This window comes from Streptomyces rubellomurinus (genome assembly GCF_000961885.1).
Classification (GTDB): Bacteria; Actinomycetota; Actinomycetes; order Streptomycetales; family Streptomycetaceae; genus Kitasatospora; species Kitasatospora rubellomurina.
Genome location: NZ_JZKH01000069.1, coordinates 1 through 44,117, shown reverse-complemented (window position 1 = coordinate 44,117; position 44,117 = coordinate 1). Strand labels below are relative to the sequence as shown.

42 protein-coding genes, 1 pseudogene and 1 riboswitch are annotated in these 44,117 nt (G+C 74.0%); of the genes and pseudogenes, 15 read left to right on the top strand and 28 right to left on the bottom strand.

Annotated features, from left to right (window positions below; genetic code table 11):
* The first annotated feature begins 147 nt into the window (after nucleotides 1-147).
* From VM95_RS27490 to VM95_RS27480, 3 genes are all read left to right on the top strand, one after another.
* The gene (locus VM95_RS27490; RefSeq protein ID WP_045701536.1) at nucleotides 148-1,638 is read left to right on the top strand and encodes an NCS2 family permease; all 1,491 of its coding nucleotides are present in this window, start codon (nucleotides 148-150) and stop codon (nucleotides 1,636-1,638) included.
* Nucleotides 1,639-1,767: 129 nt separating this feature from the next.
* Nucleotides 1,768-2,952, top strand: coding sequence for an XdhC family protein (locus VM95_RS27485; protein ID WP_045701533.1), 1,185 nt, complete (start codon nucleotides 1,768-1,770; stop codon nucleotides 2,950-2,952).
* Nucleotides 2,953-3,039: 87 nt separating this feature from the next.
* Nucleotides 3,040-3,333 carry a hypothetical protein gene (locus VM95_RS27480; protein WP_045701531.1) on the top strand — a complete coding sequence of 98 codons (294 nt, stop codon included), beginning with the start codon at nucleotides 3,040-3,042 and terminating at the stop codon, nucleotides 3,331-3,333.
* 114 nt (nucleotides 3,334-3,447) lie between these two features.
* Here VM95_RS27480 and VM95_RS27475 read toward each other — a convergent pair whose 3' ends face one another.
* From VM95_RS27475 to VM95_RS27415, 13 genes are all read right to left on the bottom strand, one after another.
* Nucleotides 3,448-4,164 (bottom strand): hypothetical protein, encoded by a 717-nt coding sequence (locus VM95_RS27475; protein WP_052707616.1) that lies wholly within the window; start codon nucleotides 4,162-4,164, stop codon nucleotides 3,448-3,450.
* Between the two features lie 173 nt (nucleotides 4,165-4,337).
* A complete protein-coding gene (locus VM95_RS27470; RefSeq protein WP_045701526.1) occupies nucleotides 4,338-6,071 on the bottom strand; it encodes an SDR family oxidoreductase in 1,734 nt (577 codons plus the stop codon).
* Nucleotides 6,068-6,946, bottom strand: a complete 879-nt coding sequence (locus VM95_RS27465; RefSeq protein ID WP_208615539.1) for a M24 family metallopeptidase — start codon at nucleotides 6,944-6,946, stop codon at nucleotides 6,068-6,070. Before VM95_RS27465 ends, VM95_RS27470 begins: the two co-directional genes overlap by 4 nt.
* 123 nt (nucleotides 6,947-7,069) lie before the next feature.
* Nucleotides 7,070-8,158 carry a PDR/VanB family oxidoreductase gene (locus VM95_RS27460; protein ID WP_045701522.1) on the bottom strand — a complete coding sequence of 363 codons (1,089 nt, stop codon included), beginning with the start codon at nucleotides 8,156-8,158 and terminating at the stop codon, nucleotides 7,070-7,072.
* Nucleotides 8,159-8,291: 133 nt separating this feature from the next.
* The gene (locus VM95_RS27455) at nucleotides 8,292-9,209 is read right to left on the bottom strand and encodes a metal-dependent hydrolase (RefSeq protein WP_045701520.1); all 918 of its coding nucleotides are present in this window, start codon (nucleotides 9,207-9,209) and stop codon (nucleotides 8,292-8,294) included.
* A gap of 228 nt (nucleotides 9,210-9,437) precedes the next feature.
* Nucleotides 9,438-10,217: an IclR family transcriptional regulator gene (locus tag VM95_RS27450; protein WP_045701518.1), complete on the bottom strand. Its 780-nt coding sequence runs from the start codon at nucleotides 10,215-10,217 to the stop codon at nucleotides 9,438-9,440.
* Nucleotides 10,218-10,386: 169 nt separating this feature from the next.
* Nucleotides 10,387-11,058 (bottom strand): NERD domain-containing protein, encoded by a 672-nt coding sequence (locus VM95_RS45300; RefSeq protein ID WP_279616851.1) that lies wholly within the window; start codon nucleotides 11,056-11,058, stop codon nucleotides 10,387-10,389.
* Nucleotides 11,059-11,198: 140 nt separating this feature from the next.
* Nucleotides 11,199-12,659 (bottom strand): catalase, encoded by a 1,461-nt coding sequence (locus VM95_RS27440; protein ID WP_045701517.1) that lies wholly within the window; start codon nucleotides 12,657-12,659, stop codon nucleotides 11,199-11,201.
* A 128-nt stretch (nucleotides 12,660-12,787) separates the two neighbouring features.
* Complete coding sequence (gene alc, locus VM95_RS27435) at nucleotides 12,788-14,017, bottom strand: allantoicase (protein ID WP_078860617.1); 1,230 nt, start codon at nucleotides 14,015-14,017, stop codon at nucleotides 12,788-12,790.
* A gap of 69 nt (nucleotides 14,018-14,086) precedes the next feature.
* Nucleotides 14,087-15,469 (bottom strand): allantoinase AllB, encoded by a 1,383-nt coding sequence (gene allB / locus VM95_RS27430; RefSeq protein ID WP_045701515.1) that lies wholly within the window; start codon nucleotides 15,467-15,469, stop codon nucleotides 14,087-14,089.
* A 335-nt stretch (nucleotides 15,470-15,804) separates the two neighbouring features.
* Nucleotides 15,805-16,947, bottom strand: coding sequence for a glycerate kinase (locus VM95_RS27425; RefSeq protein ID WP_045701513.1), 1,143 nt, complete (start codon nucleotides 16,945-16,947; stop codon nucleotides 15,805-15,807).
* A gap of 500 nt (nucleotides 16,948-17,447) precedes the next feature.
* Entirely contained in the window at nucleotides 17,448-18,335 is an 888-nt protein-coding gene (locus tag VM95_RS27420) for a 2-hydroxy-3-oxopropionate reductase (RefSeq protein WP_045701510.1), read from the bottom strand.
* A 120-nt stretch (nucleotides 18,336-18,455) separates the two neighbouring features.
* A complete protein-coding gene (locus VM95_RS27415) occupies nucleotides 18,456-19,301 on the bottom strand; it encodes a hydroxypyruvate isomerase family protein (RefSeq protein ID WP_078860615.1) in 846 nt (281 codons plus the stop codon).
* A 240-nt stretch (nucleotides 19,302-19,541) separates the two neighbouring features.
* Between VM95_RS27415 and VM95_RS27410 the strand changes: the two genes are divergently transcribed.
* The 7 genes from VM95_RS27410 (at nucleotide 19,542) to VM95_RS27380 (ending at nucleotide 25,616) form a co-directional block, all read left to right on the top strand.
* Complete coding sequence (locus VM95_RS27410; RefSeq protein ID WP_078860613.1) at nucleotides 19,542-19,787, top strand: thiamine-binding protein; 246 nt, start codon at nucleotides 19,542-19,544, stop codon at nucleotides 19,785-19,787.
* A complete protein-coding gene (locus tag VM95_RS27405; RefSeq protein ID WP_045701504.1) occupies nucleotides 19,784-20,164 on the top strand; it encodes a helix-turn-helix domain-containing protein in 381 nt (126 codons plus the stop codon). Before VM95_RS27410 ends, VM95_RS27405 begins: the two co-directional genes overlap by 4 nt.
* Nucleotides 20,165-20,437: 273 nt before the next feature.
* On the top strand, nucleotides 20,438-20,944 hold the full coding sequence (uraD, locus tag VM95_RS27400) for a 2-oxo-4-hydroxy-4-carboxy-5-ureidoimidazoline decarboxylase (protein WP_045701502.1): 507 nt from the start codon (nucleotides 20,438-20,440) through the stop codon (nucleotides 20,942-20,944).
* Nucleotides 20,945-21,082: 138 nt separating this feature from the next.
* Nucleotides 21,083-21,418, top strand: coding sequence for a hydroxyisourate hydrolase (gene uraH, locus VM95_RS27395; RefSeq protein ID WP_045701500.1), 336 nt, complete (start codon nucleotides 21,083-21,085; stop codon nucleotides 21,416-21,418).
* Between the two features lie 31 nt (nucleotides 21,419-21,449).
* On the top strand, nucleotides 21,450-22,370 hold the full coding sequence (gene pucL, locus VM95_RS27390; protein WP_045701496.1) for a factor-independent urate hydroxylase: 921 nt from the start codon (nucleotides 21,450-21,452) through the stop codon (nucleotides 22,368-22,370).
* Nucleotides 22,371-22,674: 304 nt separating this feature from the next.
* The gene (locus VM95_RS27385) at nucleotides 22,675-24,138 is read left to right on the top strand and encodes a nucleobase:cation symporter-2 family protein (protein ID WP_078860611.1); all 1,464 of its coding nucleotides are present in this window, start codon (nucleotides 22,675-22,677) and stop codon (nucleotides 24,136-24,138) included.
* Nucleotides 24,139-24,230: 92 nt separating this feature from the next.
* Nucleotides 24,231-25,616, top strand: coding sequence for an 8-oxoguanine deaminase (locus VM95_RS27380; protein WP_045701492.1), 1,386 nt, complete (start codon nucleotides 24,231-24,233; stop codon nucleotides 25,614-25,616).
* Nucleotides 25,617-25,915: 299 nt separating this feature from the next.
* Here the strand turns inward: VM95_RS27380 and VM95_RS27375 are convergent, their stop codons facing one another.
* Complete coding sequence (locus VM95_RS27375; protein ID WP_045701490.1) at nucleotides 25,916-26,302, bottom strand: allophanate hydrolase-related protein; 387 nt, start codon at nucleotides 26,300-26,302, stop codon at nucleotides 25,916-25,918.
* Nucleotides 26,303-26,439: 137 nt separating this feature from the next.
* The gene (gene aceB / locus VM95_RS27370; protein ID WP_045701487.1) at nucleotides 26,440-28,089 is read right to left on the bottom strand and encodes a malate synthase A; all 1,650 of its coding nucleotides are present in this window, start codon (nucleotides 28,087-28,089) and stop codon (nucleotides 26,440-26,442) included.
* Nucleotides 28,090-28,291: 202 nt separating this feature from the next.
* Here aceB and VM95_RS27365 point away from each other — a divergent pair, with 202 nt between their 5' ends.
* A complete protein-coding gene (locus VM95_RS27365) occupies nucleotides 28,292-29,089 on the top strand; it encodes an IclR family transcriptional regulator (RefSeq protein WP_045701485.1) in 798 nt (265 codons plus the stop codon).
* A gap of 144 nt (nucleotides 29,090-29,233) precedes the next feature.
* Here VM95_RS27365 and VM95_RS43820 read toward each other — a convergent pair whose 3' ends face one another.
* Nucleotides 29,234-30,514: a glycoside hydrolase family 16 protein gene (locus tag VM95_RS43820; protein ID WP_078860609.1), complete on the bottom strand. Its 1,281-nt coding sequence runs from the start codon at nucleotides 30,512-30,514 to the stop codon at nucleotides 29,234-29,236.
* Nucleotide 30,515: 1 nt separating this feature from the next.
* Nucleotides 30,516-30,678, bottom strand: a riboswitch (cyclic di-AMP (ydaO/yuaA leader).
* 458 nt (nucleotides 30,679-31,136) lie between these two features.
* Here VM95_RS43820 and VM95_RS27355 point away from each other — a divergent pair.
* Nucleotides 31,137-31,466, top strand: a complete 330-nt coding sequence (locus VM95_RS27355; protein WP_045701483.1) for a MoaF-related domain-containing protein — start codon at nucleotides 31,137-31,139, stop codon at nucleotides 31,464-31,466.
* Nucleotides 31,467-31,520: 54 nt separating this feature from the next.
* On the opposite strand, the gene VM95_RS27350 is transcribed toward VM95_RS27355, so the two are convergent.
* Both VM95_RS27350 and VM95_RS27345 read right to left on the bottom strand, forming a co-directional pair.
* Nucleotides 31,521-32,666 (bottom strand): alpha/beta hydrolase, encoded by a 1,146-nt coding sequence (locus VM95_RS27350; protein WP_045701481.1) that lies wholly within the window; start codon nucleotides 32,664-32,666, stop codon nucleotides 31,521-31,523.
* A 233-nt stretch (nucleotides 32,667-32,899) separates the two neighbouring features.
* The gene (locus VM95_RS27345) at nucleotides 32,900-33,517 is read right to left on the bottom strand and encodes a TetR family transcriptional regulator (RefSeq protein WP_045701479.1); all 618 of its coding nucleotides are present in this window, start codon (nucleotides 33,515-33,517) and stop codon (nucleotides 32,900-32,902) included.
* 138 nt (nucleotides 33,518-33,655) lie between these two features.
* Here VM95_RS27345 and VM95_RS27340 point away from each other — a divergent pair, with 138 nt between their 5' ends.
* A complete protein-coding gene (locus VM95_RS27340) occupies nucleotides 33,656-34,420 on the top strand; it encodes an SDR family NAD(P)-dependent oxidoreductase (RefSeq protein WP_045701477.1) in 765 nt (254 codons plus the stop codon).
* Between the two features lie 182 nt (nucleotides 34,421-34,602).
* On the opposite strand, the gene VM95_RS27335 is transcribed toward VM95_RS27340, so the two are convergent.
* From VM95_RS27335 to VM95_RS27310, 6 genes are all read right to left on the bottom strand, one after another.
* Nucleotides 34,603-35,091: a GNAT family N-acetyltransferase gene (locus tag VM95_RS27335; protein WP_045701547.1), complete on the bottom strand. Its 489-nt coding sequence runs from the start codon at nucleotides 35,089-35,091 to the stop codon at nucleotides 34,603-34,605.
* Between the two features lie 26 nt (nucleotides 35,092-35,117).
* Nucleotides 35,118-35,765, bottom strand: coding sequence for a Pr6Pr family membrane protein (locus tag VM95_RS27330; RefSeq protein WP_045701475.1), 648 nt, complete (start codon nucleotides 35,763-35,765; stop codon nucleotides 35,118-35,120).
* 192 nt (nucleotides 35,766-35,957) lie between these two features.
* Nucleotides 35,958-36,869 (bottom strand): phosphotriesterase family protein, encoded by a 912-nt coding sequence (locus VM95_RS27325; protein WP_045701473.1) that lies wholly within the window; start codon nucleotides 36,867-36,869, stop codon nucleotides 35,958-35,960.
* Nucleotides 36,866-37,351, bottom strand: a complete 486-nt coding sequence (locus VM95_RS27320; RefSeq protein ID WP_052706624.1) for a carboxymuconolactone decarboxylase family protein — start codon at nucleotides 37,349-37,351, stop codon at nucleotides 36,866-36,868. Before VM95_RS27320 ends, VM95_RS27325 begins: the two co-directional genes overlap by 4 nt.
* A 17-nt stretch (nucleotides 37,352-37,368) precedes the next feature.
* Complete coding sequence (locus VM95_RS27315; RefSeq protein WP_045701471.1) at nucleotides 37,369-37,944, bottom strand: DUF4865 family protein; 576 nt, start codon at nucleotides 37,942-37,944, stop codon at nucleotides 37,369-37,371.
* Between the two features lie 79 nt (nucleotides 37,945-38,023).
* Complete coding sequence (locus VM95_RS27310; protein WP_045701542.1) at nucleotides 38,024-38,590, bottom strand: TetR/AcrR family transcriptional regulator; 567 nt, start codon at nucleotides 38,588-38,590, stop codon at nucleotides 38,024-38,026.
* 397 nt (nucleotides 38,591-38,987) lie between these two features.
* On the opposite strand from VM95_RS27310, the gene VM95_RS27305 reads away from it, so the two are divergent.
* Complete coding sequence (locus VM95_RS27305) at nucleotides 38,988-39,980, top strand: aldo/keto reductase (RefSeq protein ID WP_045701469.1); 993 nt, start codon at nucleotides 38,988-38,990, stop codon at nucleotides 39,978-39,980.
* A 164-nt stretch (nucleotides 39,981-40,144) separates the two neighbouring features.
* Here VM95_RS27305 and VM95_RS27300 read toward each other — a convergent pair whose 3' ends face one another.
* The 4 genes from VM95_RS27300 to VM95_RS27280 all read right to left on the bottom strand — a co-directional run bounded on the left by VM95_RS27300 (nucleotide 40,145) and on the right by VM95_RS27280 (nucleotide 43,204).
* Nucleotides 40,145-40,834, bottom strand: a complete 690-nt coding sequence (locus VM95_RS27300; RefSeq protein ID WP_045701467.1) for a winged helix-turn-helix domain-containing protein — start codon at nucleotides 40,832-40,834, stop codon at nucleotides 40,145-40,147.
* 780 nt (nucleotides 40,835-41,614) lie between these two features.
* Nucleotides 41,615-42,250: a GTP-binding protein gene (locus VM95_RS27290; RefSeq protein WP_078860605.1), complete on the bottom strand. Its 636-nt coding sequence runs from the start codon at nucleotides 42,248-42,250 to the stop codon at nucleotides 41,615-41,617.
* The gene (locus VM95_RS27285; protein ID WP_078860603.1) at nucleotides 42,231-42,776 is read right to left on the bottom strand and encodes a DUF742 domain-containing protein; all 546 of its coding nucleotides are present in this window, start codon (nucleotides 42,774-42,776) and stop codon (nucleotides 42,231-42,233) included. The genes VM95_RS27290 and VM95_RS27285 overlap by 20 nt, the downstream gene beginning before the upstream one ends.
* 8 nt (nucleotides 42,777-42,784) lie before the next feature.
* Nucleotides 42,785-43,204, bottom strand: a complete 420-nt coding sequence (locus tag VM95_RS27280; protein WP_045701463.1) for a roadblock/LC7 domain-containing protein — start codon at nucleotides 43,202-43,204, stop codon at nucleotides 42,785-42,787.
* A 684-nt stretch (nucleotides 43,205-43,888) separates the two neighbouring features.
* Here VM95_RS27280 and VM95_RS43815 point away from each other — a divergent pair.
* A pseudogene (locus VM95_RS43815) lies at nucleotides 43,889-44,117 on the top strand (hypothetical protein); the annotation flags it as partial.

Here is a 44,117-nt window from a genome sequence, read left to right as displayed (position 1 = left end):
GCCCACGCCGGGGCGCCGCGACGGTGCACCACCCCCACACCGCACCACCCCCCCACCGCACCGTGAGTCGAAACGTCCCCCTGCCCCCGTGATCGGTCGTCAGGTCGGCTCGCCCACCCCAACCCCCTTTGACACTTGGGAGTGGACATGACCAGGATCCCCACGGAGCCCGGCACCACCGAAGCAGACAGAGCCACCGGGGGCGAGACCCACCCCTCGCCCCCCGCCGCGCCCCCTCGCGCGACGAACGCGCTGGACGCGTACTTCAAGATCTCCGCCCGGGGGTCGACCCTCGCGGGAGAACTGCGCGGCGGCCTCACCACCTTCATGGCGATGGCGTACATCGTCCTGCTCAACCCGCTGATCCTCGGCGGCGCCGACGTCACCGGCGCCAAGCTCGACCACGCCGCGCTCACCACGGCCACCGCCCTCGCGGCCGCCGTCACCACGATCCTGATGGGCCTGGTCGGCAACGTGCCGCTCGCCCTGGCCGCCGGCCTCTCCGTCTCCGGCGCCGTCTCCGCGCTCGTCGTACCGCACACCACCTGGCCGCAGGCCATGGGCCTGTGCGTGATCTACGGCCTGCTGATCGTGTTGCTGGTCGTCTCCGGACTGCGCGAGAAGATCATGAACGGCATCCCGCTGCCGCTCAAGCACGCGATCACCATCGGCATCGGCCTGTTCGTCACCGTCATCGGCCTCTACAAGGCCGGCTTCGTGCACACCGGCGGGCCCACCCCGCTCTCGCTCGGCCCGTCCGGCGAACTCACCGGCTGGCCGGTCGCCGTCTTCTGCGCCACCCTGCTCGCGATCTTCGTGCTGATGGCGCGCGGCGTGCGCGGCGCGATCCTGTTCGGCATCGCCGGCGGCACCGTGCTCGCCGTCGCCGTCAACAAGCTCGCCCACGTGCCCGCCGCCGCCTGGCGCAGCTCGGTGCCGGTGTGGCCCGGCAGCCCCGTCTCCGCGCCCGACTTCGGCCTGTTCGGCCACGTCGACCTGTTCGGCGCCTTCGGCGCCCGTGGCATGGGCGCGATCAGCGCCTCCGTCGCCGTGTTCACCCTGGTGCTGGCCGGCTTCTTCGACGCGATGGCCACCATCATCGGCGTCGGCACCGAGGCCGGGCTGGCGGACGAGCGCGGCCGGATGCCCGGCCTGTCCAAGGCGCTGTTCATCGACGGCGCCGGCGGCGCGGTCGGCGGCCTGGCCGGCGCCTCCGGGCAGACCGTCTTCGTCGAGTCCGCCACCGGCGTCGGCGACGGCGCCCGCACCGGCCTCGCCTCCGCCGTCACCGGCGGCCTGTTCGCCCTGATGCTGTTCTTCTCGCCGCTGGCCGGGATCGTCCCGGTCGAGGTCGCCTCGGCCGCGCTGGTGGTGATCGGCTCGATGATGATGAGCCAGGCCCGGCACATCGACTGGTCCGACCGCGAGGTCGCCATCCCCGCCTTCCTGACCTGCGTGCTGATGCCGTTCACCTACAGCATCACCGCGGGCGTCGCGGCCGGCGTCATCTCGTACACCGTGCTCAAGGCCGGGCGGGGGCGGTGGCGCGAGCCCGGGGCGCTGATGTGGGTGCTCACGGCGGTGTTCGTCGTGTACTTCGCGCTCACGCCGGTCAAGTCCTGGCTGGGCGTGCACTGACCCGACCCCTGCCGCGGCCGGCCGGGTCGGGGCCCCGGCCGGATTCACGCACCACCGCCGCCGTACGGGATCGTTTCCCGTACGGCGGCACCCCCGCTACTGTCGAGAATGGGTAAGGAGCACTCCGCCATGCAGGACATCGCCGAGCAGTTGCAGGCCTGGCACGCCTCGGGGCGCTCCTTCGCCGTGGCCACCGTCGTCGGCGTCTCCGGCAGCGCCCCGCGCGACCCCGGGGCGGCGCTGGCCGTGGACGCGGCCGGCGAGGCGGTCGGCAGCGTCTCCGGCGGCTGCGTCGAGGGCGCCGTGTACGAGCTGTGCCTGGCGGCGATCGAGAGCGGCGAACCGGTACTGGAGCGCTTCGGCTACAGCGACGAGGACGCCTTCGCGGTCGGGCTGACCTGCGGCGGGGTCCTCGACGTGTTCGTCCAGCCGGTCGTGCCCGGCTCCGACGCCGGGCTGGACGCCGGCCTCGCCCGGATCGCCGCCGGCACGCCGGTCGCCCTCGCCCGGGTCGTCGAGGGGCCGGCCGCGCTCGTCGGCGCCTGCGTCGCCGTCACCGCCGGGGAGGCGTTCGGGGCGCTGTCGACGGGGCCCTCCACGGTCGGCGCGCTGGAGCGCGCCGTGGTCGCCGAGGCCCGGGCGATGCTGGACGCCGGGCGCACCGGCAGGGTCGTGCTCGGCCTGGACGGGCGGCCCTGCGACGAGCAGGGGCGGGGCACCGTCACCGTCTTCGTCGAGTCCTCCGTGCCCGCGCCGCGGATGATCGTCTTCGGCGCGATCGACTTCGCCGCCGCCGTGGTGCGGATCGGCCGCTTCCTCGGCTACCGCGTCACCGTCTGCGACGCCCGGCCCGTCTTCGCCACCGCCCGTCGCTTCCCGGACGCCGACGAGGTCGTCGTCGACTGGCCGCACCGCTACCTCGACTCGCAGCTCGGCCGGATCGACGGGCGCACCGTGCTGTGCGTGCTCACCCACGACGCCAAGTTCGACATCCCGCTGCTGGAGCGGGCGCTGCGGCTGCCGGTCGGCTACGTCGGCGCGATGGGCTCGCGCCGCACCCACCGGGAGCGGCAGGCCAAGCTGCGCGAGGCCGGGCTGAGCGACGCCGAACTGGCCCGGCTGCGCTCCCCGATCGGGCTCGACCTGGGCTCGCGCACCCCGGAGGAGACGGCGGTGTCGGTCGCCGCCGAGATCGTCGCCCACCGGCGCGGCGGCAGCTGCCTGCCGCTGAGCGCCGGGAACGGGCCGATCCACCACGACCTGGCGACGCCGGCGGAGGAACCGGCCGGGAGCCGTTCGCCGCACGCCGCGTGACGAGGGCGGGTGACGTTGCGTGGCCACCGCGTTGGCGGGAGGCTGGAGTTGCGGACTCGCCCCGAGCCCGGGGAAGGAGCGGGGACCATGCGCGCCCTGCTGGAGGTCGAACTCGACACCGCGACCTCGAACAAGCTCGTCAGCGACGGATCGATCACCGAGGGGGTCCAGCAGATGCTGGCCCAACTCAAGCCGGAGGCGGCCTACTTCCTCAACCGGCGAGGCCGCCGGTCCATGGTGATGGTGGTGAACGTCGCGGACGAGGCCTCGCTGCCGTCCATCGCCGAACCGTTCTGGCAGCAGCTGAACGCCACCGTCGACCTCCACATCTGCATGACCGCCGACGAGCTCTTCGAAGGGCTGCGGCGGCTGAAGGGCTGAACGCCGCGGCGAAGGGCTGAAGGTCGCGGCGAAGGCCCGGCAGCTGTGGCGAAGGCCTCCGGGCTCCGCTCGGGGCGGGGCCGGGAGGCCTTCGCGATCACGTCACCGGGTGGGTCAGGCGGTCTTGCAGGAGCGCTGCCAGTTCCAGCCGATGAAGGTGTGGCGCAGCTGGACGTCGAAGGTGCAGCTGTAGGTGAGGTCGGGGTTGAGGGTCACCGAGGTGGTGTGGGTGTTGCCGTACCACAGGCCGGTCGGGTCGAAGATGCCCTTGTAGGAGAAGTCCGCGCGGGCCTGGGAGTTGGTGACGGCACAGTCCGTGGTGCAGTCGTCGCTGTTGGTGGCGGAGGCGACCGACCAGCCGGCGTTCCACGGCTCGCGGTTGAAGCCCTGGGTCGCGGTGGTGGCGGCGGTGGTGATCCGGCCGTTCGCGACGTCCCAGTCGGAGGTGGTGTAGAGGCCGGTCATGCGGATGTTGCAGCAGTCGTACATCTCGCTGGCGCTGGTGACCTTGCGGTGGCCGGCGACGGTGGTGTCGCCCGCGGCCGCCAGGGCCTTGGCGGCCCGGGCCGTGCGGGCCTGCGCGGTCTGGGTGCCCTGGGCGGTCGGGACGTAGGAGACCGGGCCCTCCTGCGGCTTGCAGTCCGGTCCGATCGTCACCGTCTGCTGGACGGTCGTGCCCGCGGGCGGGACCGGCAGCGAGCCGGTGAGCGTCACGCCCTCGCAGCTCTGGGCGCTCGGCGCGTCGGCGGCCGGTGCCGCGACGGCTCCCGGGGCCATCGCCATGAGCAGACCGGCCGCACCGAGCGCTACCGAAACCAGACGCTTCTTCACAGTTCGTGTTCCCCTCACTGGTTACCTGCCGGTAAGCCTACGGGCGGACCGACACTGACCAGGGGGTTTTGGCAGGAAGCTGACACTCCGTTTGTGAGTTGCGTCAGTCACTATCAGGAGCCGTCACGCCGGGTGGCGCCGCCTCGGCCCATGCCGCGTCATGTCGGGCCGCCTCAGGTCACGTTGAGGCGGGCGGCGAGGCGCAGCAGTCCGGGGCTGAGCCGGGACAGGAACCGCGCGACCTTCGCCTCCGGGGTGACCGGGACGACCGCCCGGCCGGTGCGGACGGCGCGCACGATCGCGTCGGCGACCTTCTCCGGCGGGAAGCCACGGCGGGCGTAGAGCCGGGCCGCGCGGGCCTGCTTGGCGGCCTGCTCGGCGGCGGTGGTGGCGGAGAAGGTGGAGGTGCGGGTGATGTTGGTGTTGACGATGCCGGGGCAGATGGTGGAGACGCCGATGCCGTGGGCGGTGAACTCGGCGCGCAGGCAGTCGGAGAGCATGAAGACGGCGGCCTTGCTGGTGGCGTAGGCGGTGAGCGCCTTGGACGGCAGGTAGGCGGCCGCCGAGGAGACGTTGACCAGGTGGCCGCCCCGGCCGCGGTCGGCCATCAGCGTGCCGAAGGCGCGGCAACCGTGGATGACGCCCCACAGGTTGACGTCCAGGACGCGCTGCCACTCCTTCTCGGTGGTCTGCAGGAACGTCCCGGAGTGGCCGATGCCCGCGTTGTTGACCAGCACGTCGGGCACACCGTGCTCGGCGGCGACGGCCTGGGCGAAGGCGTCCATCGCGGCGCCGTCCGCGACGTCCACCCGGTAGGCGTGCGCCTTCGGGCCGACCAGCGAGGCGAGTTCGGCGGTGCGCTCGGCGGCCGCGAGGTCGAGGTCGCAGACCACCACCCGGGCGCCGTCCTCGGCGAGGGCGAGCGCGGTGGCCCGCCCGATGCCGCTGCCGCCGCCGGTCACCACGGCCAACCGGCCGTCGCCCTCGGCCGGTCGGCCGTTCCCGGCCCGTTCGGCGGCGGTGCGGGCGGTGAACTCGCGGACCAGTCCGGCCACGGTGGCTCCCTTCTCCAGCAGCGCCGACCAGTGGCCGGCGTGCAGCGTCCTTCGGGTCAGGTTCGGCACCCAGCGCTCCAGCCCCTCGGAGAGGTAGGTGCCCACGTAGCGGTCCCGGGTCAGGGTGACCAGCTGGACCGGCACCTCGGTCGGCCGCTCGCGCGGACGGCCCATGGTGGGGCGGAAGTTGGCCCGGTACAGCTCGATGCCGCGGACGGCGTCGCGGCGCAGGCTCGGCCCCGGGTGGCCGGCGCGCGGGGTGACGTGCTCCAGGTCGCGCAGCACCCGCGGCCAGGCCCGGGCCAGGCCGAGGCGCCACGCCGCCGGGGCGAGGTAGGGCAGGTGGAAGGCGGTGATGTACCAGGAGTGCAGGCCCTGGTGGAGCAGCTGCCCCAGGTGGCGCGGGGTGGGCCGGCGCAGGCGGTGGCGCAGCCAGTGGCCGGTGTGGTCCAGGCAGGGGCCGGACATGGTGGTGTAGGAGGCGATCCGCCGCTCGGCGCCGGGCGCGGTGACGGCCTCCCAGGACTGGATCGAGCCCCAGTCGTGGGCGACCAGGTGGACCGGCTCGTCCGGGCTGACGGCCTCGGCGACGGCGAACAGGTCCTCGGCCAGGTGCTCCAGCCGGTAGCCGTCCCGGCCGGCGGGCGCGCCGGACTCGCCGGCGCCGCGCACGTCGTAGCGGACCACGTGGTGGTCGCGGGCGAGGTCGGCGGCGACGTCGTCCCAGACGGCGTGGGTGTCCGGGTAGCCGTGCACCAGCAGGACGGTGGGGGCGGCCGGGTCGCCCTGCTCGAAGACGGCGAGCGACAGGCCGCCGGAGCGGACGGTCCGGCGGCGGGTCGGGGTGCTCATCGGGCGGCCTCCACGGCATCGGTCCGGGTGCTGGTCGCTTCCTGCCCGGCGGCCGTCCAGCGGCGGACGTGCGGCAGGTCGTCGTCGAGCCAGTGGGCGTCGTCCTCGGTGACCACCAGCAGCTCCTCGAACTTGATGCCCACGCCCCGGAAGCCGATGTGCGGCTCGACCGCCCACAGGCCCGGGGTGGGCGCGTGCCGGGACGAGCGGCCGTCCGCCCACAGCGGCGAACGGCCGTGCAGGCGCTCGGTGACGAGCTCGCGGCCGAGGGTCTGAAGGGTGCGCACGCCGAAGCCGAACACGTTCACCCCGGCCGGGCCGCGCACGGTGGTCCGGGTCACCTGGTGGCCGATCACCCGGCCCGGGTACACCCGGTGGCGGTTGTCGTAGCCGTGCGCGGCGATCTGCGCGTCCACGGCCGCGTACACCTCGTTCAGCGGCTTGCGGGCGCGCACCTCGGCCAGGATCAGCTCGCGGTACACCGCGAGGTCGGCGGCCAGGCGGTCCCAGACCCGGTTCTCGCCGACCTTGCCGCCGTAGCCGATGTCGGCCGTGTAGCCGTCCACGATCGGCGCGCAGTCCAGCACGTACGGCATGCCCTCCTCCAGGCGGCGGCTGCCGGCGAAGAACTGCAGCGGGGTGCGGAAGTGCCGGAACGCCGTACGGTCGCCGAACCAGGCGAACGGGACGTGGAAGAAGTCCTGCACCCCGGCGGCGACCAGGCGGCGGCGCAGCTCCGCCGTCGTCTGCCGCTCGGTGACGCCCGGTTCGATCCACGCCGCGACCTGCTCGGCGCAGTGGTAGGCGAGCTGCTGGACCTCCCGGAAGCGGGCGAGGTCGCGCTCGGTGTAGGGGAAGGCGGGCATCGCTGCCATCGGGGCTCCTAGTGGTTCGGGCCGGTGCGGGTTCGGGCCGGTGGCGGTCCTGGCCGGTGCGGGTGCCGGGGGCGGTCCTGGCCGGTGCCGGTTCGGGCCGGTGCCGGTTCGGGCCGGTGCGGGTCAGAGGTCGAGGACCAGGGTCTCGCCCTCGGCGGCCCGCGAGACGCAGGGCAGCAGGGCGCCGGCGGCGCGCTGCTCGGCGGTCAGGCGCCGGTCCCGGTGCTCGGGCTCGCCCGCGAGGACGCGGAGCTCGCAGGTGCCGCAGAAGCCCTGGTGGCAGGAGTACGGGAGGTCCGGGCGGGCCTCGCGCAGCACGTCCAGGGCGGACCGGTCGGCGGGGACGTCCAGCGTCGGGCCGGCCGCCCCGAGCCGGACCGCGAACGGGCGGCCTCCGGTGACCGGCGCGGCGCCGAAACGCTCGAAGTGCAGCGACGCGGCCGGGGAACCGTCCAGCGCCCGCTGCACCGCGGCCAGCATCGGGGCGGGGCCGCAGCAGTAGACGGCGGCGCCGCGCGGGGCGTGGGCGAGCAGCTCGGCACCGGTCGGGACGCCGCCGTGCTCGTCGTCGGTGCGCAGCACCACCCGGCGCGGGTCCAGGGCGCGCAGCTCGTCCCCGTACGGGAGGGTGTCCGCGCTGCGGCCGACGTGCACCAGGCGCCAGTCCAGGCCGTGCCGCTGCGCCTCGCGGGCCATCGGGAGCAGCGGGGTGATGCCGATGCCGCCGGCGAGCAGCAGGACGACGGGCTCGGCACAGAAGGCGAAGCCGTTGCGCGGGCGGCGGGCGGTGAGGCGGGCGCCGGGGTGCAGGGTGTCGTGGACCTCGACGGACCCGCCGCCGCCCTCGGGCAGGCGGCGCACCGCGACGCGGTAGGCGGCGGGGTCGGCCGGGTCGCCGCAGAGGGAGTAGTGGCGCTCGCGGCCGGAGGGCAGCACCAGGCGCAGGTGGGCGCCGGGCTGCCAGCGCGGCAGCGGGCCGCCGGAGGGGTCGGCGAGGGTCAACTCGACGACATCGGAGGCGAGTTCACGGCGGGCGGTGATCACCAGCCGGAGCGGCGGGGTGGGGCGGCTGAACGGGCGGCGCGGGTTGCGGCGCAGCAGCGGGCCGCCGAGGGCCGGGCTGTAACGGTCGCCGAAGGCGGTGAGCCGGCGCATGAACGTATCGGCGCGGGGGCGGCCGTAGAGGTCGGGGGGCGGGTTGAGCAGGTCCATCCGGGAGGGTCCTCGGTCTCGACGAACAGATGTCGGAGTTCAGATGTCAACTTTCAACTTTCAGATTTCAGCGAACAGATAACAGATAACAACTTTCAGATAACAGATGTTGTTCTCTGTTCGCTGAAACCCGTCAGCCGTGCGCCGCCGCCGCGCGGGCGGCCGGGGAGGTGGCGAGGTAGCCGAGGGCCTGACTGGAGGAGCCCTCCTGGGTGGGGTGGTAGCCGGGCCGCAGGTACCTCAGGCCGGAGCGGACGGAGCGCCCCGGGGAGGGCAGCAGCCCGCGCCGGGAGATCCGCAGGGCCTCGCCCCAGGTGGGCTTGAGCCGCCCGGCCAGGGTCGGGTCGGCCGCGAGCAGGTAGCGCGCCCCGCGCACCCAGAGGTGGACCAGCAGCGGCCCGGAGACCAGCATCCCGCGCAGTCGGCGCAGGTAGCCCGGGTCGAGGTGGACCAGCAGGTCGAAGGCGACGCTGCGGTGCTCGACCTCCTCGGCGCCGTGCCAGCGCAGCAGGTCGAGCATCGTCGGGTCGGCCTTCGCGCGGTCCAGGCCGGGCGAGTTGAGCGCCCAGTCGCCGAGGAAGGCGGTGAAGTGCTCGATTGCCGCGATGAACGCGACCCGCTCGATGACATTCTCCCGCCGCCGGCGCGCCGACAGCCCGGGCTTGTCGCCGAGGACGCGCCGGAACAGCCAGGAGACCTGCCGCACGTACGGGCGCGGGTCGAGCCCCTGGCCGAGCATGTGGTCCAGGACCTCCTGGTGCGCCTCGGCGTGGATCGCCTCCTGGCCGATGAACCCGAGGACCTCCTCGCGCAGTTGCTCGTCCCGGATGAGCGGCAGCGCCTCCTTGAACACCTTGACGAACCAGCGCTCCCCCTCGGGCAGCAGCAGGTGCAGCACGTTGATGACATGGGTGGCCACCGGCTCGTCGGGGATCCAGTGCAGCGGCAGCTGCGCCCAGTCGAAGCGGACGTCGCGCGGTTCGAGGACCAGGCTCTCGTGGACGCGTGCGGCGGGGGCGGCGAGGGCGGGGACGGGCGTGGATCGGGGCATGGCTAGGCCCTCCTGACCTGGGGCGGCGGCTCGGGTTGCGGCTCGGGTGGCGGCTCGGCTGAGGGAAACGTACTCGCGGGTAGCCCGGGGTTCAAGGGTTTCGACCACTCTTATCGACATCGAGTCTAATAACCCGAGCAGACCCGGGCGCCGCCGGGGAGGGATGGCCGGGCAGCACGCGGCCCCGCCGGACGCGTCACGTCCGGCGGGGCCGTCGAGGCGGGCGGCTCAGACCGCCATCGCGAGCAGCAGCGGCGCCGCCGAGGCCGCCAGCAGTTCGGCGGCGGCCCGCAGCTTGTGGATGTTGGCCACCGGCATCGAGGTCGCCAGGCAGCCGACCGTGCTGCCCGCCGTGATCGGCACGGCCGCGCACACCGTGCCCAGCGCGTACTCCTGGATGTCGAGCACCGGCACGGTGGCCGGCTGCCGCTCCAGCCGGTGCATCAGCTGGTCGACGTCGGTGACGGTGCGGGAGGTGAGCCGGGCGACCGGGTGCCGCGACAGGTGGTCGCGGCGGCCGTCCGCGTCGAGCTGGCTGAGCAGACACTTGCCGATCGCGCTGGCGTGCGCGGTGGCCCGGAAGTCCACCCACTCCTGGACGGCCGGCGCGTAGTCGGTGGCCGACACCGCCTCCACCGACAACTCCCCGTCGTGGTAACGGCTGAAGTACACGGCCGCACCCAACTCGTCGCGCAGCTCGGCGAGTTTGCGGTTGAGCCGGGCCTTGACCAGCTGCTCCCGGTTGTGCTGCCCGAGCACGGCGAAGGCGCCGCCGAGCACCCAACCGCCGTCCTGGCACTGGAGGTAGCCCTCGATCTCCAGGAGTTCCGCGAGCCGGCGCACGGTGGGCAGGCCGAGCGAGGTCTCGCGGGCGAGGGCGACGAGCGTGACGCCGTCAGGGTGGCGGTCCACCGCCTCCAGCAGTCTGAGGGCGTACCGCAGGGAGGTGAACGGGCCGCCGAGGCCCTGGTCCAGCGCGGCGTGGCGACCCGGGACCGGTGTCGACATGTCGTCCCCTTCCGATGTCCCCCACGGAGCGACCGCGGGCATCCTCCAGCCTATCGAGCCCGGGGCTCCGGCAACCGCTGTCCGTGAATTTCCGTGCACATTCCGTGCGGCGATCAGGTCGGCACGGTGAACGCCCAGTTCAGCGAACGCCCGTACGGCGGCCCCGGGCTCAGCCGAGCGGCGGGAAGAGGCCCTTGGCCAGCCGGACGAGGGCGGCCTGGTCCCGGTGGCCGGTCGGCGCCTGGAGCACCGCGCCCCACAGGTGCTGCGGCCCGACCACCCACACACCGGCGGACCTGAACACCCCGTTGTCGACCGGCACGCCCTCCACCACGGCCACGGCCTCCGCCACCGCCCCGAGTTCGTCCTCGACCATCCGGCTCTCCCGACGCAGCTTGTCGACGAGCTCCTGCCGGTCCTCGGCGCCGCAGGACAGGCGCCCGCCGGGCATGCCCACCGTCGCGCCGTCCGCGGCCGACCAGTGCTCCGCGTCGACGAGGACCACCTGCCCCTGCGGTCCGATCACCAGGAAGTCGAGGTTCTCCGAGCTGCCGGGGACGCCGAGGTCGCACAGCACGGCCCAGCCGCGCCGGTTCAGCCGGGCGAGCACGCCGGCCGTGGTCTCCTCGCCGCCCTGTTCCCCGATCCCGCCGGCCCACCCGGCCCCGTCGCCTCCCCCGGTCCTCGCGCCTCCCCCGGTTCCTTCGGCCTCTTCGACCCCTTCGACCCCGTCGACCCCGTCGACCCCTTCGGCCCGGGCCCCGGGGTCGGTGTCGGCACCGCCCAGGGCCGCACGGACGCGGGCGAGGAAGCCCGCTGTGGACCAGCTTGACCGATTCATCGACATCCCCCCTCGACTGATGCCGCATCAGACTACGTGGGCCGTGGGGCACCGGTGGCGGGATCCCGGGAACGCGCGACGCGGCCGGGCCCCTCCTCCCACTGCCCTGGGGAGGAGGGGCCCGGCCGGCGGGAAGACGGTCAGCCCTCGTCGCCCGCGCGGAGCTCGGCGACGGCGGCCTCCAGGCGGGCGCCGTACTCCTCGTCGGCGGCGTGGAAGTGCGCGAGGTTCTTCTCGACGACGTCGTCCCGGCTGACCTGCGCCAGGAAGCCCGCGATGTTGTCGATCAGTCGACTCCGCTCCCCCGGGGACATCAGCCGGTACAGCTCGCCGGCCTGGAAGAAGTCGTCGTCCTTGGTGTGCGCCGGCGTGGGGTAGCTGCCGGTGTGGCCGTCGACGCGCTGCGGCGCGGCGAGCGGGGTGTCGGTCTGGGCGGGGCCGTCGTACGAGTTGGGCTCGTAGTTCCGGTCGCGCCCGGCGCTGTTGGCGGCCATCAGGCCGTCCCGGCCGTAGTTGTGCGCCTCGGTGGCGTGCGGGGCGTTGACCGGCAGCTGGGTGTGGTTGACCCCGAGGCGGTAGCGCTGGGCGTCGGCGTAGGCGAACAGCCGGCCCTGGAGCATCTTGTCGGGGGACGGGCCGATGCCGGGCACGAAGTTGTTCGGCGAGAACGCGGCCTGCTCGACGTCGGCGAAGACGTTCTCCGGGTTGCGGTTGAGCACCAGCCGGCCGACCTTGACGAGCGGGTAGTCAGCGTGCGGCCACACCTTGGTGAGGTCGAAGGGGTTGAAGCGGTAGTCGGCGGCCTCGGCGACCGGCATCAGCTGGACGTACAGCGTCCAGGACGGGAAGACGCCACGCTCGATGGCCTGGTGCAGGTCGCGCTGGTGCGAGTCGGCGTCACCGCCGGCGACCTCGGCGGCCTGGCCGGCGTCCAGGCAGCGGATGCCCTGGTTGGTCTTGAAGTGGTACTTCACCCAGTAGGCCTCGCCCTCGGCGTTGACCCACTGGTAGGTGTGCGAGCCGTAGCCGTTCATGTGCCGGTAGGAGGCCGGGATGCCGCGGTCGCCGAACAGCCAGGTGATCTGGTGGGTGGAGGCGGGCGAGTGGGCCCAGAAGTCCCAGACGTTGTCCGCCTCCTGGACGCCGGTGTACGGGTCGCGCTTCTGCGAGTGGATGAAGTCCGGGAACTTGATCGGGTCCTTGATGAAGAACACCGGGGTGTTGTTGCCGACGAGGTCGTAGTTGCCCTCCTCGGTGTAGAACTTCACCGCGAAGCCGCGCGGGTCGCGCACCGCATCGGTCGAACCGAGGTTGCCAGCCACGGTGGAGAAGCGCAGGAACACCTCGGTGCGCTTGCCGACCTCGGCGAGGAAGCCCGCCCGGGTGTAGCGCGAGACCTCGTCGGTCACCTCGAAGTAGCCGTACGCGCCGGAGCCGCGGGCGTGCACGACGCGCTCCGGAATGCGCTCGCGGTTGAACCGGGCCAGCTTCTCCAGCAGGTGCTGGTCCTGGATCAGCAGCGGGCCGTACTCGCCGGCCGAGGCCGAGTTCTGGTTGTCGGCGACCGGGGCGCCGGACTCCGTGGTCAGGTTCTTGGGCATGGCGGGTCCTTCGGGGGTCGGTAAGGGCGGTGCGTGGAGCATGGATTGACGGTTCGTCACGTCAGGCGTGAGACACGGGTGGACGAACCGGCCGGGCGGCGGCCGCCCCGGGAGGCGGCCGGCCCGGCTCAGAGGCCGAGCAGGCGGGCGGCGGCCTCGGCGGCGGCCGGCGGGAGCGGGGCGAGGGCCCCGGCGGCCGCGGCCCGGTCGGCCAGCGGACGGGCGGCGGCCAGCGCGGCGGCTTCCCCGTCCGCCAGGCCGGCCGCGGTGAGCGCGGCCTCGGCCTCGGCGGCGGGCAGGGCGTTGAACCAGCGCAGCGCGAGCGCCGCGCGGCCGGCCTCGGTGAGGCGGCCGGTGAGCCGGAGGCGGGCGAGCCCGCCGTCCGGGTAGACGTTGATCCGTACGTGGGTCACCGGGCGGCCCGGGGCGAGCCGGAAGCGGTGCCGGGTGTCGGGCTGGAGGCGGGTGCGGGGCAGCAGTTCGAACCACGGCCCCTGGGCCGGGTCGGCTCCGGCGGAGGCGTCGAAGCCGACGAGGTCGGCCCAGCCGGGGGCGTTGGCGACGAAGTGGCTGGTGTCCACCTCGGCGGCCAGGACCTCACCGCCCCCGGCCAGGGCGATCTGCACCCAGTCGTTGGCCTTGTCGCGCCGACGCCGGGTCTCCCAGCCCTCGCCCATGACGGTGGCGCGGCCGGGAGCGTTCAGGTTGTGCGGGGAGGAGAAGTAGCGGTCGGAGGCGGCCTCGGCCACGCCGCCGTACTCCTGGGCGGCCAGGTCGAAGGTGAGGCCGTCGAGTTCGCGCGGGTCGGGCAGCACCTCGCCGTGCACCCGCAGCCGGGCGACGCCGCCGTCCGGGAAGATGTTGAGCCGCACGTGGGTGTAGCGGGTGCCGTCCGTGACGGCGAACTCGTGGGCGGTGTCGCCCCGGAGCGGGGTGCGCGGCACGATCACCGTCCAGGCGGCGGCCTCCAGTTCGCCGGGCGAGGGGTGGCCGGGTACGGAGGCGGCCTCGACGGAGGCGCTCTCCGGGTAGTTGCCGGTGAAGTGGGCGGTGTCGACGATCACTCCGCGGACCACTCCGGCGGCGCCGAGCCGGACGATCGCCCAGTCGTGGTCCTGGTCGGTGGGGTGCGGCTGCTCGGCGGAGGCGCCGCGGCGGCGCTTGGACTCCCAGCCGTCCATGATCTGGCCCTTGTGGCCGAAGGTGTGCGGGCGGAACTCGGCGGGCTTGGCGACCAGCAGGTTCTCGGCGTCCGCGAAGGTGTCCTCGTTGGTGGCGACGACGCCCGCGCCGAGCCGCCGCGAGGCCAGGTCGACCAGCTCGGTGAAGGGAGTGCTCGGGGTGTCGGCGGTGGTCACTGGACTCTCCTCGGTTGGCGTCGGTCGTGGGTGGTCGTTGGCTGTCACGGCGACGTGACGGGCCGTCGGCTAGCGCGAGCCGGAAGGGGCGCCGGCGGGCCGGGTGAGCAGCCGGCCGAAGGGTTCGGCGGCCGGGTCCACCGCGCGGCCGCGCAGCCAGGTGGTGCGGACGGCTCCGGTCAACTGCCGCCCCGCGTACGGGGTCACCGGGTTGCGGTGGTGCAACTCGGCGACGCGGACCGGGAATTCGCCGTCCGGGTCGAAGGCGACCAGGTCGGCGTCCCGGCCGACCGCGATGGCGCCCTTCACGGCGTCCAGGCCGGCCAGTTCGGCCGGGCCGGCGGACATCCAGCGGACGACGTCGGCGAGGGTGTGGCCGCGGCGGCGGGCCTCGGTCCAGACGGCCGGCAGGCCGAGCTGGAGGGAGGCGATGCCGCCCCAGGCGGTGGCGAAGTCACCGCTGCCGCCGTACTCGGGCACCTGCTTGAGGTCGGCGGTGGCGGGCGAGTGGTCGGAGACGACGGCGATGAACTCGCCCTCGGCCAGGGCCTGCCAGAGGGCGTCCCGGTTGGCCTCGTCGCGGATCGGCGGGCAGCACTTGAAGGCGGTGCCGCCGTCCGGCACCTGCTCGGCGGCGAGGGTCAGGTAGTGCGGGCAGGTCTCGGCGGTGACCCGGACGCCCTCCGCGCGGGCCCGGCGCAGCAGCGGCAGGACGGCGGCGGAGGAGACGTGCAGGATGTGGACCCGGGCGCCGGTGCGGTGGGCCGCCGCGAGCAGCCGGGCGACGGCGGCGGTCTCCGCGTCGGCGGGGCGGGAGGCGAGGAAGTCGCGGTAGTGGACGCCGGGCCGCTGCGGCGCGGCCGCGAGTACGGCCGGGTCCTCGGCGTGGATGATCGCCAGCGCCCCGATCCGGGCCTGTTCGGCCAGGGCGGCCTCCAGGTCGGCGTCGTCCGCCAGGTGCGGGAACTCGTCGACGCCGGAGGGGGCGAGGAAGCTCTTGAAGCCGAACACGCCCGCGCGGTGCAGGGGTTCGAGGTCGGGGGTGTTGCCGGGGACGGCGCCGCCCCAGAAGCCGAGGTCGACCCAGGCCTGGCCCTCGGCGGTCTTCCGCTTGACCGCCAGGCCGGCCGCGGTGGTGGTGGGCGGGATCGAGTTGAGCGGCATGTCGACGACCGTGGTGACGCCGCCGGCCGCGGCCGCCCGGGTGGCGCTGGCGAAGCCCTCCCACTCGGTGCGGCCGGGCTCGTTGACGTGCACGTGGGTGTCGACCAGGCCCGGCAGCAGGGCGGTGTCGCCGAGGTCGGCGAGCTCGCCGGGGTGCTCGACCGGGAGGGTGCCGTGGGCGGCGATCAGCGCGATCCGCCCGTCCCGGACCAGCACGTCCGCGGGGCGCTCGCCCTCGGGCAGGACCACCCGGCGGGACCGGACGACCACGGGACTGGTGACTGGCATGGGAGGCCTCCGGGACCTGGACGGGGGGGCGAAGCGGGTACGCCGAACGGGGCCGTGCGACAAGGCCGGTGGGGCTGTCGCGGGCCGGTCGGGGCGGGGCGGGAGCGAAGGATTGCGGGGAGCCTAGGCCCGCCTTCAACAAAACGTCAATGGAGGAACGTACGAGGGATCCGGCGCGGGAGCGGTTCGGCGCACGGGGTGCCGCAGGCCCCGGGGCACGGGTTCCGGCGGGCCCGGCGGCACGGGTTCCGGCGGGCCCGGCGGCGCGGTGTCCGGCGGGCCCGGCGGCGCGGCGTCCGGCAGGCCCGGCGGCATGGGCTCCCGCGGGCACCGGGTCACCCCGGCAGCAGTTCGGCGGCCAGCCGCTCCCCCGCCGTCTCGGCCAGCTCGGCGGCCCTGGTCAGGCTGTCCCCCGGCTGCTCGGCCAGGTCGGTCAGGGCGAGCGCGGCGGCGAATCCGGCCGCCCGCCACTCGGGCTCGGACAGCTCCAGCCGCCCCGCCACCGCGGCCACCCGAACCCCCGCCCGGGCGGCCGCCGCGGCGACGCCGGCGGGGGCCTTGCCGTGGAGCGTCTGCGCGTCCAGGCAGCCCTCGCCGGTGACGACGAGGCGTGCCCCACGCACGGCCCCGTCGAAACCCAGCAGTTCGAGCAGCAGCTCGATCCCGGGTCGCATGGTGGCGCCCAGCAGGGCGAGCGCGGCGAAGCCCACCCCGCCCGCGGCACCGGCGCCGGGGGCCTGCCGCACGTCCCGTCCGGTCGTCCCGGCGACCAGGTCGGCGAACCGGGTCAGACCTTCCTCCAGGACGGCCAGGTCCGCCGCGTCCGCGCCCTTCTGCGGGCCGTAGACGGCGGCGGCGCCGCGCGGGCCGAGCAGCGGGTTGTCCACGTCGCAGGCGACGACCACCTCGGCGCCGGCCAGCCGCTCCGCGAGCGGGCCCGGGTCGATCTCCGCCAGCCGGCGCAACGCGGCGCCGCCGGGCGGGAGTTCGGCGCCCTCGGCGTCCAGCAGACGGACCCCGAGGGCCTGGACCAGGCCGGCCCCGCCGTCCGTGCTGGCGCTGCCGCCGAGGCCCAGCACGATCCGCCGGGCGCCCAGCGCGACGGCGCGCGCGACCAGCTGGCCGACGCCGTACGAGCCGGCCGTCAGCGGGGCGGTGCGCCCGCCGGGAAGCCGGGCGAGACCGCAGGCCTGGGCCAGCTCGACCACGGCGGTGGTGCCGCGGACGGCGAGCGCCGCGTCCACCGGCAGGCCGGTCGGGCCGGCCACCTTGACCGGGACGCGGGTGAAGCCGGCCGCGAGCGCGGCGGCCAGGGTGCCCTCGCCGCCGTCCGCGACGGGCAGCTCGCGCACCTCGGTGCCGGGCGCGGCGCGGCGGATGCCGGCGGCGATCCGGGCGGCGGCCTCGGCGCCCTCCAGGGTGCCCTTGAACTTGTCCGGAGCTACGACCACATGGCCCTGGTGGGGGGTGGCGGGCATGGCGCGGTCCTCACTTCCGTACGGGGTCTGGCGGTGGTTCGTCGGTGTGGCCCGGGTGTCCGCGGGGTGCGCCCCCGGCTGCTTCGAAGAGGTTTTCGACGGCATGTCCCCGGGTCTGCCCCGGAGGTGCCCTGTCTCAAGCATGGGCCGTCCCGGGCGGGTGCCGGGCCCGCCCCCGGGAGGGGCGTTCCGGGTGGGCCCCTCCCCGCCGTTTTTCCCCTCGACCCGCTTCCGACGTGCGAGGGGCTCCCCTCGGCGGGGAGGGGCCGGGCGACGCGCCGCGGGCACGACCGAAGTGCCCCCGGGCAGGGTGGGCGCGTCACCGGCTGGGTCGACCGGCGGGCGGGCGGATGAGCCCCGGCCCGCACGCCGGTCGGGCACAGCCCCCTGGCGACGCGGGCACGACCGGATGGGTACACGCCGCCAGGGGGAGTCCGTGGGGGGCCGCCGCAGCTCGCCGCAGCTCACTGCAGCTCACCGCGGCGGCCCCGGGCGGGGCGCTACGCGAGCTCGCGCCCGGAGAGCCGCTCGACGCCGCGCAGCAGCGCCGAGTGGTCGAGCGAGCCGTCGCCGTTGGCGCGGGCGGAGGCGACCAGCTGGGCCACCACGGCGCCGACCGGCAGCGCGGCGCCCACGGCGCGGGCGGCGTCGGTGACGATGCCCATGTCCTTGTGGTGCAGGTCGATCCGGAAGCCGGGGGCGAACTCGCGGTTCAGCATGTTCGCCTTCTTGCGCTCCAGCACGGTCGAGCCGGCCAGGCCGCCGCCGAGCACGTCCAGCGCGGCCTTCAGGTCGACCCCGGCGTTCTCCAGGAACACCACGGCCTCGGCCAGCACCTGGATGTTGACGGCGACGATCAGCTGGTTGGCGGCCTTGACGGTCTGGCCGGCGCCGGACGGGCCGACGTGCACGACCGTGGTGCCCAGCGCGTCGAACAGCGGCTTCGCCTCGGCGAAGTCGGCGGCCTCGCCGCCGACCATGATGGACAGGACGGCCTCGATCGCGCCGGCCTCGCCGCCGGACACCGGGGCGTCCAGGGTGCGCACGCCCTTCTCGGCGGCGGCCTTGGCGACCTTGACGGAGGTCTGCGGGGTGATCGACGACATGTCGACGACCAGCGTGCCCGGCCGCACGTGCGCCAGGACGCCGTCCTCGCCGAGCATGACGGCCTCGACGTGCGGGTCGGCGGGGACCATGGTGATCACGACCTCGGCGTCCCGCACCGCGTCCGCGATGCTCGCGGCGCCGTGGCCGCCGGCCGCGACCACGGTGTCGATCGAGGCCCGGGAGAGGTCGAACCCGGTCACGTGGTGGCCGGCCTTGACCAGGTTGACGGCCATGGGCTTGCCCATGATGCCGAGGCCGACGAAGGCGATCTTGCGGCTCATCGCGTCGTTCCTTAGGTGCGTGGGTGGGAGGTTTCGGGGGGGGTGGGTGCGGCCCAGGGCGGCGTGCTGCTCACCCGGACGGCGTGCCGCTCGACGGGCGCCGCCACTCGGCGGATACCGCTACTTGGCGGCGCGCAGCTCGCGCGGCAGCCAGGCGAAGCTGTCGGCGCTGACGCCGCCGGCGGGGCGGTACTCCAGGCCGATCGGGCCGGTGTAGCCGGCGGCGGCGAGCCGGGCGAAGAGGTCCTCGAAGTCGAGTTCGCCGGTGCCGGGTTCGTTCCGGCCCGGGGTGTCGGCGATCTGCACGTGGCCGATCCGGTCGGCGTGGGTGTCGATGACGGCGGCCAGGTCCTCGCCGTTCCTGGCCAGGTGGTACAGGTCGCAGAGGAACCTCGCGTTCCCCAGGCCGGTGGCGGCGTTGACCTTGTCGACCACCTCGACCGCGGCGGCCGCGGACACCAGCGGGTAGTCCGGGGACTCGATCCGGTTGAGGGCCTCGACCAGCAGGACCGCGCCGATCTCGTGGGCGGCCCGGGCCGCCACCGCCAGGTTCTCCAGCGCGAGGGCGTCCTGCTCGGCCGGGTCGACGCCGGGGATCCGGTTGCCGTAGAGCGCGTTGAGCGCGGTGGCGCCGAGGGAGGCGGCGAGGTCGGCGGCGACCTGCACGTTGGCCCGGAAGCGCTCCCGCTCGGCGGGCAGCGAGACCGTGCCGCGGGCGCCCCGGCCGAGGTCGTCGAGGAAGTTGAGGCCGGTGAGGCGTACGCCCGCGTCGGTGAACGCCTTGCGCAGCGCGTCGAGTTCGGCTCGCCGCGGCCGGGGCTCGGGGCCGAAGGGCCACCACAGCTCGGCGGCGGTGAAGCCGGCCGCGGCGGCCGCGGCGGGGCGCTCCAGCAGCGGGAGTTCGCCGAACAGGATCGACAGGTTGACCGTGAAGCTGTGCTTGGCGGCGGCCGTCACGTTCCTCACCTCTCACTCTCTTCCGTCATCCGCAACTTCCACGATGCGGAAGACGGATTCTGTGTGGTGGAAGCATCTCCGGAGCGCCGAGCGGGTGTCAAGACCGTCGCAACATTTTGTTGAAGCGGCCGGGGCGCTGGTGAGGCGCCGGCGATGCCCTGGTGATGCCGCCCGCCCCGGTCCCGCATCGGCCCCGCATCGGCCCTGCCCGCGCCCACCACCGCTCGCTACAGTGAGCACGTGCGATTGATGGTGGAGTTCACGACAGAACCGTTCGAACTGGACACGTTCCCCGAGCACGCCGCGACGGCCCGCAAGGTCGTCGACGAGGCCGGCCTGGACGTGGCGGTCGGCCCCTTCGGGACGGGCGCCGAGGGCGAGGCCGAGCAGGTGCTCGCCGCCGTGACCAGACTGCTCCGGGAGACCCTGGACGCCGGGGCGACCCGGATCTCCGTGCAGGTCAGCGTGCTGGGCGAGGAGGGCGGTACGCCGTGACCGAGCACGTGGAACACCCGCTCGCCGCGGCGGTCAAGCCGCTGCTGGACGCGGTCGGCGCGACGCCCGTCCCGCTGGACGAGGCGAAGGCCGAGGACGTCGTCCTGGAGTGGGAGGGCGCGCCGGCCCTGGCCGTCCGGCTGCCGCACCTGAGCAGCGCGCTGGACCGGCTGCTGGCCGAGATGGCCCGCCAGTTCGACGGCCGCCCGCTGGCCGAGCTCGACCGGCTGGAGAAGCAGCGGGTGGTCGCGCTCCTGGAGGAGCGCGGCGCGTTCACCGTCCGGCACGGGGTCGAGACGGTCGCCACGGCGCTCGGCGTCAGCCGGTTCACGGTGTACAACTACCTGAACCGCCAGGACGGCTCGAAGGCCCCCTGAGCGCTCCGAGTGCCCCGAGCCCCGGGGTGCCCTGACTCCGGAGCGCCCCGACTCCGGGGCGCCCGGGCGCCCCGGCTCCGCGCGGACCGTCCCGCCGCTCCCACGATCCTGGATCGGCGGGCGGCGGGGCGCAGTTGGCGGATCGCACACGATTCGGCCCGGCGGCGGCCCCCGGTTCAAAACGTAACCACCAACCGTTCAACAAACTGTTGACCTCGGGGTGGGGTCGATCTAGCTTGTGCGGGTGGCACCACTCTTCAGGAGGTCCACCCCGTGACCAACCACCCCCACGCCCTCGACGCCCTGGCCGCGGCGGACGCCGCCGAGCTGGAGGCGGTCCTGCTGGAGGTCTGCTCCAGCCCCCGCTGGGCCGCCGCCGTCGCGAAGACCCGCCCGTGGCCCGACCGTGAGAGCCTGCTCGCCGCCAACGCGGCGGCGACGGCCTCGCTGACGGCCTCCGACCTGCACGACGCGATGGCCGGCCACGCCCGGATCGGCGAGCCCAAGGCGGGCGACGCCGTCTCCGAGCGCGAACAGGCCGGCGTCCGCGGCGCGGACCGGGCGCTCCTCGGCGCACTGCACGAGGCCAACGCCGCCTACGAGGCCAGGTTCGGCCACGTGTTCCTGATCTGCGCGACCGGCCGCACCGCGGCCACCATGCTCGCCGCCCTGCGCGAGCGCCTCCCGCACGACGCCGCCACCGAGGCGGAGGTCGTCCGGGGCGAACTGCGCAAGATCAACGACATCCGGCTCAACCGGCTCATCGACGAGGATTCCTGACGGGCCGTCATGGAACCGGACCGCCGGGCCGCGCCGGGTCGGAGGGGCCCGCGGAGCACGGACGTCCCTAGAGTGGGCGAAGCGGCACTTCTCGTCTGACGCATCATCAGATCTGCTATCAGTAAGGTCACTCCACTCATGACCGACATCTCCACCCACGTGCTCGACACCAGCCTCGGCCGCCCGGCCGAAGGCGTCCCGGTCGAGCTCGCACTGCGCACCGAGGGTGGCTGGCAGGTGCTCGGCACCTCCGCCACGGACTCCGACGGCCGGGTCAAGGACCTGCCGGCCGTGGAGGCGGGCTCGGTCGTCCGGCTGCTCTTCGACACGACCGCCTACTTCGCGCTCCGGTCGTCCGAGCCGCCGTTCTTCCCCGAGGTCCCGATCGTCTTCACGGTCGCGCCCGCGCAGCACCACTACCACGTGCCCCTGCTGCTCAACCCGTTCGGATACTCGGTCTACCGCGGAAGCTAGTAGACCGGCCTGGAAGCTTAGGAGCCACGTCATGGCCCACGTGCTCGGTCAGAACCAGTACGGCAAGGCGGAGAACCGCATCGTCCGGGTCTACCGCGACTCCACCCGGCACGAGATCAAGGACCTGAACGTCTCGGTCTCCCTCCAGGGTGAGTTCGAGGACGTCCACCTCACCGGGTCGAACGCCAACTGCCTGCCCACCGACACCACCAAGAACACCGTGTACGCCTTCGCCAAGGAGTACGGCATCGAGTCGGCCGAGGCCTTCGGCATCGTCCTGGCCCGCCACTTCGTGGACGACACCGAGCGCGGCGTCGTCCACGGCGCCCGCATCCGGATCGAGGAGTACGCCTGGGACCGGATCAGGACGCCGGACAGCTCGGCCCGCTTCATCGGCTCGGAGGAGGTAGGCCACTCCTTCGTCCGCAGCGGCCAGGAGGTCCGCACCACCGAGGTCTTCTACGACGGCGAGAGCGTCCGGGTGATCTCCGGCCTGAAGGACCTCGTCGTGCTGAACTCCACCAACTCGGAGTTCTGGGGCTACATCAAGGACAAGTACACCACCCTGCAGGAGGCCTACGACCGCATCCTCGCCACCCAGGTCACCGCCCGCTGGAAGTACGGCTACAGCGGCCGCGACGGCGAGGCCCAGCCCAACTGGAACCGCTCCTACACCCACGTGCGGCGCCACCTGCTGGAGGCCTTCGCCGAGACCTACTCCTACTCGCTGCAGCAGACCCTGCACGCGATGGGCACCCGGGTCCTCAACAACCGCGCCGAGGTGGACGAGGTGCGCCTCGAACTGCCCAACAAGCACCACTTCCTGGTCGACCTCGAACCGTTCGGGCTCAAGAACGAGAACGAGGTCTACTACGCCGCGGACCGGATGTACGGCCTGATCGAGGGCACCGTGCACCGCGAGGGCGTCGCCCCGGTCATCCCGGTCGCCTGACGCCCCGCTCCCCCACCGCCGACCCACCCGCGACCCACCCGCGACCCACCGCCGACCCACCGGCCGCGCCGGCACCTTCTCCGCCGGCCGTGCTCTCCACCTGACCGCTCCACCTGAAAGCTCCACCAGTTTCTCCACCCCCACCCACCGGAGTTCGTGCCTGCCTCGCGGCGGCCGGCCCGGGGTGCTGGAGAGACCGGCCGAGGGACCCTTGCACCGCCGTCCCGCCCTCGGTCTCCGCAACGTCAGCCGGTCTCCAGCGCCACGGGCGCGCCGGGAGCCACGGGCACAAGAGGGGCTCGACATGGCACCCAGCAACACCAGCAGCACCGACGGCGGTTCCACCCCGGCAAGAACCCCCGGACCTGACGAGCCGTCAGTTCCCGTAACCGACCGGCCGTCCGGGACCGGACCCCACCCCGTGGACGAGTTGCTGCCCCCGGTGAAACTGTTCTCCACCGGCCTGCAGCACGTCGCCGCGATGTACGCGGGAGTCGTCGCACCCCCGCTCATCGTCGGCGCCGCGGTCGGGCTCTCGCCCGCCGAACTCGCCCTGCTCATCTCGGCCAGCCTGTTCACCGCCGGACTGGCCACCCTGCTCCAGACCATCGGCGTCTGGAGGATCGGCGCGCGGCTGCCGTTCGTGAACGGCGTCTCCTTCGCCGGAGTCGCCCCCATGGTCGCCATCGCGCACGAGCAGGGACCGAGGAACGCCCTCCCGGTGATCTTCGGAGCGGTGATCGTCGCGGGGGTCCTGTGCTTCCTCGCGGCGCCGTACTTCTGCAAGCTCATCCGGTTCTTCCCCCCGGTCGTGCAGGGCACCGTGATCACCCTCATCGGGGTGTCCCTGCTGCCGGTGGCGATCAACTGGGCGCGCGGCGGCTCGCCGTCCGCGCCCGGCTACGGCTCCATGCGGGCCATCGGGCTCGCCGCGTCCACCCTCGTCGCGGTGGTGCTCTGCAACCGGCTGCTGCGCGGCTTCTGGCAGCAGCTGTCCCTGCTCATCGGGCTGGCGGCCGGCACCCTGCTCGCCTTCCCGCTGGGCCTCGCCGACTTCGGCGCGGTCCAGGACGCGGACGTCTTCGCGCTCCCCTCCCCGTTCCACTTCGGCGCGCCGCGCTTCGACGCGGCCGCGATCGCCTCGCTGTGCATCGTCATGGTGGTCTCGATGACCGAGTCCACCGCCGACATGCTGGCGCTCGGCAGGATCGTCGACCGCCCGGCCGACGAACCCGTCCTCGCCGCCGGCCTGCGGGCGGACGGGCTGGCCACCGCGCTCAGCCCCGTCTTCAACGGCTTCGCGGCCAGCGCCTTCGCCCAGAACATCGGGCTGGTGGCGCTGACCCGGATCCGCAGCCGTTTCGTCGTCGCGGCCGGCGGAGGCATCCTGATCCTGCTCGGGCTCTTCCCCGTGCTCGGGTCGATCGTCTCCCTGGTGCCGCAGCCCGTCCTGGGCGGCGCCGGGATCGTGCTCTTCGGCACGGTCGCGGCCAGCGGCATCCGCACCCTCGCGGAGGCCGGAATGGAGTCCAGCGGCAACACCATCCTGGTGTCGGTCTCGCTCGGCGTCGGCATCGTGCCGATCGCCGCGCCGACTTTCTACGACTCCTTCCCGGAGGCCGTCCGCACCCTGATGCACTCCGGGATCTCGGCCGGCTGCGTGCTGGCCGTCCTGCTCAACCTGCTCTTCCACCACGCCGGAACCGCCCGCCGGTCCAGAACCGGCCGGGCCTCCGGCGCGACGGTGCCGACCGTGACACCGTCCTGACCGGCCCGGGAGGGGCGCACCCCGCCACGGCGCGCCCCGAGCCCGCCACCGCGCGCCCCTCCCGGCCACCATCCCCCTCAAGGAGCTCCGCCATGGCAGTCCAGCCCCCGCCCGCCGACCAGCGGATCGTCATCGAGAACGCCGCGATCGCCACCGTCGACGCCGAGGACACCGAGTACGTCCGCGGCCACGTGGTCCTGCTCGGCAACCGGATCGAATCGGTCGGCGACGGCCCCGCGCCGAACTGGCTGGACAACGTCGTGCGCCGGATCAACGCCGAGGGCCACCTCGTCACCCCCGGCCTGGTCAACACCCACCACCACTTCTACCAGTGGATCACCCGCGGCCTCGCCCAGGACGCCATCCTGTTCGACTGGCTCGTCGCCCTCTACCCGACCTGGGCGCGGATCGACGAACGGCTCGTGCACGCCGCCAGCCAGGGCTCCGCCGCCGCCCTGCTCAAGTCCGGCTGCACCACCGCCTCCGACCACCACTACGTGTTCCCCGCGGACGGCGGCGACGTCCTCGGCGCCTCCATCGAGGCCGTCCGGGAGCTCGGGCTGCGCTTCACCGCGCTGCGCGGGTCGATGGACCGCAGCCGCAAGGACGGCGGGCTGCCGCCGGACCACGCCGTCGAGGACCTGGACGCGATCCTCGCCGCCTCCGAGGCCGCCGTCGACCGCTACCACGACGCCTCGTTCGGCTCGATGCTGCACGTCGCGCTCGCGCCCTGCTCGCCGTTCTCCGTCTCCACCGAGCTGCTGCGGCAGTCCGCCGAACTCGCCCGCCGCAAGGGCGTGCGACTGCACACCCACGGCTCCGAGACGGCCGAGGAGGAGCAGTTCTGCAAGGAGCTGTTCGGGATGGGGCCGACCGACTACTTCGAGTCGGTGGGCTGGCTCGGCGAGGACGTCTGGATGGCGCACTGCGTGCACATGAACGACTCCGACATCGCCAAGTTCGCCGAGACCGGCACCGGCGTCGCGCACTGCCCGTCCTCCAACGCCCGGCTCGGCGCCGGGATCGCCCGGGTGCCCGCCATGCTGCGGGCCGGCGTCCCGGTCGGGCTCGGGGTGGACGGCACCGCGTCCAACGAGTCCGGCGAGCTCGGCACCGAGCTGCGCAACGCGCTGCTGATCAACCGGCTGCACGGCTCCCCGGCCGCGCTCACCGGGCGGCAGGCGCTGCGGCTGGGCACCATGGGCGGCGCCCGGGTGCTCGGACGGCAGGACGAGATCGGCTCGATCGAGGCCGGGAAGCTCGCCGACCTGGCCCTCTGGAAGGTCGACGGGGTCATGCACTCCTCGATCGCCGACCCGGTCGCCGCGCTCACCTTCGGCGCGCTGCCGCCGCTGTCGGTGCTGTTCGTGAACGGGAACGCGGTGGTGGAGAAGGGCCGGCTGACCACCGTCGACGAGGACCGGATCGCCCAGGACTGCGCCCGCGCCGCCAGGGACCTGGCGGCCCGGCCGGTGTGACACCCCCCTGACTCCGGGACGCCCAGGGACGGTGCGTGACCCGGACTCCGCGCGCCCGGCCGGGCGCGCGGAGCGCGGCCCCGAACCCACGGCGAGGGTTCGGGGCCGCGGCGTCGGGCGCGACGGGGTCCGGCGGACAGGGTTCGGCCGACACCCGTCCGATGACAACTTTCAGCGAACAACTTTCAGCGGACAACTTTCAGATAGCAGATAACAGATGTTGAAAGTTGTCAGCTGTCATCTGTTCGCCGCCGGCTATGCACTCCGCTCGCCACCGCCCCGGCCCGCCGGGGGTGCGCTCACGCCGTGCGGCCGAGGGTGGCGAGGTAGGAGCGCCAGCCGCCGTGGTGGGTGATCTCGCGGTGCACGCCGCGCTCGGCCTCGCCGCGGGCCAGCAGCATCGACAGGCAGGCCGAGCCGTCCTCCAGCTCGATCACGCCGAGCTCCAGCTCGCGCGGCTCGCCGGGCAGGATGACGTCGCGCAGGCGCTCCAGGCTGATGTCGTACAGCTCCCCCTCGATGGCGGTGTCGACCGCGGGGTCGCGCAGCAGCCCCGGGCACACGTCGTCGATGGAGAAGAAGCGGTAGCCGGGCGCCGTACGGGCCGGGCCGATCAGCGCGTCCGAGACCTTCGCGTGGAAGGGGCCGCCGACCATCGCCTGACCGTTGAAGAAGATCCTTGCCATGCTCCAACTCCTATGCCGGGTAAGGAAGAACAAAGAAAAACACCGTCCCGCTCGGCGACGCGAAAACAGCCGGACGCGTCGCCGTGCGGAACGGAGCAGGTGGGTGCGCAGCCGGACCGGGCCGGGCCCGGGCGGGCTCAGCCCAGCAGGGGCAGCGCGGGGAGGGTCAGGAAATCCACGAACTCCTCGGCCAGCGCGACCTGTTCGAAGAGCCGGGCGGCCTCCGCCCAGCGCCCGGCGGCGTACGCCTCCTCGCCGAACTCGGCGCGCAGCTCCGCGAGTTCGGTGGCGACCAGGGAGCGGACGAGCTCCGCGGTGGCCTTCTCACCGGTGTCGGAGAGCACGACCCCGTTGTGGATCCACTGCCAGGTCTGGGAGCGGGAGATCTCGGCGGTGGCGGCGTCCTCCATCATGTGGAAGATCGCGACGGCGCCGAGTCCGCGCAGCCACGCCTCGATGTAGCGGATGCCGACCTGGACGGCGTTGTGCAGCCCGGCGCGGGTGCAGCTGCCGCCCGCGCCCGCGATGTCGAGGAGTTGGGCGGGGGTGACGGGTTCGGCCGGCCCGGGGTTGTCCTTCTGGTGGGGCCGCTCGCCGAGGACGGCGTCGAAGCAGGCACGGGCGACCGGGACGAGGTCGGGGTGGGCGACCCAGGAGCCGTCGAAGCCGTTGGCGGCCTCGCGCTCCTTGTCGGCCCTGACCTTCTCCAGGGCGGCGGCGTTGACCTCCGGGTCCTTGCGGCTGGGGATGAAGGCGGCCATGCCGCCGATCGCGTGGGCGCCGCGCCGGTGGCAGGTCCGCACCAGCAGCCGGGTGTAGGCGGCCATGAACGGCGAGGCCATGGTGACGCCGTTGCGGTCGGGGAGGATGTAGTGCTCGCCGGCGTCGCGGAAGTTCTTGACGATCGAGAACAGGTAGTCCCAGCGTCCGGCGTTGAGGCCGGCCGCGTGCTCGCGCAGCTCGTAGAGGATCTCGTCCATCTCGAAGGCGGCGGTGATGGTCTCGATCAGCACGGTCGCGCGGACGGTGCCGTGCGGGATGCCGAGTTCGGCCTGGGCGCGGGTGAAGACGTCGTTCCAGAGCCGGGCTTCGAGGTGGCTCTCGGTCTTCGGCAGGTAGAAGTAGGGGCCGGAGTTGGGGTCGTCGGCGCCCCTGGCGAGGAGCCGCGCGGCGTTGTGGAAGAAGTACAGGCCGAAGTCGACGAGGGCGCCGGCGACCGGGGTGCCGTCGACGAGGAGGTGGTTCTCGTCGAGGTGCCAGCCGCGCGGGCGGACGACGGCGGTGGCGAGTTCGGCGGCGGGCCGGAGGGTGTAGGCCTTGCCGGCGGGGCTGGTGAAGTCGATCCGGCCCTCGAAGGCGTCGATCAGGTTGAGCTGTCCGCCGACGACGTTCTCCCAGGTGGGGGAGGTGGCGTCCTCGAAGTCGGCGAGCCAGATCCGGGCACCGGAGTTGAGGGCGTTGATCGTCATCTTGCGGTCGGTGGGGCCGGTGATCTCGACCCGGCGGTCCTGGAGGGCGCGCGGCGCCTCGGCGACCTTCCAGTCGCCGGCCCGGATGTCGGCGGTGTCGGGGAGGAAGTCCAGCGTGCCGGTGGCGGCGATCTCGGCGCGGCGGGCCCTGCGCCTGGCCAGCAGGTCCTGCCGGCGGCCCTCGAAGGCGCGATGGAGGCCGACCACGAAGGCGATCGCCTCCGGGGTGAGCACCTCCTCCGCCCGGTGGACGCGCGGACCGGCGACAGTGACGACCGGAGCGGCGGGGGAGGCGCCGGGTCCCTGATCTGCAGCCATGGGCAGGACACTCCTAAGACGGTTGAGCCTGGCGAGAGGGGTTCCGGTGGGAGCCCCGCTCGGGGAGATTCCTTGGATCGGGCCCGTCTGTCGGCGGGTTCGATTCTGTAAAGTGGAGACTAGTTTCCGCGATACAGAATTTCAACGGTTTGTTGAAAGATCGCCGGGACTCTGCTCCGCCCCGACAGCGAAGGGAACACCGGTGGCCCGGACCTCCGACCCAGCATCGACGACAGGCACCGACCGCGCGAGCGGCGGGGTGCAGTCCGTCGAGCGCGCCTTCCACCTCCTGGAGGCGCTGGCCGACTCCGGCGGCGTGGCCACGCTCAGCGAACTCTCCACCAGCTCCGGCCTCCCGATGCCCACCATCCACCGACTGGTTCGTACCCTCGTCCAGCAGGGCTATGTCCGCCAGGACACTGCGCGCCGCTACACCCTCGGCCCCCGGCTGATCCGCCTCGGCGAGACCGCCGGCCGACTGCTCGGCAGCTGGGCCCGCCCCTACCTGGCCGAACTCATGGAGGCCACCGGCGAGACCGCCAACCTGGCGGTGCTGGAGGGCGGCGAGGTGGTGTACGTCGGGCAGGTGCAGTCGCGGCGCTCGATGCGGATGTTCACCGAGGTCGGCCGGCGCGTCCAGCCGCACTGCACGGGCGTCGGCAAGGCGCTGCTCGCCCAGCTCCCCGAGGACGAGGTGCGCGCCGTCGTCGGCCCCAACCCCCTTCCCGCGCACACCGAGTTCACCGTCACCGACCCGCAGGAGCTGATCCGCCAGCTCGCCGAGGCGCGCGAGCGCGGCTACGTGGTCGACGACCAGGAGCAGGAGATCGGCGTCCGCTGCATCGCCCTCGCCGTCCCCGGCGCGCCGACGCCCACCGCCCTGTCCGTCTCCGGCCCGGAGGCCCGCATCCGCGCCCTGGAGGAGCAGACCGGCGCCTCCTCGCTGGTGCCCGTGATGCACCGGATCGCGACCAGGCTGGGGCAGGTCCTCGCCCCCTGACCTCGGCGGGGCACGAACGGCGGGGGCGCGAACGACGGGGCGCGAACGCAGGAACCGGCAGCCGTCCGGCCTCGTGGAGGTCGGGACGACTGCCGGTTCGTGAGAGCGGCTGGTCTGCGGGCTACGGGCTACCGGCTACGGCGCTCAGCGGTACACGCGCACGTAGTCGGAGGCGAAGGTGATCGGGGCGGTCCCCTGCGGCGCCGGGTGGTACTTCCCGGCGGACACCGACAGGTTGAGGATCAGGTACGCGGACCAGTTGGCGCCCACGCCCGTGCCGTCCGAGAACACCTTGACGCCGTTGACGTACCAGTCCACCGAGTTGGCGCCGTAGTAGGTGCCGATGGTGACCCAGCCGTTGTTCGCGATCGACTTGGTGTCCTTGTAGAACAGGTGGTTCGGGTTGACGTGGTTGGTCAGCTCCAGCGTGCTCGAGTTGTCCGCGTGGTACTCGAAGGAGTCGATCTCCCCGTGCGTGCCGCTGGTGCCGTTCCAGGTCCACAGCGCCGGCCAGGCGCCGGTGCCGGCCGGGAGCTTGACCCGGGTCTCGGCGTAGTCGCCGGTCTTCACCTGGAAGCCCTGGCTGGAGAACTCGGTGGTGAGCAGGCCGGCGTCCCAGGCCTGCTTGCCGTTCTCCAGGGTGTGGCTGCTGGGCGCGGCGGTGAAGGTGGCGACGCCGTTCGCGACCGTGACCTTGCTCTTGTCGATCCAGTCGAGCTTGTTGTCGTTCGGGTTGTGCGTCTTGTAGTGGTACGAGCTGCTCTGGTCGCCCGTCCAGCGGGAGCCGTACGCGATCGGGCCGTTGAACTCCTCGTCGAAGGCCATCGACTTGCCGGCGATCGGGGCGGCCTGGGCAGGCGGGGTGGTCGGGGCTGGGGTGGGCGTCGGCGTCGGCGTCGGCGTCGGCGTCGGCGTCGGCGTCGGCGTCGGCGTCGGCGTCGGCGTCGGCGTCGGCGTCGCGGTGGTCGAGACCACGAGCTTCTGCGAGGTCAGGTTGTGCCAGGTGCCGGCGCTGTCCTGCCAGAAGCCGAACTGGGTGTACGTGCCGGCCGGCAGGCTGCGGGCGGCGCTGGTGAAGGTCGTGCCGCTCGGGCATATCTGCACGTTGGAGGCGTTGCCGGGGAAGTCGAGGTTGGCGCCCTTCGCGTCGCGCACGCCCACGCCCACGGTCTTCGCGGTGAAGCAGGCCGAGGAGTGCAGGGTGAGCGAGGCGGTGGTGGCCTTGCCGGCGACCATGGTCGCGGGCGCGAGCCGGTCCTGGGTGACGGTCGGGGCGGTCGCGGCCTGGGCGCCGGTGGCGGCCGGCAGGCCGAGCAGGGCGGCGCCGCTGAGGGCGAGCGCACCGGTGGCGGCGACGGCGGTGTTGCGGGCGCGGTGCGACGGGCGGGCATGGCGCGGCGCGCGGCGCCGGGCAGGCTGCTGCATGGGATGTCCTCTGCGACGCCTGCGAGGTGAGCTGTCGGGTTCGGGCTGAGGATGCCCGGCCGCCGGATGTGGCGGCTTCACCCCAAGCCGCGGCGCGCACGCGGGAGCGTACGGCCGGGCGCTGACCTTGGTTCCCCCGCTCCCGTCCGCTGTGATCCTCGAGTGACCCGCCGGCGGGTGGACGGGACTCGGCGTCCCGGCGGCGGGGTCCGCGACGGCGGACGACCGTTGCAGGCTAGGCGGGCCGTCCGTGAACGGACAACTCCCCCGGGCCGCTTGTCGCGCAGTTCACACTGGTGTCGATCAACGACGCTGCGTGGCGGTCGAGTTGATCAATCCTGTCGGTCTGCCGGATCGGCCCCGGCCGCGGGCCGGAAAGCGGGGCGGGGAGCGGGGCAGGAAGCGGGCGGGGAGGAGGCCGGGGGTGGTGCGGCAGGCGGCCCTCGACCGCGCCGGAACCGGGCGCCGTCCACCGCCGCGCCGTGGGCCCGGTCGGATAAATTGGAGTCCTGGCATTTTCCGCACTGCACAAGACCCACCGCACGAGATCCACCGCACAAGACCACCGCGCGCTGCGTCGCGACCACCGCACGAGAGCGCCGTACCGAGGAGCCGCCCCGCCATGACCGCGTCCCTGCCCGCCTTCGCCGGCCGCACCTACCTCTTCCGGGTCGACAACGGCGCTGCGTTCCGCAACACCTACTCGGCCGACGGCACGCGGCTGCGCTGGGAGGGCCTCGGCGAGTCGGCGGGCCAGTGGGAGGACGTGCGGCTGCACGTCGCCGAGGTCGCGCCGGCGGTCTACTTCGTCAGCTGGACGGAGCAGAGCGGGATCACCGTCAGCCACGTCATGGACCTCAACCGGCTGACGGTCCGGGCGTTCTGGACCTTCGAGGGCGAGGGCGGCCGGGTCGGCCAGCTGCACACCGGCACGCTGGAGCCGGTCGCCTGACCCGGCGGGACGCACGAGCCCGGGGACGTCGACGACGGCCCCGGGCCGGGAGTCTCAGACGGTGGGCCGGCCGGGCACCTTGAGGTGCTGGGACAGCCACTCCAGCGAGGACGGCAGCAGCGCGCTCCAGGTCTCGAAGTTGTGGCCGCCGTTCTCCAGCATGGCGTACGAGACCTTCATCGGGGCCTGCACGGCGTCGATGAACCTGTCGGTCTGCTGCTTGTACTCGCCGTCGCCCTTCTTGGTGCCGGCGAGCAGCACGGACACCTTCGGCTGCGGCAGGTTCTTCAGCCGCCACATCAGGTCCGCCTCGTCGCGGCGCTGCTTGCTGCCGCCGAACAGGTCGCCGGTGGTCGGGTCGTCGGCGGCCTCGTAGTACCCGGAGAGGGCGACGGCGGTCGGGAAGACGTCCGGGTGGCGCATGGCCAGCTTCACGGCGCAGTAGCCGCCGGTGGAGTTACCCATGAAGGCCCAGGCCTGCGGGTCGGTGGAGACCCGGTAGCTGGCCTGGATCGCCGAGGGGACGTCCTTGGTGAAGTACGTGTCGGACTGCGGGCCGTTCGGGATGTCCTCGCACTCGGTGTCCTGCGGCATGGCCGGCGAGGGCTTGACCAGGACCATGACGGTCGGCTGCATCCGGCCCTCCTGTAGCAGCTTGAGGGCCGCACCCGGGTAGTTGAAGCGGGTGATCAGGTTCTCGGCCTGCCCGGGGAAGCCGGTGCTGACGATCACGGCCGGGAACTGCCGGTTCGCGTACTCGGGCTGGAAGTACTGGGGCGGCAGGTAGACGTAGCCCTCGGTGGAGAGCCGGCTGGCCTTGCCGTCGATGCGGACCTTGCGGATCTCGCCGGACTGGGCGGGCTCGCGGCCCACCGCGCCGCCGCCCTTGACCGAGGCGGTGCCGATCGTGTCCACCAGCAGGCGGCCGGAGGCGTCCGCCTTGTTCTGGATCACCACCGGGCCGTTGTCGCCGGTGCCCAGCAGGTCGTCCCAACTGCTGTAGAAGGCGAAGTAGTTGTTCGCCACCAGGCCGAGCGCGGCGAGCGCCGCCAGCTGGGTGCCGAGCAGCGCGCCGATCCGGCCGAGCACCGCCCGCCAGCCCTTCCCGGCGAGTCTGGGCCACAGCCAGACCGTGCCGACCATCATCACGACGGCGATCAATACGGCCAGCGCCAGCACCTTGTGGCTCGTCAGACCCATGTCCTTCTTGCTCCCACGCCTCGAACTCCCCGCCCCTCCGCTAGCTACAGGACATCCGAGGTCGTCGACCCGGTTCCCCCGCCGGGGCGCGAGGACCAACCCTAGCGGGAGCTGGGAGACAGCTGATCGCGGGCTGGGGGCGGGCAGGGCGCCGCCGCCGAGGGGTAACAGATGACAGATTTCAACTTTCAGCTTTCAGATTTCATCTTTCAACTTCTGTCAGCTGTTACCCGTCAGCCGCCGGCCGTCAGCCGCAGCCCCGCGGTGAGCTCGCGCATGCAGCGGCCGCCGAGGTCCTGCGGGGAGCCCGGGCCGGTGACCGGGGCGTCGGAGGCGGCCCACTGCTCCAGCGCGACCCGGATCGCGGCCGTCGCCGCGGCGGCGGCCAGCCGGATCTCCAGCGGGTCGGCGCCGTCCGGGCAGCGGACGGCCAGGACGGTGCGCAGCCGCTCCTCCGAGCCGGCGTGGACGCGCTGCCAGGTGCCGTCCAGCCGGGGGTCGCGCAGCAGGCTGCGGGTCCAGTGCATCGCCTCGACGGCCGCGTCGTCGGCCGGGGTCAGCGACGCGACGGCCGAGCGTTCCAGCGCCTCGCGCAGCGGGAGGTCCGCCGGGCTCTCGGCGAGCAGGTCGACCCACCGCTGCCCGCCCGCCGCGAGCAGCGGGGCGACGGCGCCCTCCTTGACCGAGAAGTACCGGTAGAAGGTGCGCAGCGAGATGCCGGCGGCGAGGGCGATCTCCTCGGCGGTGGTCTCCTCGACGCCCCGCTCGGCGAAGAGCGCGGCGGCGGTGCGGGCGATGTCGAGGCGGGTGGCCTCGCGGCGGCGCTGGGTCAGGGTGGGGCGTCCGGTCACGGGCTCAGCGTACGCGGCCCCCTGCCACTTCGGCGCGGCATGCCGATATGGCACGGCGAGACTTCTTGGCACAACGTGCCAGATCGACGTACCGTGTCCCTCAAGGTCGAGAGACCACGAACGGAACGGAGTACCACCATGGAGCGCTTCAGCGGACGGAACGTCCTGATCACCGGCGGCGGCTCGGGCATCGGCCAGGCCACCGTGCACCGGATCCTCGCCGAGGGCGGGAAGGTCGTCGCCGTCGACGTCAACGAGGACGGCCTGAAGAGGACCCTGGAGCGCGCGACCACGGACGGCACCGCGGACCGGCTCACCCTCCAGGTCCTGGACATCGCGGACGAGGCCGCCGTCGTCGCGGGCGTGGCCGAGGCGGTCGCGGGCCTGGGCGGGCTGGACGTCCTGGTCAACGCGGCCGGCATCCTGCGCTCCTCGCACACCCACGAGACCACCCTGGAGTTCTGGAACAAGCTCCTCGCGGTGAACCTGACCGGCACCTTCCTGATGACCCGCGAGGCGCTCCCCGCCCTGCTCGCGGGCGGCAAGGGCGTGGTGGTCAACTTCAGCTCCACCTCGGCGAGCTTCGCCCACCCCTACATGGCCGCCTACGCCGCGACCAAGGGCGGCATCCAGTCCTTCACCCACGCCATCGCCTCGGAGTACTCGAAGCAGGGCCTGCGCGCGGTCTGCGTCGCGCCGGGCAGCATCGACAGCGGCATGACGAACAACCCCGGCCTGCCCGCCGACGCCGACTTCAGCCTGCTGGCCAAGCTCTCCCCCGCCCTCGGCCAGGGCTTCGCGGGCCCGGAGACGGTGGCCGGCGTGATCGCCATGCTGGCGTCCGACGACGGCGCCTTCGTCACCGGCACCGAGCTGCGGATCGACGGCGGCACGCACATGTGACCCGCCGCCCGCCCCGGCAGGCAGCGGGGTCCGCGCCCTCCCCCATGGGGCGCGGGCCCCGCTGCGCCGCGTTCCGACCGGTTTCGGGCCGGGCTACGCAGGCCGGGCCGTTCGGGCCTGGCTGTTCGGGCCGCACTGCTGAGAACCGCGCTGCTCAGGCCGCACTGCTGAGACCGGGCTGCTCAGGCCGGGCTGCTCAGGCGCTTCGCGAAGCGGAGCTCGCCGGGCCCGTCCGCACCGGGCGGCTCGTCCAACGGGGCGAAGCCGTGGCGCCGGTAGAGGGCGATCGCGGGGGCGTTGCCGGGGAGGACGGCGAGGCGCAGCTCGGTGCCGCCGTCCGCGCGGGCCCAGCGCTCGACCTCCTCGATCAGGCGGTCCGCGACACCCCGGCCGCGCGCCCGCGGGCCGACCCACAACGAGCGCAGCTCCCGTACGCCGGGGCCGCCCGTCCCGGGCATGCCGCCGACCAGGCCGACCGGGGTGTCGGCGAGGAACGCCGCGACGCGGTGCGCGCCGGGGAGGTGGAGCCGGGCGCGCCAGCGCTGCGCGCCGCCGTCGTGCCAGTCCGCGAGACCCGCCTTGAAGGCGTGCGGCGCGTCGGTGAGGGCGGCGAGGCGCAGGTCCCGCCAGAGCGGCCAGTCGTCGGGAGTGAGGGCGCGGAGGGTCACCATGGCCGCCACCGTAGGGCTCCGGACCGTCAGCCGGTTCGGGCGCGGGCGTGGCGGCGGCGCGGGGCGGGGTCGCGGCGGGCGGCGAGGGCGTTGCCCGCCGCCACGATCGCCCCGCCGACCAGCAGGAACGCCACCGCCATCAGGAAGCAGGCCCCGGCGACCCGCCGGTACCCGCCGTGCCGGGCGGGGTCGAGGAACGGGTACGGGTACCAGTCGACGGCGTGGCCGCGCAGCAGCGTGTACGTCAGGTAGAGCAGCGGGACGGCCAGCCAGCCGAGCACGACCGTCGGGCGCAGGCGCCGGGCGGGCGGGTCGATCAGCCAGTCGGCGAGCACGACGAGCGGCATCGCGCGGTGGACGACGTCGTTCACCCACGGGATCACCAGCAGCTCCGGGTACTTCGCCAGGACGGTGCCGTAGACCAGGCCGGTGATCGCGAGGTAGAGCACCGCCGCCCCGCGCACCGCGTCCGGGACGGGCGGACGGCCGGTGAGGCCGGCCCAGCCGCCGTAGCCCAGGACGGCCAGCCCGACGAAGTTGCTGAGGTTGGTGAAGTAGCTGAAGTAGTTCACCACCCCGGTGGGGTCGGTCGCCGCGTGGTAGCCGTTGATGCCGAGCGCGACGGCCAGGAAGACGGCGACGGCGAGCCGGGCGGGAGCGAGCCACGCGTGCATCGTCTCCTCCCCCTCTCTGGTGCCCCCGCTCTGGGGGCGTGGTCCGGCAGGGCTACTCGGATTGAAACCCGGGCGGGAGGAGTCGGCCACAGGAGCGGGGGCGGCGGCGCGGGCACCAGCGGGGGCAGCGGGGGCAACGGGGGCAGCGGGGGCAGCGGGCGCCAACAGGGCGGCGGGCGCGGCGCTGAGCGGCTACGGCGTGCGCCAGTCGGCCGCGAGGGCGGCGGCCGGGTTGGCGGTGAGCAGCAGTTCGGGCAGCTCGGGGCCGAAGGTTCGGGCCAGGCGGGGGGCGAGGTCGGTGAGCAGTCGGGCCGGGCCGCCGGCCTGGCGGGCGGTGCGGGTGGTGGTGTCGGCGCCGAGGAGCAGCTGGCCGGCGTGGCCGGCGTCGACCAGGTCGGCGATGAGGTCGAAGGCCTGGTGGTCGGCGGGGTGGCCGGCCCGGGAAGGGCTGTCCAGTGCGAGATGGACGCCCTCGGCGGCGAGGCTGCGGTGCAGGGCCGGGTCGGGCAGGCGGGTGAGGTGGCCGAGGACGATCCGGTCGGTCGGCACGCCGTGCCGGCCGTGCAGTCGGTCCAGGATCTCGTGCGGGTCGCCGGCCGCTTCGAGGTGGACGGCGATCGGGGCGCCGGTGGCGTGGTGCGCCTCGGCGGCGGCCGCGTGCACCCGGCGGGTGTAGGCGGTGGTCGGGCCGGTGTCGGAGGCGATCTTGATCAGGCCGGCGCGGACGCCCCGGGGCGCGCCGGGCAGTCCGGTGGTCAGCTCGGCGACGAAGCGTTCGGCGAGGTCGGCGTGGCCCGCGACGGCGTCCCCGCCGTAGTGGACGGCCTGGTGGGCGCCGGTGGCGGCGACCAGCTGCACGCCCGTCGCCCGGGACAGCGCGGCCAGGAAGTCCGCGCCGCGGCCCATCCCGTACGGGGTCCATTGGACGAGGGTGCGGCCGCCGGCGGCGGCGAAGGCGCGCAGGACGTCCTCGGCGGCGGCCGGGTCGTCCAGTTCCTGGCCGGGGAGCAGCGGACTGCGGATGAAGAGGTGGTCGTGGGAGTCGGTGACGCCGAGCTCGGCGGGGTCGAGGTCGCCGAGGACGGTGCGGACGGTGCGGCTCATGCGCGGGCCTGCTCGGGCTGGAGGGCGGACTCGGGGGCGGATTCGGGCGTGACCTCGGACGCGGACGCGGACTCGGACGCGGACGCGGCGAGGGTGGCGGCGACGACCCGGAGGCCGGCCAGCGCCTTGGGGACGCCCACGTACGGGGCGAGGTGGACGACGACCTCGGTGATCTCCTCCGGCGTCAGCCCGATCCGCAGGCTGTTGCGGACGTGGTCGGCGAGCTGCGGCTCCACGCCGCCGAGGGCGGTGAGGGCGGCCAGGTTGGCCACCTGGCGTTCGCGCAGGCCGAGGCCGGGGCGCTGGTAGGTGCCACCGAAGAGGGCGGTGACGATCCAGTCGGGGAAGCCGGGGGCGATGGCGTCGAGGCCGCCGAGGGTGTCGACGGCGACCGGGCCGGCCAGGTCGGCGAGCAGGGCGTAGCCGGCCTCGCGGTCGAGCGGGGCGACGGCGAGGTCGGTGGGGATCAGCTGGTCGGGCATGGCGGTGGCGAAACCTTTCACCAGTGGCGGCCGGCGGGCAGCCGGTCGAGTTCGGGGCTGGACAGGTGCAGCACCTGGTAGCGGGTGCCGGGGGCGTCCTGCGGGGCCGGGCCGTGCCAGAGGGCGAACCGGAGCAGTTCCCAGCGGCTCGGGTCGACGGCGACGGCGGCGGTGTGCAGCGCGGGGTGGGCGGGCAGTTCGGCGAGCGCCCGTTCGACGGCCTCGGCGGGGTCGGCCGACTCCGGCAGCCGTACGGTCTCGAGGGTGGCGCCGGCCGGCGCCCCGGCCCGGGTGCCGTGGGCGACGCCCGCGCCGAGCCAGTGCCGGACGGCGGGGCGCCCGAAGTCGGCGCTCAGGCCGCGGAAGCCCGGGCCCCAGAGGAAGCCGTTCATGCCCTCGGGGGTGCGCCAGAGGTAGAACGGCGCGTACTGGTTGACCGGCGAGCCGTCCCGGCCGCGCTCGCGGATCAGGTACGCCTTGAGGCCGAGGCCGGGGTGGACGTCCAGCAGGTGGCCCTTGTCGGCGACGCGCTTGCGGATGACGTCCATGTCGTAGTCGGCGGGGAGGGTGATCTCGTACTGCATGGCGTGCACGGCTGGGCTCTCCTCAGGGTCCTCGGGTTCCTCGGGTTCTGCCGGGTTCCTCCGGTGACGGCCGGGCGCCGCCCGGGTGTCAGGCCGAACGGTGCGCGGCCAGCAGGCCGAGGGCGCCGCGCGTCGCCCGCTCGAACGGCCCGGCGTCGCCGGCCGCGCGGGCCAGGACGTAGCCGCCCTGGACGACGGCGACCACGGCGGCGGCGGTGTCCGCCGGGTCGAGGCCGGGGGCGAACTCGCCGGCGGCCTGGCCCTCGGCGACCAGGTCGGCGATCCGGCCGCGCAGCCAGTCGAAGGTCTCCTCGACCGGGGCGCGCAGCTGCGGGTCGGCGACGACGTCCGGGTCCTGCGCCATCCGGCCCATCCGGCAGCCGCGCAGCACGTCGCGGTCGCGGCGCAGGTAGGCGGCGATGCGGTCGTAGGCGGTGCCGGGGGCGGCGAGGTCGGCCTCGGCGATGCCCCGCATCTGCTCGGCGCTGCGGCGCAGGGCGGCGGCGGCGAGGTCGGGCTTGCCGGTGAAGTGGTGGTACATGCTGCCCTGGCCCACGCCGGAGCGCTGCTGGATGGCCTTGGGGCTGGTGCCGACGTAGCCGCGCTCCCAGAGGAGGTCCTGGGTGCTCTCGATGAGACGGTCCTGAGTGGTCACGAGGAACACTGTACATACCAGTAGGTACAGAGCGCCAGTGGTTTCGCGCGTTCCGGAACGCCGGAACGCCGGGAGGCGGGGAGTTGGGGAGTCGGGGACGACAGAGGGCCGTGCGCCGCCCCCCGGCGGCCACGGCCCCTCGACCGTTCGTCCTCCCCCGCCCGACCGGACGGCATTCCGCCGCGAGCCGGTGGCGCGCGTCACGTCACGGAAAGTCGCCGACATGACGCACCGTGAGGAGCGGGCCGCCGCCGCACCGGCCGTACACCGCACGGACATTGACGGCCGGGCCGCCCCTCCCCCGGCCCGCCCGGGGCCGGGACACAGCCGGCGGCCCGCACCACCCGAAGGGGACGAGGGGGCCCGACACGCCGCGGCGGCTGGCAGGATGTCCGACATGAGCTACCTCGCCTCGGATGACCGCTACGCCTCGATGACCTACCGCAAGGCCGGCCGCAGCGGCGTGCGGCTGCCCGCCGTCTCGCTCGGGCTCTGGCACAACTTCGGCGACGCCCAACCCCTGGACGTGCAGCGCGCGGTGCTGCGCCGCGCCTTCGACCGGGGCGTCACCCACTTCGACCTGGCGAACAACTACGGCCCGCCGTACGGCAGCGCCGAGCGCAACTTCGGCTACCTGTACGCCCAGGACTTCCGGCCGTACCGCGACGAGCTGTTCATCGCCACCAAGGCCGGCTGGGACATGTGGCCCGGCCCGTACGGCGACGGCGGCAGCCGCAAGTACCTGCTCGCCAGCCTCGACCAGTCGCTGGGCCGGATGGGGCTCGACTACGTCGACGTCTTCTACTCCCACCGCTACGACCCGGAGACCCCCGTCGAGGAGACCATGGGGGCGCTGGACAACGCGGTCAGGTCGGGCAAGGCGCTGTACGCCGCGATCTCCAACTACCCGGCGGAGCAGCACCGCGAGGCGGTGGCGATCCTGCGCGAACTGGGGACGCCGGCGCTGCTGAACCAGTCGGCCTACTCGATCCTCGACCGGCGGGTGGAGGACGGCGGCGTGCTGGACGCGGTGGGCGACACCCAGACCAGCCTGATCGCCTACTCCCCGCTCGCCCAGGGGCTGTTGACGGACCGTTACCTTTCCGGCGAGGTGCCGGCGGGCTCGCGGATGTCGATCGGGAAGTTCCTGACCGAGGAGGCACTGACCGGGGAGAAGCTGGAGCGGCTGCGGGCGCTGAACAAGGTCGCCGAGGGGCGCGGGCAGACGCTGGCCCAGCTGGCGCTGTGCTGGGTGCTGCGGGATCCGCGCGTGGCCTCGGTGATCATCGGCGCGAGCAGCGTCGCCCAGCTGGACCAGAACCTCGACGCGCTGGCCGGCGGGCCGCTGACGGCGGAGGAGCTGGCCGAGATCGACCGACTGAGCCGCTGACAGGGCACGAAGCCCGGCCGGCTGACAACTGACGGCGAACAGCTGACAACAAACAGATTTCAGCGAACAGATAACAGATGTTGAAATCTGTTATCTGGTCGCCGTTTGTTGTTCGCTGTTCGCGGGTCGCCGCCGGCCGGGGAGCGCCGGCCGTCAGCCGGCCGTCAGCCGGCCGGGGTGTACTTGTAGCCGACGCGACGGACCGTCACGATGCTGTCGCGGTAGGCCGGTCCGAGCTTGCGGCGCAGCCGGGCAACGTGCACGTCGACGGTGCGGCCGTCGCCCACGTGCCCGTACCCCCACACCGCGGTGACCAGGTGGTCCCGGGTGTGGACCCGCTGCGGGTGCTCGGTGAGGTGGGCCAGCAGCTCGAACTCCAGGTAGGTGAGGTCGAGCAGCCGCCCGTCGACGTAGGCGTTGCGCCGCTCGGTGTCGACGGTGACGCCGCGTCCGACCGGGCGGACCGGTCGGACGCCGGCCGGTGCGGGCGCCTCGGCGGGCGCCGGGGCGCCTGCCGCCGGGGTCTCGGCGGGCACCAGCACCAGGTAGCCGACCATCGGCTGCCCGGCCGCGCCGGTGAACTGCGTGCCGTACTGGGCGAGCAGCCCCGGCGGCAGGGCGCCCTGCGGCAGGGCGGCGACGACCGTCGCGCCCTCCGGCAGTGCGGAGAGCAGCGCCTGCGGCGCGGCCGGCGGCAGCGCGGCGCCGACCGGGCGGGTCGACGGCACGGGGGCCGAAGTGCCGTGGGGCGGCAGGTGGTTGGGCGTGGTGACGACGGGGGGCAGGGAGCGGACCGCGCGCAGGTGCGGGGTCGCGGCGGGCAGGGGCAGGGTGGCCGTGGAGGACGAAGACATGGTGTGCCGCTCATTTCGCGCGTGACGGACGGGGTGGAGTCGTCTGCGCGTCGACCGGGTGTCCTGTCGGTCGCCGAACCGGGCCGTCCGGTGGACGGGGTTCAGCGGCCGCAGGGCCGGGACGCGCCGGGCGAGCCCGGACACGTCTGGTCGAACAGGTGCGGCTGCCGGGACGGCCAGAACGGTTCGAGGTCGGGGCGACCCCGGCGGCCGTCGACGGCGCGGCTCGCGCACCCGTTCCACCGGCCGGCGGGGCCGGCGCCGGGGGCAGGGGTCGTGCAGGCGTTGTTCACTGGTGCTCTCTCCGCGCGGCGGGGGCGTTTCGGGAGGCCGCGGACGTTCCGCGTGGGACGGGTCCGCCGCGGCCTGGTCGACGGGATCGAGGGTGCGTCAGGCGGCGCGGCCGGGCGTGCGCCGGGGTGCCGGGGACGTACCGGAGGGGGCAGGTCCGGTCAGCGACAACAGGCGCTGCAGATCAGCGCGTGGTCGATGTAGCGGCGCACGGTGAGGGCCGGGACGGCGCGGGGGGACACGGCGGGACCGGGACGTCGGTCGACGGTCATCCTGCTGCCCTCCCCCTGGTCTCCGCGCGGTCGCGCCGCGGTCGTGTTCCCTCCCCCGGGCACGGCCGGGGGCGGCCTTCGTCCACAGAGCCTTCCACGGCCGGGGCGGTCCAGGCAACCTCTCGCGCACCGAACGTCCGGCATACGGACACCCGAATGAGACGGCCGGGGCGTGCCGGTCCCGGCGCGGCGGGCCGGGATCCGGCGAACTGGCCGGTCAGGCCCGGGCGGTGGCGGCGCGGTGACGGCCGGCGGCGGCGTGTTCGACGAGCGCGACCAGCACCTCCTTGCCGTCCTCGCGCAGCCGCGCGTCGCACAGCAGCACGGGGATGCCCGGGTCCAGGTCGAGGGCGTCCCGGACCTCCTCGACCTCGAACCGCTCGGCGCCGTCGAAGCAGTTGACCGCGACCACGAACGGGATGCCGCGCCGCTCGAAGAAGTCGACCGAGGGGAAGCAGTCGGCGAGCCGCCGGGTGTCCGCGATCACCACCGCGCCGAGCGCGCCCCGCGCCAACTCGTCCCAGACGAACCAGAACCGGTCCTGCCCGGGCGTGCCGAAGAGGTAGAGCGCGAGGCCCGGCTGCAGGTCGATCCGGCCGAAGTCCATGGCCACGGTGGTGGTGCGCTTCGTCTCGACGCCCGAGGTGTCGTCCACCGGGCGGCCCTGCTCGCTCAGTTCCTCCTCGGTGCGCAGCGGCCGGATCTCGCTGACCGAGCCGACCAGGGTGGTCTTGCCCGCGCCGAAGCCGCCGGCGACCAGGATCTTCACGGCCGCGGCCGGACCGCCGCGCCAGCGCGGTTCGGCGGCGCCGCCGCGCGTGGCCGGGGTGTGGTCAGAGCGCACGGAGTCCATTGATCACGTCTCGCAGCAGGCGCTCGTCCGGCAGCTCGGCGAGCGGAACGGGTCGGGTGACGCTGATCAGGTCGGCGTCGTAGAGGTCGCCGAGCAGGACCCGCACCACGCTGACCGGAAGGTCGGTGAAGGAGCCCAACTCGGCGACGGACAGCGGCTCGTGGCGACACCAGGTGAGGATGGCCTGGTGTTCCGGGGTGAGGCCGTGCGCGGGCACGCCGCCGGAGTCCGGGCCGGGCCGGGCGGCGGTGATCAGCGAGATCAGGTCGAAGAGGCCCTCCTCGACCGGCCGGGTGCGGCCCCCGGTCATCGAGTAGAGCCGCACCACCGGGCCGGCCTCGTCGTCGAACCAGCGCTCCTCGGCCTGGGCGCGCGGACGGAACAGGTCGACCTCGGGCCCCTCGCCCGGGTCGGCCTGCTCCGCCCGCGCCGACTCCTGTGCGCCGGGCGGCAGTTCAGGGCCGTCCGGCACCTCGCGGCCGGCCGGCACCCCGGGGCCGTCCGTCGCGACCTTCGATTCCGCCATCGGTCGGTCTACCTCCCGGGCGGGGCGACTTCGGTGCGCGGCTCGGCGGCCATGTGCTCGCCGACCCGCTTGACCAGCAGGGCCATCTCGTAGGCGATCTGGCCGATGTCCGCCTCGGCCTCGCTCAGCACGGCCAGGCAACTGCCGTCGCCGGCCGCCGTGATGAACAGGAACGCCTCGTCCAGCTCGATCATGGTCTGGCGGACCCCGCCGACCTTGAAATGCCCGCCGGCGCCCTTGGCGAGGCTGTGGAAGCCGGCCGCGACGGCGGCCAGGTGCTCGGCGTCCTCCCGGTCCAGGTCGCGGGAGGCGCCGGTGGCCAGGCCGTCGTTGGAGAGGATCACCGCGTGCCGAAGGGCCGCCACGCGCCCCACCAGGTCGTCCAGGAGCCAGTTGAGGTCCCCGGACGGCTGCGTCGAGATGGTCATGAATCGGTTCCTTCCGATGGAGCGGGTGATGCGGGTGGAGCGGGTGGTGCCGATGGTGCCGATGGTGCGTTCGGTGCTGATGGTGCGTTCGGTGCCGATGGCGCCGGTGGTGCGGGTGCTTCCGGTCCTGCCGAGGTCGTGGGCGGCACGCGCGAGGCGGACCGCGGCGGTACGGCGGGCGCTCCCGGCGGGACCCGGCGGGCCAGCCGGGCCCCGCTGCCGTCCGCCGGTCCGGGCAGCGCCGCCGGGGCGGGCGCCGGGCCGATCGCTCGGCGGGCCGGGTCCGGCGGCAGCCAGCCGGGCCGGGCGCTCCCCCGGTCGGCGGGGTCCGCCGGACCCGTCGGGGCGGACGCCGCGGACGGGGTACTCGAAGCGGACGGTGCGGAAGCCGTGGACGGCGCGGACGGCGCGGTGGCGCCGCGGCCGCGGGTGAAGCCGCGCTGGAAGGAGGCGAAGGTGGCCCGCGCCTCTTCGGGCGAGCGCTCGCGGGCCTCCCGGGCGTCCCGGGCGTCCGCCGCGGCCCGCTCCTGCGGCCCGCCCCGGCCGCCGCCCGTGCGGAACCGTTCCTTCGCCTGTTCCTTCGCCTGTTCCTTGAGCTGCGGGGCCAGGTTCGCCTGCCGGACCCGCCGGGGCAGGCCGCCCTCCGTCCGCGACGCGGCACCGGCGGGCGCCGACACCACCGGCGTGACCTCGACCGGCCGGGTGGTGTCCGTGATCGGAGCCGCGGCCGCGGCGGTCCGGTCGGGCACCGCCTCCGGCCGCCGGTGCCGTCCGGTGGGCGACTCGCCGTCGCCGGACGCGCCGCCCTCGGCCCCGGGCGCGGGCACCAGCACCGGCCCGCCCCGGCCCCGGGCGGCCCGGCGCGGCAGTCCGCCCGCCGTCCGTCCGGCCTCGGGCGCGGACGGCCGGGGGC

Excerpts from the sequence above, each read along its gene's own strand:
- VM95_RS27320 (WP_052706624.1), bottom strand. The coding sequence starts at position 37,351 with ATGCCCGACCAGCTGATCCCCACCGACCTCGCCGTCGCCCCGCTCGAC.
- pucL (WP_045701496.1), top strand. The coding sequence starts at position 21,450 with ATGGCCCACGTGCTCGGTCAGAACCAGTACGGCAAGGCGGAGAACCGC.
- VM95_RS27355 (WP_045701483.1), top strand. The coding sequence starts at position 31,137 with ATGACCGCGTCCCTGCCCGCCTTCGCCGGCCGCACCTACCTCTTCCGG.
- VM95_RS27340 (WP_045701477.1), top strand. The coding sequence starts at position 33,656 with ATGGAGCGCTTCAGCGGACGGAACGTCCTGATCACCGGCGGCGGCTCG.
- VM95_RS27490 (WP_045701536.1), top strand. The coding sequence starts at position 148 with ATGACCAGGATCCCCACGGAGCCCGGCACCACCGAAGCAGACAGAGCC.
- allB (WP_045701515.1), bottom strand. The coding sequence starts at position 15,469 with ATGCCAGTCACCAGTCCCGTGGTCGTCCGGTCCCGCCGGGTGGTCCTG.
- VM95_RS27380 (WP_045701492.1), top strand. The coding sequence starts at position 24,231 with ATGGCAGTCCAGCCCCCGCCCGCCGACCAGCGGATCGTCATCGAGAAC.
- VM95_RS27385 (WP_078860611.1), top strand. The coding sequence starts at position 22,675 with ATGGCACCCAGCAACACCAGCAGCACCGACGGCGGTTCCACCCCGGCA.
- VM95_RS27420 (WP_045701510.1), bottom strand. The coding sequence starts at position 18,335 with ATGAGCCGCAAGATCGCCTTCGTCGGCCTCGGCATCATGGGCAAGCCC.
- aceB (WP_045701487.1), bottom strand. The coding sequence starts at position 28,089 with ATGGCTGCAGATCAGGGACCCGGCGCCTCCCCCGCCGCTCCGGTCGTC.
- VM95_RS27305 (WP_045701469.1), top strand. The coding sequence starts at position 38,988 with ATGAGCTACCTCGCCTCGGATGACCGCTACGCCTCGATGACCTACCGC.
- VM95_RS27300 (WP_045701467.1), bottom strand. The coding sequence starts at position 40,834 with ATGTCTTCGTCCTCCACGGCCACCCTGCCCCTGCCCGCCGCGACCCCG.
- uraH (WP_045701500.1), top strand. The coding sequence starts at position 21,083 with ATGACCGACATCTCCACCCACGTGCTCGACACCAGCCTCGGCCGCCCG.
- VM95_RS27350 (WP_045701481.1), bottom strand. The coding sequence starts at position 32,666 with ATGGGTCTGACGAGCCACAAGGTGCTGGCGCTGGCCGTATTGATCGCC.
- VM95_RS27290 (WP_078860605.1), bottom strand. The coding sequence starts at position 42,250 with ATGGACTCCGTGCGCTCTGACCACACCCCGGCCACGCGCGGCGGCGCC.
- VM95_RS45300 (WP_279616851.1), bottom strand. The coding sequence starts at position 11,058 with ATGAATCGGTCAAGCTGGTCCACAGCGGGCTTCCTCGCCCGCGTCCGT.
- VM95_RS27325 (WP_045701473.1), bottom strand. The coding sequence starts at position 36,869 with ATGAGCCGCACCGTCCGCACCGTCCTCGGCGACCTCGACCCCGCCGAG.
- VM95_RS27470 (WP_045701526.1), bottom strand. The coding sequence starts at position 6,071 with ATGAGCACCCCGACCCGCCGCCGGACCGTCCGCTCCGGCGGCCTGTCG.
- VM95_RS27460 (WP_045701522.1), bottom strand. The coding sequence starts at position 8,158 with ATGGACCTGCTCAACCCGCCCCCCGACCTCTACGGCCGCCCCCGCGCC.
- VM95_RS27330 (WP_045701475.1), bottom strand. The coding sequence starts at position 35,765 with ATGCACGCGTGGCTCGCTCCCGCCCGGCTCGCCGTCGCCGTCTTCCTG.
- VM95_RS27485 (WP_045701533.1), top strand. The coding sequence starts at position 1,768 with ATGCAGGACATCGCCGAGCAGTTGCAGGCCTGGCACGCCTCGGGGCGC.
- VM95_RS27480 (WP_045701531.1), top strand. The coding sequence starts at position 3,040 with ATGCGCGCCCTGCTGGAGGTCGAACTCGACACCGCGACCTCGAACAAG.
- VM95_RS27465 (WP_208615539.1), bottom strand. The coding sequence starts at position 6,946 with ATGGCAGCGATGCCCGCCTTCCCCTACACCGAGCGCGACCTCGCCCGC.
- VM95_RS27285 (WP_078860603.1), bottom strand. The coding sequence starts at position 42,776 with ATGGCGGAATCGAAGGTCGCGACGGACGGCCCCGGGGTGCCGGCCGGC.
- VM95_RS27455 (WP_045701520.1), bottom strand. The coding sequence starts at position 9,209 with ATGCCCCGATCCACGCCCGTCCCCGCCCTCGCCGCCCCCGCCGCACGC.
- VM95_RS27410 (WP_078860613.1), top strand. The coding sequence starts at position 19,542 with ATGGTGGAGTTCACGACAGAACCGTTCGAACTGGACACGTTCCCCGAG.
- VM95_RS27375 (WP_045701490.1), bottom strand. The coding sequence starts at position 26,302 with ATGGCAAGGATCTTCTTCAACGGTCAGGCGATGGTCGGCGGCCCCTTC.
- VM95_RS27425 (WP_045701513.1), bottom strand. The coding sequence starts at position 16,947 with ATGCCCGCCACCCCCCACCAGGGCCATGTGGTCGTAGCTCCGGACAAG.
- VM95_RS27440 (WP_045701517.1), bottom strand. The coding sequence starts at position 12,659 with ATGCCCAAGAACCTGACCACGGAGTCCGGCGCCCCGGTCGCCGACAAC.
- VM95_RS27335 (WP_045701547.1), bottom strand. The coding sequence starts at position 35,091 with ATGGTGACCCTCCGCGCCCTCACTCCCGACGACTGGCCGCTCTGGCGG.
- VM95_RS27450 (WP_045701518.1), bottom strand. The coding sequence starts at position 10,217 with ATGTCGACACCGGTCCCGGGTCGCCACGCCGCGCTGGACCAGGGCCTC.
- VM95_RS27280 (WP_045701463.1), bottom strand. The coding sequence starts at position 43,204 with ATGACCATCTCGACGCAGCCGTCCGGGGACCTCAACTGGCTCCTGGAC.
- VM95_RS43820 (WP_078860609.1), bottom strand. The coding sequence starts at position 30,514 with ATGCAGCAGCCTGCCCGGCGCCGCGCGCCGCGCCATGCCCGCCCGTCG.